57 protein-coding genes and 1 pseudogene (1 of these 58 running past the window's edge) are annotated in these 55349 nt (G+C 69.8%); 29 read left to right on the plus strand and 29 right to left on the minus strand.

The features are described 5' to 3' along the window. Positions 1-485, minus strand: a pseudogene (locus AC4D16_RS12185) (conjugal transfer protein); the annotation flags it as partial. A gap of 115 nt (positions 486-600) precedes the next feature. Continuing rightward, positions 601-2181: an alkaline phosphatase D family protein gene (locus tag AC4D16_RS12190; RefSeq protein WP_490955208.1), complete on the minus strand. Its 1581-nt coding sequence runs from the start codon at positions 2179-2181 to the stop codon at positions 601-603. Between the two features lie 382 nt (positions 2182-2563). Between AC4D16_RS12190 and AC4D16_RS12195 the strand changes: the two genes are divergently transcribed. Then, entirely contained in the window at positions 2564-3316 is a 753-nt protein-coding gene (locus AC4D16_RS12195) for an ANTAR domain-containing protein (RefSeq protein WP_490955209.1), read from the plus strand. A 38-nt stretch (positions 3317-3354) separates the two neighbouring features. Here the strand turns inward: AC4D16_RS12195 and AC4D16_RS12200 are convergent, their stop codons facing one another. Further along, entirely contained in the window at positions 3355-3642 is a 288-nt protein-coding gene (locus AC4D16_RS12200) for an ANTAR domain-containing protein (RefSeq protein WP_490955210.1), read from the minus strand. 61 nt (positions 3643-3703) lie between these two features. Continuing rightward, positions 3704-3889, minus strand: coding sequence for a hypothetical protein (locus AC4D16_RS12205; RefSeq protein ID WP_490955211.1), 186 nt, complete (start codon positions 3887-3889; stop codon positions 3704-3706). A 237-nt stretch (positions 3890-4126) separates the two neighbouring features. Between AC4D16_RS12205 and AC4D16_RS12210 the strand changes: the two genes are divergently transcribed. The 3 genes from AC4D16_RS12210 (at position 4127) to AC4D16_RS12220 (ending at position 6627) form a co-directional block, all read left to right on the plus strand. Continuing rightward, positions 4127-5158 carry an LLM class flavin-dependent oxidoreductase gene (locus AC4D16_RS12210; protein ID WP_490955212.1) on the plus strand — a complete coding sequence of 344 codons (1032 nt, stop codon included), beginning with the start codon at positions 4127-4129 and terminating at the stop codon, positions 5156-5158. A 215-nt stretch (positions 5159-5373) separates the two neighbouring features. Continuing rightward, positions 5374-5982: a sigma-70 family RNA polymerase sigma factor gene (locus tag AC4D16_RS12215; protein WP_490955213.1), complete on the plus strand. Its 609-nt coding sequence runs from the start codon at positions 5374-5376 to the stop codon at positions 5980-5982. Between the two features lie 207 nt (positions 5983-6189). Next, positions 6190-6627: a hypothetical protein gene (locus AC4D16_RS12220; protein WP_490949953.1), complete on the plus strand. Its 438-nt coding sequence runs from the start codon at positions 6190-6192 to the stop codon at positions 6625-6627. Here the strand turns inward: AC4D16_RS12220 and AC4D16_RS12225 are convergent. Both AC4D16_RS12225 and AC4D16_RS12230 read right to left on the minus strand, forming a co-directional pair. Then, complete coding sequence (locus AC4D16_RS12225; RefSeq protein WP_490955214.1) at positions 6597-7397, minus strand: response regulator transcription factor; 801 nt, start codon at positions 7395-7397, stop codon at positions 6597-6599. The two genes, AC4D16_RS12220 and AC4D16_RS12225, sit on opposite strands and share 31 nt — an antisense overlap. 61 nt (positions 7398-7458) lie before the next feature. Further along, positions 7459-9732, minus strand: a complete 2274-nt coding sequence (locus AC4D16_RS12230) for a putative bifunctional diguanylate cyclase/phosphodiesterase (RefSeq protein WP_490949951.1) — start codon at positions 9730-9732, stop codon at positions 7459-7461. 118 nt (positions 9733-9850) lie between these two features. On the opposite strand from AC4D16_RS12230, the gene AC4D16_RS12235 reads away from it, so the two are divergent. After that, a complete protein-coding gene (locus AC4D16_RS12235) occupies positions 9851-10645 on the plus strand; it encodes a class I SAM-dependent methyltransferase (protein ID WP_490949950.1) in 795 nt (264 codons plus the stop codon). Positions 10646-10712: 67 nt separating this feature from the next. After that, the gene (locus AC4D16_RS12240) at positions 10713-11108 is read left to right on the plus strand and encodes a DUF7793 family protein (RefSeq protein WP_490949949.1); all 396 of its coding nucleotides are present in this window, start codon (positions 10713-10715) and stop codon (positions 11106-11108) included. Between the two features lie 3 nt (positions 11109-11111). Here the strand turns inward: AC4D16_RS12240 and AC4D16_RS12245 are convergent, their stop codons facing one another. Further along, positions 11112-12593: an MFS transporter gene (locus AC4D16_RS12245; RefSeq protein ID WP_490955215.1), complete on the minus strand. Its 1482-nt coding sequence runs from the start codon at positions 12591-12593 to the stop codon at positions 11112-11114. An 89-nt stretch (positions 12594-12682) separates the two neighbouring features. Between AC4D16_RS12245 and AC4D16_RS12250 the strand changes: the two genes are divergently transcribed. The 3 genes from AC4D16_RS12250 (at position 12683) to AC4D16_RS12260 (ending at position 15390) form a co-directional block, all read left to right on the plus strand. After that, a complete protein-coding gene (locus AC4D16_RS12250) occupies positions 12683-13249 on the plus strand; it encodes a TetR/AcrR family transcriptional regulator (RefSeq protein ID WP_490955216.1) in 567 nt (188 codons plus the stop codon). 60 nt (positions 13250-13309) lie between these two features. Then, entirely contained in the window at positions 13310-14209 is a 900-nt protein-coding gene (locus AC4D16_RS12255; RefSeq protein WP_490955217.1) for a DNA/RNA non-specific endonuclease, read from the plus strand. Between the two features lie 122 nt (positions 14210-14331). Then, positions 14332-15390: a LacI family DNA-binding transcriptional regulator gene (locus AC4D16_RS12260; protein WP_490955218.1), complete on the plus strand. Its 1059-nt coding sequence runs from the start codon at positions 14332-14334 to the stop codon at positions 15388-15390. Positions 15391-15414: 24 nt separating this feature from the next. On the opposite strand, the gene AC4D16_RS12265 is transcribed toward AC4D16_RS12260, so the two are convergent. Continuing rightward, a complete protein-coding gene (locus AC4D16_RS12265; RefSeq protein WP_490955219.1) occupies positions 15415-16668 on the minus strand; it encodes a glycoside hydrolase family 32 protein in 1254 nt (417 codons plus the stop codon). Positions 16669-16783: 115 nt separating this feature from the next. Here AC4D16_RS12265 and AC4D16_RS12270 point away from each other — a divergent pair, with 115 nt between their 5' ends. The 4 genes from AC4D16_RS12270 to AC4D16_RS12285 all read left to right on the plus strand — a co-directional run bounded on the left by AC4D16_RS12270 (position 16784) and on the right by AC4D16_RS12285 (position 20777). After that, positions 16784-18100, plus strand: coding sequence for an ABC transporter substrate-binding protein (locus tag AC4D16_RS12270; protein WP_490949943.1), 1317 nt, complete (start codon positions 16784-16786; stop codon positions 18098-18100). A gap of 81 nt (positions 18101-18181) precedes the next feature. Further along, complete coding sequence (locus tag AC4D16_RS12275; protein WP_490949942.1) at positions 18182-19177, plus strand: carbohydrate ABC transporter permease; 996 nt, start codon at positions 18182-18184, stop codon at positions 19175-19177. Beyond that, positions 19174-20124, plus strand: coding sequence for a carbohydrate ABC transporter permease (locus AC4D16_RS12280; RefSeq protein ID WP_490949941.1), 951 nt, complete (start codon positions 19174-19176; stop codon positions 20122-20124). Before AC4D16_RS12275 ends, AC4D16_RS12280 begins: the two co-directional genes overlap by 4 nt. 50 nt (positions 20125-20174) lie before the next feature. Next, on the plus strand, positions 20175-20777 hold the full coding sequence (locus tag AC4D16_RS12285; protein ID WP_490949940.1) for a LacI family DNA-binding transcriptional regulator: 603 nt from the start codon (positions 20175-20177) through the stop codon (positions 20775-20777). A 35-nt stretch (positions 20778-20812) separates the two neighbouring features. On the opposite strand, the gene efeB is transcribed toward AC4D16_RS12285, so the two are convergent. The 5 genes from efeB to AC4D16_RS12310 all read right to left on the minus strand — a co-directional run bounded on the left by efeB (position 20813) and on the right by AC4D16_RS12310 (position 25804). After that, positions 20813-22090, minus strand: a complete 1278-nt coding sequence (gene efeB, locus AC4D16_RS12290; RefSeq protein WP_490955220.1) for an iron uptake transporter deferrochelatase/peroxidase subunit — start codon at positions 22088-22090, stop codon at positions 20813-20815. A 5-nt stretch (positions 22091-22095) separates the two neighbouring features. Continuing rightward, on the minus strand, positions 22096-23301 hold the full coding sequence (gene efeO, locus AC4D16_RS12295; RefSeq protein WP_490949938.1) for an iron uptake system protein EfeO: 1206 nt from the start codon (positions 23299-23301) through the stop codon (positions 22096-22098). Beyond that, positions 23298-24146 (minus strand): iron uptake transporter permease EfeU, encoded by an 849-nt coding sequence (efeU, locus tag AC4D16_RS12300; protein ID WP_490955221.1) that lies wholly within the window; start codon positions 24144-24146, stop codon positions 23298-23300. The genes efeO and efeU overlap by 4 nt, the downstream gene beginning before the upstream one ends. Positions 24147-24410: 264 nt before the next feature. Next, positions 24411-25361 carry an alpha/beta fold hydrolase gene (locus tag AC4D16_RS12305; protein WP_490955222.1) on the minus strand — a complete coding sequence of 317 codons (951 nt, stop codon included), beginning with the start codon at positions 25359-25361 and terminating at the stop codon, positions 24411-24413. Further along, the gene (locus AC4D16_RS12310; RefSeq protein ID WP_490949935.1) at positions 25358-25804 is read right to left on the minus strand and encodes a nuclear transport factor 2 family protein; all 447 of its coding nucleotides are present in this window, start codon (positions 25802-25804) and stop codon (positions 25358-25360) included. Before AC4D16_RS12310 ends, AC4D16_RS12305 begins: the two co-directional genes overlap by 4 nt. A 122-nt stretch (positions 25805-25926) precedes the next feature. Between AC4D16_RS12310 and AC4D16_RS12315 the strand changes: the two genes are divergently transcribed. Beyond that, entirely contained in the window at positions 25927-26541 is a 615-nt protein-coding gene (locus AC4D16_RS12315) for a TetR/AcrR family transcriptional regulator (RefSeq protein WP_490949934.1), read from the plus strand. Between the two features lie 59 nt (positions 26542-26600). Here AC4D16_RS12315 and AC4D16_RS12320 read toward each other — a convergent pair whose 3' ends face one another. Beyond that, positions 26601-27410: an IclR family transcriptional regulator domain-containing protein gene (locus tag AC4D16_RS12320; RefSeq protein ID WP_490949933.1), complete on the minus strand. Its 810-nt coding sequence runs from the start codon at positions 27408-27410 to the stop codon at positions 26601-26603. Between the two features lie 99 nt (positions 27411-27509). On the opposite strand from AC4D16_RS12320, the gene AC4D16_RS12325 reads away from it, so the two are divergent. Genes AC4D16_RS12325 through AC4D16_RS12340 form a run of 4 tightly spaced genes read left to right on the plus strand, consistent with a single transcriptional unit; the run spans position 27510 to position 31378 of the window. Continuing rightward, positions 27510-28748: a 4-hydroxybenzoate 3-monooxygenase gene (locus AC4D16_RS12325; RefSeq protein WP_490949932.1), complete on the plus strand. Its 1239-nt coding sequence runs from the start codon at positions 27510-27512 to the stop codon at positions 28746-28748. Then, the gene (locus AC4D16_RS12330) at positions 28745-29947 is read left to right on the plus strand and encodes a thiolase family protein (protein WP_490955223.1); all 1203 of its coding nucleotides are present in this window, start codon (positions 28745-28747) and stop codon (positions 29945-29947) included. The genes AC4D16_RS12325 and AC4D16_RS12330 overlap by 4 nt, the downstream gene beginning before the upstream one ends. A gap of 4 nt (positions 29948-29951) precedes the next feature. Beyond that, positions 29952-30746: a 3-oxoacid CoA-transferase subunit A gene (locus AC4D16_RS12335; protein WP_490955224.1), complete on the plus strand. Its 795-nt coding sequence runs from the start codon at positions 29952-29954 to the stop codon at positions 30744-30746. Beyond that, positions 30743-31378: a 3-oxoacid CoA-transferase subunit B gene (locus AC4D16_RS12340; protein WP_490949929.1), complete on the plus strand. Its 636-nt coding sequence runs from the start codon at positions 30743-30745 to the stop codon at positions 31376-31378. Before AC4D16_RS12335 ends, AC4D16_RS12340 begins: the two co-directional genes overlap by 4 nt. 139 nt (positions 31379-31517) lie before the next feature. Here AC4D16_RS12340 and AC4D16_RS12345 read toward each other — a convergent pair whose 3' ends face one another. After that, positions 31518-32765, minus strand: coding sequence for a saccharopine dehydrogenase family protein (locus AC4D16_RS12345; protein WP_490955225.1), 1248 nt, complete (start codon positions 32763-32765; stop codon positions 31518-31520). 107 nt (positions 32766-32872) lie between these two features. Between AC4D16_RS12345 and AC4D16_RS12350 the strand changes: the two genes are divergently transcribed. Continuing rightward, positions 32873-33253 carry a PadR family transcriptional regulator gene (locus AC4D16_RS12350; protein ID WP_490949927.1) on the plus strand — a complete coding sequence of 127 codons (381 nt, stop codon included), beginning with the start codon at positions 32873-32875 and terminating at the stop codon, positions 33251-33253. After that, the gene (locus tag AC4D16_RS12355; protein WP_490955226.1) at positions 33250-33963 is read left to right on the plus strand and encodes a hypothetical protein; all 714 of its coding nucleotides are present in this window, start codon (positions 33250-33252) and stop codon (positions 33961-33963) included. The genes AC4D16_RS12350 and AC4D16_RS12355 overlap by 4 nt, the downstream gene beginning before the upstream one ends. 96 nt (positions 33964-34059) lie before the next feature. Here the strand turns inward: AC4D16_RS12355 and AC4D16_RS12360 are convergent, their stop codons facing one another. Both AC4D16_RS12360 and AC4D16_RS12365 read right to left on the minus strand, forming a co-directional pair. Next, the gene (locus tag AC4D16_RS12360) at positions 34060-34356 is read right to left on the minus strand and encodes a hypothetical protein (RefSeq protein WP_490955227.1); all 297 of its coding nucleotides are present in this window, start codon (positions 34354-34356) and stop codon (positions 34060-34062) included. Between the two features lie 66 nt (positions 34357-34422). Then, entirely contained in the window at positions 34423-34842 is a 420-nt protein-coding gene (locus tag AC4D16_RS12365) for a GNAT family N-acetyltransferase (protein WP_490955228.1), read from the minus strand. A 196-nt stretch (positions 34843-35038) separates the two neighbouring features. On the opposite strand from AC4D16_RS12365, the gene AC4D16_RS12370 reads away from it, so the two are divergent. Beyond that, the gene (locus AC4D16_RS12370) at positions 35039-35332 is read left to right on the plus strand and encodes a hypothetical protein (RefSeq protein ID WP_490949923.1); all 294 of its coding nucleotides are present in this window, start codon (positions 35039-35041) and stop codon (positions 35330-35332) included. Positions 35333-35352: 20 nt separating this feature from the next. On the opposite strand, the gene pcaC is transcribed toward AC4D16_RS12370, so the two are convergent. Genes pcaC through pcaH form a run of 5 tightly spaced genes read right to left on the minus strand, consistent with a single transcriptional unit; the run spans position 35353 to position 39220 of the window. Continuing rightward, positions 35353-35763, minus strand: coding sequence for a 4-carboxymuconolactone decarboxylase (pcaC, locus tag AC4D16_RS12375; RefSeq protein WP_490949922.1), 411 nt, complete (start codon positions 35761-35763; stop codon positions 35353-35355). Next, entirely contained in the window at positions 35760-36500 is a 741-nt protein-coding gene (locus AC4D16_RS12380; RefSeq protein ID WP_490955229.1) for an alpha/beta fold hydrolase, read from the minus strand. The genes pcaC and AC4D16_RS12380 overlap by 4 nt, the downstream gene beginning before the upstream one ends. Further along, positions 36497-37882, minus strand: a complete 1386-nt coding sequence (locus AC4D16_RS12385; protein WP_490955230.1) for a lyase family protein — start codon at positions 37880-37882, stop codon at positions 36497-36499. The genes AC4D16_RS12380 and AC4D16_RS12385 overlap by 4 nt, the downstream gene beginning before the upstream one ends. Next, entirely contained in the window at positions 37869-38423 is a 555-nt protein-coding gene (pcaG, locus tag AC4D16_RS12390; protein ID WP_490955231.1) for a protocatechuate 3,4-dioxygenase subunit alpha, read from the minus strand. Before pcaG ends, AC4D16_RS12385 begins: the two co-directional genes overlap by 14 nt. Next, positions 38420-39220, minus strand: a complete 801-nt coding sequence (pcaH, locus tag AC4D16_RS12395) for a protocatechuate 3,4-dioxygenase subunit beta (protein WP_490949918.1) — start codon at positions 39218-39220, stop codon at positions 38420-38422. The genes pcaG and pcaH overlap by 4 nt, the downstream gene beginning before the upstream one ends. Before the next feature lie 182 nt (positions 39221-39402). Between pcaH and AC4D16_RS12400 the strand changes: the two genes are divergently transcribed. The 6 genes from AC4D16_RS12400 to AC4D16_RS12425 all read left to right on the plus strand — a co-directional run bounded on the left by AC4D16_RS12400 (position 39403) and on the right by AC4D16_RS12425 (position 46053). After that, a complete protein-coding gene (locus AC4D16_RS12400) occupies positions 39403-40383 on the plus strand; it encodes an ABC transporter substrate-binding protein (protein WP_490955232.1) in 981 nt (326 codons plus the stop codon). An 89-nt stretch (positions 40384-40472) separates the two neighbouring features. Next, on the plus strand, positions 40473-41228 hold the full coding sequence (locus AC4D16_RS12405; protein WP_490950132.1) for an ABC transporter permease: 756 nt from the start codon (positions 40473-40475) through the stop codon (positions 41226-41228). Then, on the plus strand, positions 41225-41998 hold the full coding sequence (locus tag AC4D16_RS12410) for an ABC transporter permease (RefSeq protein WP_490949916.1): 774 nt from the start codon (positions 41225-41227) through the stop codon (positions 41996-41998). The genes AC4D16_RS12405 and AC4D16_RS12410 overlap by 4 nt, the downstream gene beginning before the upstream one ends. Further along, complete coding sequence (locus AC4D16_RS12415; RefSeq protein ID WP_490949915.1) at positions 41988-42935, plus strand: ABC transporter ATP-binding protein; 948 nt, start codon at positions 41988-41990, stop codon at positions 42933-42935. Before AC4D16_RS12410 ends, AC4D16_RS12415 begins: the two co-directional genes overlap by 11 nt. Further along, positions 42932-44560, plus strand: a complete 1629-nt coding sequence (locus AC4D16_RS12420) for a thiamine pyrophosphate-dependent enzyme (RefSeq protein WP_490955233.1) — start codon at positions 42932-42934, stop codon at positions 44558-44560. Before AC4D16_RS12415 ends, AC4D16_RS12420 begins: the two co-directional genes overlap by 4 nt. A gap of 35 nt (positions 44561-44595) precedes the next feature. Further along, positions 44596-46053 carry an aldehyde dehydrogenase family protein gene (locus AC4D16_RS12425; protein ID WP_490955234.1) on the plus strand — a complete coding sequence of 486 codons (1458 nt, stop codon included), beginning with the start codon at positions 44596-44598 and terminating at the stop codon, positions 46051-46053. A 269-nt stretch (positions 46054-46322) separates the two neighbouring features. On the opposite strand, the gene AC4D16_RS12430 is transcribed toward AC4D16_RS12425, so the two are convergent. From AC4D16_RS12430 to AC4D16_RS12445, 4 genes are read right to left on the minus strand one after another with little or no spacing between them, the layout of a single operon-like run. Beyond that, positions 46323-46904: a YdeI/OmpD-associated family protein gene (locus tag AC4D16_RS12430; RefSeq protein WP_490955235.1), complete on the minus strand. Its 582-nt coding sequence runs from the start codon at positions 46902-46904 to the stop codon at positions 46323-46325. 23 nt (positions 46905-46927) lie between these two features. After that, positions 46928-48370 (minus strand): phytoene desaturase family protein, encoded by a 1443-nt coding sequence (locus tag AC4D16_RS12435; protein WP_490955236.1) that lies wholly within the window; start codon positions 48368-48370, stop codon positions 46928-46930. Then, positions 48367-49416: a lipid II:glycine glycyltransferase FemX gene (locus AC4D16_RS12440; protein ID WP_490955237.1), complete on the minus strand. Its 1050-nt coding sequence runs from the start codon at positions 49414-49416 to the stop codon at positions 48367-48369. The genes AC4D16_RS12435 and AC4D16_RS12440 overlap by 4 nt, the downstream gene beginning before the upstream one ends. Then, on the minus strand, positions 49391-50980 hold the full coding sequence (locus AC4D16_RS12445; protein ID WP_490955238.1) for a glycosyltransferase family 87 protein: 1590 nt from the start codon (positions 50978-50980) through the stop codon (positions 49391-49393). Before AC4D16_RS12445 ends, AC4D16_RS12440 begins: the two co-directional genes overlap by 26 nt. A 185-nt stretch (positions 50981-51165) precedes the next feature. Between AC4D16_RS12445 and AC4D16_RS12450 the strand changes: the two genes are divergently transcribed. Continuing rightward, entirely contained in the window at positions 51166-52251 is a 1086-nt protein-coding gene (locus AC4D16_RS12450; protein WP_490949908.1) for an inositol-3-phosphate synthase, read from the plus strand. 69 nt (positions 52252-52320) lie between these two features. On the opposite strand, the gene AC4D16_RS12455 is transcribed toward AC4D16_RS12450, so the two are convergent. Then, positions 52321-52941 (minus strand): MerR family transcriptional regulator, encoded by a 621-nt coding sequence (locus tag AC4D16_RS12455; protein ID WP_490955239.1) that lies wholly within the window; start codon positions 52939-52941, stop codon positions 52321-52323. 92 nt (positions 52942-53033) lie between these two features. Between AC4D16_RS12455 and AC4D16_RS12460 the strand changes: the two genes are divergently transcribed. After that, positions 53034-53522, plus strand: coding sequence for a DUF2306 domain-containing protein (locus tag AC4D16_RS12460; RefSeq protein ID WP_490955240.1), 489 nt, complete (start codon positions 53034-53036; stop codon positions 53520-53522). 15 nt (positions 53523-53537) lie between these two features. On the opposite strand, the gene AC4D16_RS12465 is transcribed toward AC4D16_RS12460, so the two are convergent. Both AC4D16_RS12465 and AC4D16_RS12470 read right to left on the minus strand, forming a co-directional pair. After that, positions 53538-55205 (minus strand): formate--tetrahydrofolate ligase, encoded by a 1668-nt coding sequence (locus tag AC4D16_RS12465; RefSeq protein WP_490955241.1) that lies wholly within the window; start codon positions 55203-55205, stop codon positions 53538-53540. A 25-nt stretch (positions 55206-55230) separates the two neighbouring features. Next, positions 55231-55349, minus strand: the final stretch of a protein-coding gene (locus AC4D16_RS12470; RefSeq protein ID WP_490955242.1) for a phosphatase. It continues 652 nt past the right edge of the window; the window shows 119 of its 771 coding nt (coding positions 653-771); its start codon lies off the right edge, out of view; its stop codon occupies positions 55231-55233.

Below are 55349 nucleotides of genomic sequence, written 5' to 3' on the forward strand. Positions count from 1 at the left end.
ATCGACGGCGCGGCCTGCGTCGTCGTCTTACCGGTACGGGTGCCCCAGATGTGCAGGAGGGTGTCCTCGCACGAGGCGTAGAGGGTGTTCCCGCCACGGACCATGCGCCCGATGGTGATACCGGGCGACTGCTCGGCCGCCAGACCGAAGCGGGCGGCTTTGGCTTTGACCTGCTTCTCCGTGAACGGGGCGACGTCCTTCAGGGACGCCATCTTCACCGCGGCGCGATCGTGCTTGACGATCTTCCGCCCTTTGCGGATGCTCATGACGATGTAGAGCACGAACAGGGCCAGCAGGAGAACGCCGGCGACGATGGCCAGCGTGATCTCGGTGGAGCGCCACGGCATGATGTCGGTGAAGTTTCCCAGTGACCGGGGCCAGAACCCGGTCGGAATACCGTCCGGGCGCGGCTCGAGCTGGTGCCCGAGGGTGTTCAGTCCGTACAACGCTCCCGGGACGCCGACGAGAGCGACGATGAGCACCACCAACAGGGCGGCCTCTCCCCAACGGGATGCCCGCGCGGGAGCCGACCTTGATGAAGGACTTTCCCTGCCCCGGAGGGGGTTGAGTGGAGCGGTCGTCGTTGAATCGAGCGCGAGATCAGGCGCGGAGTCCGGGGACGCCGTCGTCGATCCGGAAGGACGCCTTGGTGCTGACGGGCGAGCCCGGCGTGGTGACGTAGTCGAGCACGCGGAAGTCCGCCGTCAGGGCGTCCTTCGTGATGCGCGTGTTCACGTAGCCGCGCTGGTCGTTGTAGAACTTTAGGTGCGGGTTCCACGCCTGCACGGGATCGCTCGTGGCGCCCGTGCCGTCACCGGTGGAGGTGACGGACGTGCAGACCAGCTCGGTCCCCACCGTCGCGGAGTCGGGGTCCTTGTAGTCCACCTTGACGTCGGCCGCCCAGTTCCGGTGCACGTCGCCCGTGAGGACGACGGCGTTGCGGACTCCTGCGCCCACCCAACCCTCGGTGATGCGGCGCCGGGAGGCGGCGTAGCCGTCCCAGCCGTCCATGGAGACGTCGTCGACGGCGGGTGAGCGGTCGCGGTCCCGCTCGGTGAAGAACACCTGCTGACCGAGCACGTCCCAGCGCTGCGTGGACTGCTGGAAGCCGTTCAGCAGCCACTGCTCCTGCTGGGCGCCCGTGATGCTGCGGTTCTCCGCGAAGCGCTCCACGATGTTCTTCCGGAAGCCGTCGCCCGCGAGCTGGTCGTCGCGGTACTGACGCGTGTCGGTCATGTGGAAGTTGGCCAGCTGACCCCACTGCACCGTGCGGTAGATCTTCATGTCCGGTCCGGCCGGCACGGAGGACGCCCGGAGCGGCATGTTCTCGTAGTAGGCCTTGAACGCGGCGGCCCGGCGGAGGCGGAAGCGCTCGAGCGTGTCGTTCTGCTCGGCCACGTTCGTGTTCTCCGGGATGTCGTCCGCCCAGTTGTTGTCCACCTCGTGGTCGTCCCACACCACCAGCCAGGGGGCTACCGCGTGCGCGGCCTGCAGGTCGGCGTCGGACTTGTACTGGGCGTGGCGCTGCCGGTAGCCCGCGAGGCTCACCGTCTCGGGGCCGGCGTGGTCGCGCGGGTTGCCCGCCGGGATCACGTAGCTGTCGGCACGGTACTCGTAGAGGTAGTCGCCGAGGTGCAGCACGAGGTCCGGCTGGTCCTCCGCGAGGCGGCGGTAGCCGGTGAAGTAGCCGTGCTCGTACTGCGCGCAGCTGGCGAAGGCCATCGCGAGCGCGGCGGGGGTCTCGCCCGGCGCGGGGCTCGTGAGCGTGCGGCCGATGACGCTCTCGTGCCGACCCGTGCGGAACCGGTAGAAGTACTCGCGGCCGGGGCGGAGTCCGGCGAGTTCCACGTGCACCGAGTGTGCGTCCTCGATGGTCGCGTGCTCGACGCCGCGTGCCACCACCGTCCGCATCCCCTCGTCCTCCGCGACCTCCCAGGCGACGGCGACGCGACGCGAGGGCATGCCGCCCAGTCCGTCCTCGGCGACCGGGTCGAGGGCGAGGCGCGTCCACAGCACGAAGCCGTCGGGCGAGGGTTCACCCGAGGCGACGCCGAGGGTGAAGGGGTCGGAGCGGACACCGGAGTCGTTGCCGGGCCGCGCGTGGGCGGTCCCCGGGAGCGCGATGACGGCGCCGGCGCCGAGGCCTGCACCGAGGACTGTTCTGCGGGAGAGGGTGGTCATGATCCGACCGTAGGCGCGGCACTTTGACGAGAGTGGTTGCTCCGGCGAACACTCAGTGAACTGTGGGGTGCACGGTCCCACCCGGCTGACGAAGGAGATCCTGCGATGAGCGCTTTCCCCGGTCGACTGGAAACCGGGGCCCGCGGACGGGACGGGAGGGACCCCTTCTCGCAGGGTGGGTGCGAAGTGGCGCACGAGGGCGCACACTGGGGCTACCCGGCCGCATGCCCCTCGCGGCATGTGCGAGCCGGCCGACATCACCGGAGCGCGGAGTTCCCGGTGCTGCACCCCTCGGACGGTCACGAAGCGTACGGCTGAGGGACCACATGACCACCCCGCTTCTTCGGTGAGAACCCGACACCCGTCCTGAGGAAAGTGTCCGATGCCGACTACCGAAGAATCCCGTTCCGACGCGCACCGTCCCGAGACCACCGCCCAGCTCCAGGAGATGGTCCTGGAGAGTCCCGACGTGCACGCCTTCCTGGCGAGCCTGGCCGGCGTGGCCGCGGAATCCTTCGCGGTCGCCTTCGGCGAGGTGTTCTGCAGCATCAGCCTCCTCCACCCCGGGATGAACAGCACGGTGGCCAGCAGCAGCCTGCAGGCACAGGCCATGGACGAGGTGCAGCACACGTTCGACGACGGCCCGTGCCTCCTGGCTGCGCGGAGCGGGCACGTCGTGATGGTCGCCGACTTCGCCACCGAGACACGCTTCCCGCAGTACCGTGACGCGATCGCGGTCCACGGGATCCGATCGGCCCTCGGGGTCCCGATCCGCCTCGACAACGGGGCGAGCGCCGCGCTCGACTTCTACTCCTCCTCCCCGGACGCGTTCGACGCGCGGGCCATCGTCGTCGCGGAGGGGTTCGCGCGCGAGGCCTCGCGGTCCCTGCGCCTGGCAGTGAAGATGGCGACGCTGAGCGACGCGGCCAACGATCGCGCGCGGATCGTGGCGCGCCTGACGACGATCGACCTCGCGCGGGGCGTCATCATGGCCCGGAACGGCTGCACCCAGGACCAGGCGCTGGAGTTCCTGAGCCGCACGTCGGTGACGCGGAGGATCGATCTCCGGGACCTCGCCGCGGCCCTGCTCGACACCGTGGGCGGGGGCACGGCACCGACGACGCACGCCGCGTGACGCGACCGCTGGGCCCGGTGACGTAGTCGCTCGGCGCGTCAGCGGTCGAAATGCGTCATGGTGCCCGCTTCACTGACGGACCTGATGACGGCGGCGGCGACCGTGTGCAGTGTCGTGTTGCGGACGCTGGACGCCGTCTTGAGGATGAGCATCGCCTCCTCCTGGCTGGACCGGTTCTGCGCCATCACGATGCCCGCAGCGAGGTCGATCGAGGTACGCGAGCGCAGCGCTGCGGTCAGATTCTCCTCGGCGTCCGTGAGCCGGGCGATACGCACAGCCAGCCGCAGGGTGGCCGACGTCCTCCTCGCGAATTCCTCGGCTTCCACGATCGCCTCATCGGTGAACGCCGCGGGTGATCCCGAGTACAGGCTCAGTGCACACGCCGCCTCAGACCAGCGGACTCCACACGAACCGTGGGTTCAGGAGGGTGTCCGGGACCACGAGCGGCGCCTCCCGCTCGATCATGAGATTGCAGAAGGCGAGATCACGGGGCAGCTCACGCTGGAAGCTACCGGTGACGGACTTGAGGAACTGACGGTCGACCGCGATCAGGGAGATGATCGCCGTCGCCATCGAGGAACGGGCGCGCGCCTCGCGGGTCAGGCGGTCGAAACGCTCCTCGTCGCCGGTGTCGAGGAGCCGGGTCCGCTCGAGTGAACGGAGCCGCAGACGCTCGAACTCCCTCCCACCCCGTCAGGAAATCACGGAGGCAGTTCCCTCTGCATGCATATGCATGGAATAGGCGCGGCGTCCCGACCGTTCCCTGATCAGGCCCACGGTGGGCCGATCAGCAGACACGGGAGTTGCACCATGGCACGGACACTGGAACTCGGACTCGATACCTTCGGTGATGTCACCCGCGGGCCGGACGGCACCCCGGTCCCCTACCCGCAGGTCATCCGGAACGTCATCGCGGAGGCCGTCCTCGCGGACGAGGTGGGCATCGACTTCATCGGGCTCGGCGAGCACCACCGCGACGACTTCGCCGTGTCCGCACCCGAGACCGTCCTCGCGGCCATCGCGGGGCAGACGAAGCGCATCCGCCTCGGTTCGGCCGTCACGGTCCTCAGTTCCGACGATCCCGTCCGGGTCTACCAGCGCTTCGCAACCCTCGACGCCGCCTCGAACGGTCGCGCCGAGGTCATCCTGGGCCGCGGGTCCTTCACGGAATCCTTCCCCCTCTTCGGGTACGAGCTCTCCGACTACGAGCGCCTGTTCGAGGAGAAGCTGGACCTCTTCTCGGAGCTCATCAAGGAGGGGCCCGTCACCTGGTCCGGCAGCACCCGCCCCGGGCTGAAGGAGCACGAGGTGTATCCGAAGACCGAGAGCGGCCGGCTCAAGACGTGGATCGGCGTCGGCGGGAGCCCCGAATCCGTGGTGCGGGCCGCGCGCTACGGCATGCCGCTCATGCTCGCCATCATCGGCGGGGACCCGGCGCGCTTCGCGCCCTACGTGGACCTGTACCACCGGGCGCTGACGCAGCTCGGTCAGCCCACCCTGCCCATCGGCGTGCACTCCCCCGGGTACATCGCCGACTCGGACGAGCAGGCCCGCGAGGAGCTGTGGCCGGACAACCGGATCATGCGCGATCGCATCGGCCGTGAGCGTGGCTGGGGACCGACCACCCGCGCCGAGTTCGACCAGGAGGCCGATTCCGGCTCGCTGTACGTCGGATCCCCCGAGACCGTGGCGCGGAAGATCGCGGCGACCGCGCAGACCCTCGGGATCGACCGCTTCGACATGAAGTACAGCGCCGGTCCCCTGCCGCACGAGAAGCTCATGCACAGCATCGAGCTGTACGGCACGAAGGTCATCCCGATGGTCCGCGAGATGCTCGCCTGACCGGGTAAGACGGGCGACAACCCGGCCTCATGCGGGCGGACGGCAGCGGCCGCCCGCCCGTAGGCGCAAGATTTGCGCACCTCTCGCAGCAAGTGCATCCGGCCCGCCCTGGCTCGTGGTTGTCTGGCATGAGTCACCTCAGCGATCAGTCGGTGCCCGACCTCACGGGCCCCCGCACCTGATCGGCCCGACGGCGGCGGATTGGTCTCACCCTCGTGCTCACCGCCCACCTTCCGGTCCTGGCCCCACCCGGCACCGATCCGGCTTCCCTCCGCGCCGGTGCCGTCCCCGCTCTCCTCGCGCGCGTGGCATGCGGCGAGGTACGAGCCTTCGACGAGCTGTACGCGCTCACCTCGCGCCGGGTGTACGGTCTAGTGCGTCGGACACTCCTCGACGCCGAACTGAGCGCCGACACCACCCAGGACGTGTTCCTCGCCCTGTGGCAGGGTGGCGCCGCCCGATTCAACCCGGCGCTCGGCTCGGGGATGTCCTGGATCCTCACACTCGCGCACCGCAGGGCCGTGGACAGGGTCCGCGCCGAGGAGTCCCACCGCTCCCGCAACCTGCGCTGGTCAACGAAGAACCATGAACCGGAATGCGACGACGTCGCCGACGTGGTCGTCCGGGACAGCGAGGCCGACGCCGTACGGGCCGGTCTCCGCACGCTCTCGGCCGTTCAGCACGAGGCCATCCAGCTCGCCTACTTCGCGGGCCTCACCTACGTGCAGGTCGCCGAGCGTCTGGACATCCCGATCCCGACGGCGAAGTCGCGCATCCGCGATGGCATCCTGCGCCTCCGGAAGGCCCTCGCCGAGGAGGTCTGACGCCTCCGGCTGCCCGCTTCGCCCTTTCTTCGGCGTTCTTTCGCCCTTCCGCACCGGCCCCATTGATCGGCATCGCCCAGAGTTGTCATCAGGAGCACACCGCTCCTGATCATCTTCCCGCCGGTTCCGGTCCGTCCGCCGGAACCGGCGGGCAGCATCGGCCGGGCACCCGCCCGGGTCATCGGACCAGCCGAACAGGGAACAGGCGTGACGACTCTCGATCTTCCCGCTCTCGCCGGGGCATCGGACACATCAGCAGCCGGCCACGACGCACCCTCACCCCAACCCGACAGGACCACCGTGTCTCAGCTCCCCGTGCTCGACCGCAGCGTCCTCGACACGCTCGGTGAGGAGCTCTCCAACCGGGAGGGCGCCCTGTATTTCGCCGCGACGTTCGCGCATCTGCTCCCGCAGCGGATCGGCGCCATCGAGGCGGCCTTCGCGGCCGACGACACGGACGCCGCCGTCGTGGCGCTCCTCAGCCTCAACGTCAGCTCGTCGATGGTGGGCGCACGGCGCCTCGAGGAGGCCTCGTCAGCGGCACTCGGTCTCGCAGGGGTCGGGTCAGCGCACTCCACGCTGATCGCACAGCTGCGGACGCTCGGGCTCGAATTTCAGTCGGCGCTCGGCGGCATCATCCGGTAACCCACCCCGCGGACCGTGCGGATGAAGCGCGGGGCCTTCGTGTCCTCGCCGAGCTTCTTCCGCAGGTTGCGGATGTGTACCTCCACGAGGTGCTGGTCGTTCACCCAGCCATCGCCCCAGATGCGCGAGAGCAGGGTCTCCCGCTGCCACACACGGCGCGGGCCGGAGACCAGGGTCGCCAGGAGATCGAACTCGATCCGCGTGAGCGGGAGTTCGGCGCCGTCGAGCTGCGCGATCCGCCCCTCCGTGTCGATCCTGATGGGACCGTGGACCAGCATTCCCTCCTCGGGTTCCGCGGTGACGGTCGGGGCGGCAGGAGCGGGAGGAGCCTCGACGGCCACGGCCGCGGGCTCGAGCAACGGCTGGGCCACGCCGCGCACGGTGCTCCTCGGCCGGCGGAACATGGCGTTCACCCGCGCACCGACCTCCCGGGGGCTGAACGGCTTGACCACGAAGTCGTCCGCGCCGATCTCCAGCCCGATGAGGCGGTCGATCTCGTCCTGACGTGCGGTGATCATGATCACGTAGGCGTCGGTCAGCGGCCGGATCTGCCGGCACACCTCCACGCCGTCGATGTCCGGGAGGTTGAGGTCCAGCGTCACGAGGTCCGGCTGATGCTCTCGGACCAGGGCCACCCCCTCCCGTCCCGTCCCGGCCTCGAGGGTGGTGAATCCGTTCATGCCGAGGGTCATCACGAGCAGGTGCCGGACGTCGGCGTCGTCCTCGATGATGAGGGCGGTACGCGCGTCAGGATCGTTGCCGGAGGTCATGAGCACCACAGTGCCAGAAGAATCGAGGGCTTCCGAGCACCTCGCGGGAATGCTTGCAAAGTCATGAGCGGGCGCTCGGGGCGGTCGCCGCGATCCATGGCCCCACGTCCACGGCGGGAAGAGGCACGGACACGTGGAAGCCCTGCCCGAAATCACAGCCCTTGCGCCGCAGCTCCTCGAGCACCGATTCCTCGTCGATCCCCTCGGCGACCACCCTGAGGCCGAGGCTGTGCCCGAGCTCGATGATCGAGCCGACCAGCCCCCGTGCTCTCGACCCCTCGCTCATCGCCGTCACGAAGGACCTGTCGAGTTTCAGCTCGTCCACGGGCAGGTCGCGGAGATAGGCGAGGGAGCTGTACCCGGTCCCGAAATCATCGATCGAGATCTGCACGCCGGCCTCGCGCAGCTGCGCGAGGATCGCCGCGGTGCCCTGCGGCGTGGACATCAGCACGTCCTCGGTGATCTCGATCAGCAGGCACGACGACGGCACGTCGTTCAGCTCGAGCTGATGCGCGACGTCGCGGGGCAGACACGGCAGGATGCACGAGGCGGACATGTTCACGGCGACCGTGAGGTCCAGCCCCTCGCTCCTCCAGATCGCCGCGCGCCGGACGGCCCGCGAGAGCACCAGCGCGGAGAGTTCGGGCATGAGGCCCGCTTCCTCCGCCAACGGCAGGAAAGCGCTGGGAGGCAACTGTCCGCGCGTGGGGTGGTTCCAGCGCACCAGGGCCTCGACGCCGGCCACGGTGCGGTCCGCCAGCCGGACCTTCGGCTGGTAGTGCAGCTCGAACTCGTCGGAAGTCAGGGCCGTCCGGAGTTCCTGCACCGTGCGGAGCCGGAGCACGCCGTCGTCGTCGTCGGACGCCGTGTACACGTGGTGGCCGCCGCGCTCCGTCTTGGCGCGGAACATGGCGATGTCCGCCTTCCGCATGAGCAGGCCCACGTCCGTGCCGTCCCGCGGCGCCAGGGCGATCCCCACGCTCGCGCTCATCTGCAGGAACGCCGACCCCACCTCGACGGGCGTGGCGAGCTCGGCCCGTAGGCGGCCCGCCACCAGCACCGCCTCCTGCTCGGTGGCGCCCTCGAGGAAGAAGGCGAACTCGTCGCCGCCGAGCCGCGCCAGCAGGTCGTTGCTCCGCACATGCCGGGCGAAGCGTTCTCCCACCTGCACCAGCAGGGCGTCACCGACGTCGTGCCCCAGGGCGTCGTTGACGTGCTTGAAGCGGTCGAGGTCGAGCAGGAAGAGCGCTCCAGGGCGGTCGTGGCGAAGTCTCGGAGGCACATCCATGAACAGCGCGCGGCGGTTCGGCAGGCCCGTGAGTTCGTCCGTGCGGGCAAGGGTGACGAGCATCCGGTGGCCCAGGGTGAGCGGCACCACCGCCAGGGCGAGGGCGAGGGCTGCGAAGACGACCGCGAGCATGGGGATGTGCGTCTGCGAGGCGACCACGAGGACTCCGAGGGCGGCCGCCGTGGAGACGAGGGGAGCCGAGAGATTCGGGATGGCGTGACCCCGGTGGCGGCTCCCGGCACCCTTCGCCGCGCCGTCCACCCAGGCTGCGATGGCCGTGAGCCCTGCCACCCAGCCGGCGTCGACGATCGATCCGACCGTGTAACCCTCGATGTCCAGGGCGAAGATGACGTCGGCGGCGGTGAACAGCAGGATACCGATGATGAGCAGCAACCAGCGGGGCCCGATGTCGAGTCCGCGCGAGGCGAGGACCCCGCCGACGGCCGTGATCAGCAGGAGATCGAGGAGCGGATAGGCGACGCTGACGGCCACCTCGAACGAGGCGTCGCTCGCCGGGCCGATCGTCAGGACGGGCGCGAGCAGCAGGGACAGCAGCGACGCCGAGGCCAGCGCCCCCACGACGCTGTCCAGGAACAACGGCCACAGCAGGCCCTTGAGGTTCCGGACCACGGCGACGGCGAGAGCCAGCAGGAGCAGGGGATAGAACGCCAGGTAGGCGACATCGGCGAGTGACGCGGAATCCAGGGCACCTGCGCCGTCGAGGGACAGCACGTAGTAGGCATCGCCCGCGCAGTACGCTGCCACGGCCACCGTCGCCAGGACCACGTCGGGTCGCCGGAAGCGGGTGCGGATGCAGCCGGCCAGGCAGAGGGCGAGGGCGGCGATCTCCGTCGCGGCGCAGAGCCAGCCGTCCACGATCGGGTCGAACGTGTCGGGATCCCCGATGGCCAGGCCCACGACGTAGAGCACGAGCAGGCCCACCATGAGGGCCATGATCACCGTGGCAGCCGGGAACGCGCGACGACCCCTCGCAGCGACGCCGGGATCCTCACGGCGTACGACATCCCTCGTGCTCGCTGTGTCCATGGCTCGGCCAGCTTAGGGGGAAACACCGTGTGCTGACCTTCTCCCGGGATGCACCGGAGTGTTTCCTGACGAAATCCTCGGTTTCGTCCGCTCCTGCCGCCGTCGATACCCTGTCCCCATGCCCCGCTCCCCCCGCTTCGTCGAGCAACTGAAGATGCTTCCCGAGATCGCGCGCCTCGCGGTCCGCACGCCCCGCGATTCGACGAAGGCGTGGGAGGGCTACTGGAGCCGCGTGCGCGCCACGGGCTCAACGGGTGAGGTGCTCTGGGACACGGAGATCGGCGTCGAGGCGGACCAGTACAGCACGCCGATCACCGCCTTCATGGACACCTCGCTCCCCGTGGTGGACGTGGGCTGCGGGAACGGCCGCTGGACCCGCTGGCTCACCGGGCAGTTCCCCAGTGCGATCGGCGTGGACGTCTCCGCGAGCGCCGTGCGGCGGGCCGGGCAGGAATGGCCCGACGTCCCGGGCCTGTCCTTCCGGACGGTGGATCTCACAGCGCCCGGAGCCGGGCGGCTGCTGCACGGCGAGCTCGACGACGTGAACGTGTTCGTCCGCGGCGTCCTGCACGTCCTGAAGCCCCGCGAGCGCGCAGCGTTGGCCGCCAACCTGCAGCACCTCGTGGGTACCCGCGGCCGCGTGCTGTTGAGCGAGACGAACTTCCCGGGGACCACGCTCTCCTACCTGCAGAGCCTGGGCGCGAAGCCGGGCGCCATCCCGCTCCCGCTGCGCCATGCGATCGGCGGAATCCCCGCGCCCGGGCACTTCGGCGCGGCAGAACGGCGTCGCGCCTTCCCCGACAGCTCATGGACCGTGCTGGACGACGGACCGGCGACCATCGAGGCGGTCCCCATGGCCGGGAGAAGAACCACCAGCATCCCGGCCTACTTCGCTATGCTGGGTGCACGCTGATCCTTGGTCTCACGAGGTGTCGGGGCCACCGGCCCGGAAGCATCGGCGCGTTCTCAGGAGGTGGGCCATGCCCGCACAGCGTATCGACGGCGGCAAGGCCACCCTCGACCTACTGCCCAACGGCATCCTCCACCTCGAGTGGGACAGGGACTGCACCATCACGGAAGAGGACGCGGAGTCCGCGATGGACGCGGTCAACGGCCTCGCGGAGGGCTTCGACCATCCGATGCTCGTCGACATGGAGACCACGAAGACCGTCACCCGCGGTGCTCGCCTGGTCTTCGCGATTCCCTGCGCGGCCTCCCGGATAGCACTTCTCGGGGCCTCGCCCGTGGACCGCATGATCGCGAACTTCTTCCTCGGCGTGAACTCCCCGCCGTGCCCCACCCGGTTCTTCACCTCCCGCCACATGGCGATGGCGTGGCTGCAGACCGGCGCACACGAGCACTCCGCCAGCGCCTGAGCGTCAGCCGAGGTGCGCGGGTTCGCCCGAGGTGGCGAACTCGTCCCTGCGGATGGTGATCATGAACCACGAGATCGGCGAGGCGAGCGCCACCGCGACCGCCGCCGCGAGGAATACCACCGAGTACCCGTCCACGAGTGACTGGAGGCCCGCGGCCGGAGCGTCGGAGGCGCCGGTGGCTGCACCCACCGTGTAGAGGGCGGTGAACACGGCCGTGCCGACCGAGCCGCCGATCTGCTGGGTGGCGGTGACGGCCGCACTGGCCACACCGGCGTCGCGAGGCGCGATACCGTGCAGCGCAACGTTCTGCATCGGCACGAAGATCAGCGCGAGCCCGACGCCGAGCAGGATCTGCGAGGGCAACACCTCCAGCGCGAACGAGCCCTCGACCGTGATCCGGCTGAGCAGCAGCAGGCCCGCGGCGGCGATCAGGGGACCCACGGTCATGAGGATGCGCGGGCCGACGGTCGGTAGGAGCCGTGAGACCACGCCGGCGGACACGATGATGGCGCCCGTCATCGGTAGCGATGCCAGTCCGGAGATCAACGGACTCATCCCGAGGACTATCTGGAAGTACAGCGTCAGGTAGAGCAGGGCGCCGAGGAGCGCAGCGCCCACCGCGATCGAGGAGAGGTAGGCACCGGCCCGCGCGCGGTTGGTGATGATGCGCAGGGGTAGCAGCGGGTGGGCGGCGCGCGATTCGACGAGGACGAAGAGCGCGAGCAGCACCACACCGAGCGCCAGGAACCCGAGGGTGTCCGCGCGGATCCAGCCGGCCTCGGCCCGCGTGAAGCCGTACACGACGGATGCGAGGCCCAGGCTCACGAGCACGGCCCCGGGGACGTCGTACCGGGTGTCGCCCTCCGCCCGGCTCTCACGGAGCAGAGGGATGCCCGCGGCGATGGCGACGACGGCGATCGGCACGTTGACGAGCAGGCACCAGTGCCAGCTGACGTACTCGGTCAGCACCCCACCGAGTACCAGCCCCACGGCCGCGCCGCCACCGGCGATGGTCCCGTACACGGCGAAGGCCCGTACGCGGTCCTTGCCGCCGGGGAAGGTGACCGAGAGGATGGCCAGCGCCGCCGGGGCGAGCAGGGCGGCGAAGACACCCTGGAGCCCGCGGGCGAGCAGGAGCATCTCCCCCGTGGTCGCGATCCCGCCGACCGCGGAGGCCAGGGCGAAACCGCCCATGCCGACCAGGAACGAGCGCTTCCGGCCCCAGAAGTCGGCGATGCGCCCGCCGAGGAGGAGCAGCGCGCCGAACGTGAGCGCGTAGAGGGTCACCACCCAGCTGCGGTCGGTGTCGGACATGCCGAGCTCGGCCTGGGCCTGCGGGAGCGCGATGTTCACGATGGTGCCGTCGAGCACCACGGTCAGCTGCGCGAGCGCGACGATCGCCAGCACGAGCCATCGGTTCGCGGGGGCGGCGCTGCGCTGGCGCGTGGCGGGGGCAGCGGAAGGACTGGAGGGCGGGACGGGCATGGATCTCCTCGGAAGTGATGTCACCTCCGAGCGTAGAAGGCGCCCTCGGCTGAGTCAAACGAACTAGTTCGTTTGGTTATACTGGCGGAATGACGACGACGACGACCGACGTACGTGCCCGGGTACTCCTGGCGGCGCGCGCCGAGTTCGCCGCCCACGGACTCGCCGGCGCGAGGATCGACCGCATCGCAAAGGCCGCCGCGGCGAGCAAGGAGCGCCTCTACGCGCACTTCATCGAGAAGACGGTTCTCTTCCAGGCCGTCCTGGACGCGAACGTCGCAGAGTTCGACGAGGCGATGATCCTGGACCCCGGCGACGTCGCAGCCTTCGTCGGCCACGTCTTCGACCACACGCACGAGCACCCGGACATCCTCCGCATGCTCACCTGGGCGCGGCTCGAAGGGCTGCAGTACGACGTCCCGAGCCCGTCGCCGAAGGCGGCCGGCATGCTGTCCGCCATCCGCGAGGCCCAGGAGCTGGGCACGGTCGACACCACCTGGGTGCCCGAGGAGCTCCTGACGCTCCTGTTCGGGCTCGCCAACGCCTGGGCGCAGGCTCCGCTCATGGCGCACGAGCACGCGGCGGGAAGCACCCTCGGCTCCCACCGCACCGCGGCCGTCGAGGCCGCGCGCCGCCTGCTGAGGCCCGTGCCCTGAACCGCAGCGGCGGACCCGCCCGTTCACGGGAAGGTCACCTGCCGCTGATACGTTCCGGACATGGACGAACTGCTGCCCGTACCCACCGCGGTCACCGCCGCCGACCTCGAGGACCGCGACGGCTACGACGCCGGGTTCCTGGCCACGGGCGAGGACCTGCCGCTGCCCGCACTGACCGGTGACGTCGACACGGCACTGCTGCCGTACACGCACTTCTCCGTGCTCATGCGGCTCGACAAGCGCCTCGCTGCGGTGGCCGGGCTCTGCATCGACGGCGCGAAGCTCATGGACCTCAGCCGCTCCGGGATCAACTGGCGGCTCGATCCGCGGCTCTCCGAGGACCAGCAGACAGGTGAACGGGTCTACGCCCGCAACGACATCGACCGCGGTCACCTCGTTCGGCGGGCGTCCGCCGTGTGGGGGGACACCCGGGCGGACGCGTCGCAGGCCAACGTGGACACCTTCCACTACACCAACGCCGCTCCCCAGGCGGCGGAGTTCAACCAGGGCATGGAGCTGTGGCTGGGCCTCGAGAACTACCTGCTGGACAACGCCGCGCAGTACGAGCGCCGCCTCGTGGTGTTCACCGGACCCGTGTTCGGCGAGCTCGATCCGGTGTATCGGGGGGTGGAGATCCCGCTGCGCTACTTCAAGGTGGCGGCCTTCGTGCAGGACGGCCGCCTCGCCGCGACCGCCTACGTGATCGACCAGACCCCGCAGCTCTCCGAGCTGCCCGACGTCCCGCGCCCGGGAGCGGTGGACGACGCCCCGCCGCTCGGACCGTTCCGGACGTTCCAGGTGCCGGTGGGGGCCGTCCAGGGCCTGACGGGTCTCGATCTCGGGACCCTCGTCGCCGCCGATCGTCTGCCCGCCGCGGACCCCGCGCTCCGCGGGGACTCCTCGATCGGGGGGAGCTCTGCGTGGCGGGAGTTGGCATCCCTGGAGGACATCCGGGTGTAGCGCCGGACCACGTCCGGCGCGGGACCGGTCCCGAGCGCGACGAATCCTGAGCGCACGGCCCGCGCCGTCCGGGGTCTAGAGTTCTGCGTAGCCGCGGAGGACGACCGGAGGGGGTGGGGCAGGTGTCGCACAGTGCCGCCCCGAAGCCCGTCGGCATTGCGGATGTCGCACGGGCGGCCTCGGTGTCCATCACCACGGTGTCGCACGCCCTGAGCGGCCGCGGACCCGTCGCCGAGGCGACGAGGATCCGCGTGCGTCGCGTGGCCGACGAACTCGGCTATGCGCCGAACCGGCTCGCGAGCGGGCTCCGGAGCCGCCGGTCGCAGACCCTGGGGCTCGTCTCGGACGACATCGCCACCACGCCGTTCGCCACGCGGGTGGTCCTCGGTGCGCAGGATGCCGCGTCCGAGCGTGACCAGTTGCTCGTCGTGGTGAACTCGAGCCGCGACACCGGCATCGAGTCCCGGCAGCTCGCTGGACTCCTCGCCGCGCAGGTGGACGCCGTGATCTACGCACGGATGTTCCACCAGGACTCCGCGATCCTGCCCCGCGAACTGGACAGGATCCCGTCCGTGCTCGTCGACACCACGGATGTCCGTGGTGGTCTCCGTTCGGTGGTGCCGGACGAGGAGCAGATCGGGCGCCTCGCGACGGAGACGCTGATCGCCGCAGGCCATACGGCGATCGCCCACCTGACAGTCTCGGCGACGGGCCGCGGGAGTGTGGGCCGCCTGGCCGGGTACTCGGCCGCCCTGCACGATGCCGGGCTGCGTCCGCGGGTCTTCACGGGCGGTGATCCCGGTACCTCGGCAGCAGGGCGCGCCGCCTTCGCCGAACTGATGGCCGCGAGGGCCCACGACGTCACGGCGGTGTTCTGCTTCAACGACCCCATGGCCATGGGTGTGTACCAGGCCGCCGAGCGCGCGGGGGTGATGATCCCCGATGACCTCTCGGTGATCTCGGTGGACGACTTCGAACCGGTGTCCTCGGGCCTGCTCCCCGGGCTGACGACCGTCTCCCTGCCGCACTACGCGATGGGCCGGTGGGCCGTCCTCACGGCCCTGGCGGAACTGGACGGCGCCGTCCGCGAGGCGCAGGTCGAGACGCGCCTGCCCGGCACCCTCGTCACGCGTGGCTCCGTCTCGGCCCCGCGATCACACGGTCCACTGTGGGGCGGCTAGGGTCAACGGTCCGCCGGTCCACCATCACGCGGCCGAGGGGTGGCGTAGGCCGAAGACCGTGATCCCGTCCCCGGCCGCCGTCACCGCCCCCTCCGAACCCGGGAGCGGCGCTGCGAAGATCCCCGCCTCGGAGGAGACCTCCACGATCGGACCGTCGACGACGACGCGCAGGTCTCCCGCCCACGGCACCTCGAACTCGTCCGCGCCGATCCGGACGACCACCGTGGCCGGGTCCCGGTGCATCGCGAGGATCACGGTGCCGGCCCGCCGGACCTCCAGCGCGTCACCCGCAGCAGGCGGCCACAGGACGTCGACGGCGTCGCTGCCCCCGGCCTCGGTCCGGTACCGCTCGAGGTCCCCGTGGGGCGAGGCCATCAGCACGTCGTCCTGCACGCGGAGCCGGTACGGGATCGAATGGGCGCCAGCCCACCCCCTACCCGCGACCTCCCGAAGCCAGAACATCAGGCAGGGCGAGCCGTCGGCGTCCGTGAAGGTCGTGGCCGCGTACGGGGACGGGCCGTAGCTCAGCCGACCCCACGTCCGCGGGGCGAAGGCCCCGTCGGTGAAGGTACCGAGGGCGTAGACGACGTCGCAGAGCACGTCGTCGTCCCAGACGGACACCAGGAGCACGTGCCGGCCGTCCACCCCGATGATCTGGGGGCACTCCCACATCGAGCCGGCCCACAGGGGCAGGTTCTCCGCACCGGAGCGCCGAACGGCGATCCTGTCCTCACGCCAGTCCACGCCGTCGTCGGACACGTACCCGAGAGCGCCGGCGCTCCCGTCGGCGAAGCCGGCGCCCACGAGCATCCGCACCGTCCCGTCCACCTGGACGATCGTCGGGTCGCGGTACACGACCACCCCCTGTTCCCGGGGCGGCACGGCCACGACAGGTCCCTTCTCCCAGCGGAGCCAGTCGTCGTCGAGCGGCGTGGCCGACCGCACGCTCCCCACCGCGGGATGGTCCGCCGAGACGGACGTGTAGAAGATGCGCGCGCGTCCCGCCGCATCCACCATCAGCGATCCGGACCAGACACCGTCGTCCCCGTCGCCGGGCGCCAGCGCCGGCGGCAGCTCGGTCAGCGAGAACAGATCGGGACCGGCGGCATGGCCCCAGTGGCACCCCAGCCCCCAGGACGTGTCGCCCGGGACGTGCTGGAAGAACAGGTGGTACCTGCCGTCGGAGAACGTGATCCCATGGGGATCGTTGATCCACCCCTCCGAGGTGAAGTGGAACCGGGGGCGGTCAGGGCCGCGGAGCTTCTCCATGGTGTCCATATCGTTATGTGATCGAGGCCTAAAACGTTTTGTGGTTCGTGATGACGCTCACTAAGGTCAGGAGCTATCAAAACGTTTTGGGTAGATGCTACCCCGCAATCGAAAGGACGAAGCGATGAGGCTTCCACAGAAAATCGCCGGGTCGCTGACCGTCGCCCTGGCCCTCGCGATGACCGGCTGCAGCGGAGGCGGAGGAGGTGAGGCCGAGGGCGGCGACGGAGGGCCGATCACCATCATGGGTGCGTTCACCGACGCCCAGGCCGAGGCCTTCCAGGCGGATCTCGACGTGTGGTCCGAGACGTCGGGCATCGAGGTCACCTACGACGGCAACACCGATTTCCAGACGGCCGTCGTGGCGCGGGCCACCGCGGGGAACCCCCCGGACATCGCGATCTACCCGCAGCCGGGGGTCCTGAAGAGCCAGACGTCGTCCCTGTTCCCGCTCGAGGAACTCGGGATCGACGTCGAGGCGGTCATCGCCGATGAAGCCAACGGCCTCGGCACCATCGCGCAGGTGGACGGACAGACGTTCGGCCTGCCCTACTCCATCAACGTCAAGTCCCTCGTCTGGTACAACCCCAGCGCCTTCGAGACGGCCGGGCTGACCATCCCGACCACGGATGCGGAGCTCACGGAACTGCAGCAGACGATCATCGACCGCGATCTCGGCTCGCCCTGGTGCATGGGCCTCGAGTCCGGCGCGGGTACCGGCTGGGCCGCCACGGACTGGCTCGAGGAGTACGTGCTGCGCTACGGCGGGCTCGAGGAGTACAACGCGTGGATCGCGGGGGACGTGACCTTCGACAGCGATCTGGTGCGCCAGGCCGGCGACAAGGTCGCGGAGCAACTCCTCGCACCCGGCAAGGTCAACGGCGGCGGGCCCGCCGCGGCGACCACCTCCTTCCAGACGGCGGGCAACCAGCTGTTCACGGAAGGCAGGGACAACGGCCAGTGCTTCATGATGCGGCAGGGATCGTTCATCTCGGACTTCTTCCCCGAGGACATCAAGGCCGAGATCCAGGCCGGCGACCTGACCAACATCGACTTCTTCCAGTTGCCCTCCCCCGAGGGGACCGACGTCGCGATGCTCGGCGGCGGCGACCTCGTCGGTGCGTTCACCAACTCCGACGAGACCCGGCAGGTCGTCGAATACCTCGTCGGCAAGGACTTCGGGACCAACGGGTACGCCAGCCAGGCGATCTTCCTGTCCCCGCACAACGACTTCGACGCCGCCAACTACACCACGGAGTTCCAGCGGAAAGCACAGAGCCTGCTCGCCGAATCGACCATCTTCGGATTCGATGCCTCCGACCAGATGCCCGGTGAAGTGGGAGCCGGCACCGAATGGACGCAGCTCACCAACTGGTTCTCGGGCCAGACGACCATGGACGAGGCTTTCCAGGCCATCGACGCCTCCTGGCCCAACCGCTAGACGACGCTCGCGACGGCCGGGGTCCCGCCGATCCCGGCCGTCGTCGCCACCTCCTCACAACGACGTCAGGTAGCAGACACCATGCCCATCCTCAGCGCACTCGTCTCGGTCGTCCTCGGACTCGGGATCTCCCTCCTCATCTTCTGGAGCCTCAACTGGCTGGTGGAGAAGAGCAGCAACCGTTGGAAAGCGCGGCTCCTGCCCTACGTCTTCCTCGCGCCCGTCCTGATCCTCGTGTCCATCTTCCTGCTGTACCCGGCCGTGAGAACCCTGTTCCAGAGCTTCACCCAGACGAGTCAGCGGCGCGGGGAAGGTGACCGCTTCGTCGGGCTGCAGAACTACGTCGAGCTGGTGACGGACCCGGGGTTCCTCGGGGTCCTCCTCAACAACCTGCTCTGGGTGCTCGTCGTCCCTGCGGTGACGCTCGTGATCGGGCTCCTCGTGGCGATCCTCACCGACCGGCTCGGCAAGAAACGCGAGACCACCTTCAAGGCGATGATCTTCCTGCCGATGGCCATCAGCGGTGTGGCGGCAGCCGTCACCTGGAGATTCATCTATTTCTACGCGCCCCCGGGCAACCCGCAGATCTACCTCCTCAATGCACTCTGGACGGGCGTCACCGGTCAGGATCCCATTCCCTGGCTCACGCTCGACCAGGGCCGCCTGAACAGCTTCCTCCTGATGGTCATCGCCATCTGGCTCCAGACCGGGTTCGCCATGGTGCTGCTCTCCGCAGCCATCAAGGCCGTTCCTGAGGAGACCATCGAGGCCGCCCGCCTCGACGGCGCCAGCGAACGGCGGGCCTTCTTCCTGGTGATCATCCCGCAGATCCGCGGCACGGTCCTCGCGGTCTTCGTGACCATCGTCATCTTCGTCATGAAGATCTTCGACATCATCTACGCCATGACCGGCGGGCAGTACAACACGAGCGTCCTCGCCGTCGACTTCTACGCGCAGCTCTTCAGCTTCCAGAACCCCGGCAAGGCCGCGGCCGTCGTCATCATCCTGATGATCGCCGTCGTCCCACTGATCGTCTACCAGGTCCGCAGCTACAAAGCGCAGGAGGAACTCCGATGACCATCATTCCGACACCGATCGTCGACGACGCCGAGGGGCGCGTGCAGATCGACACCCGTACTGCGAAGAAGCCGCGCCGACGTACTCCCGAGGAGACGGCGAAACCCCGCGTCCTCAGCACCGTCATCATGGGGGCCATCGCCCTGGCGTGGCTCTTCCCGCTCGTCGGCCTGCTCATCACGAGCTTCCGCACCAGGGCCGGCGTCGATGCCACCGGCTGGTGGACCGTGTTCGTCGACCCCTTCGGCCAGGGGTGGACCGGCCAGAACTTCTCCGACGCCTGGCTGGCACTCGACGTCGGGACCACGTTCTGGAACTCGGTCGCCGTGACCATCCCGGCCACGGTGCTCCCGGTGATGATCGCGGCGATGGCTGCCTACGCGTTCACGTTCTTCCAGTTCCGGGGCAAGGAGATCTACTTCGGGATCGTCCTCGGGCTCATGGTGGTTCCCGTGCAGCTGGCGATCATCCCCGTGCTGCAGCTCTTCGTCTGGTTCGGGAACACCACCGGCATCCAGATCATCGGCCAGTACCCCGCAGCGTGGATCGTCCACGCGACGTTCGCCATGCCGCTCGCCATCTACATGCTGCGCAACTACATGCAGACCCTGCCCAACTCACTCATCGAGGCCGCGAAGATCGACGGCGCGAGCCACTTCCAGACGTTCTGGCGGCTCGTGGTGCCGATGTCCGTCCCCGCCCTCGCGTCCTTCGCCATCTTCCAGTTCCTCTGGGTCTGGAACGACTTCCTCGTGGCGTACATCTTCATCCAGAGCGGGCCCAACGCGGTCATGACGCAGGGCCTGTACACGTTGCTGGGCCAGTACGGTCAGGGCTGGCAGCGCGTTGCCGCGGGCTCCTTCATCACCCTCGTGGTGCCCCTCGTGATCTTCTTCGGGCTCCAGCGGTTCTTCGTCCGGGGGCTCACCGCCGGCAGCGTCAAGTAGCCCGGCCGCGCCCGGACCCCATCACGGTTCCCGTGAGCCAGGTGCATCCCGTGCATTCCGTGACGATGGCCGACGTCGCCGATGCCGCCGGGGTGTCCGGCGCGACGGTGTCGCGGGTCCTGAACGACCACCCGGGCGTCAGCGCGCACACCCGCCGACGGGTGGAACGGGCCGTCCGGGAGCTGGGCTACACGCCGAACCGCGTGGCGAGTTCCCTCGCAGGGGGTCGGGTCATGCTGGTCGGGGTCGCGCTCCCCCTCGGCGCGGTCGGTGCGTCGATGACGCTGGCGGTGATCATCGACGTCCTGGGCCGGCAGGGTTTCGAGGCCGTGGTGCAGGACGCGGCCGGCGATCCGTCGGGGAACGGGCGCATCCTGGAGCGCTTCCTGGGACACCGGGTGGATGGCGTGCTCTTCGGCGTCGCCCGCCGCGTCGCGCCGCCGTGCCCCGATCGGGACGGCACCCCCGTGGTCGTCGCGGACCTGTTCGGTGGTCCACCGCCCGAGGCCGCGGGAGCGGAGGGCGGCTGCGTGCCGGAGGGTCAGGCGCCGGCCCGGCTCGGTGCCGACGCCGCCACCCGGCTGCTGTGCCGGATCAGGGCAGCCACGCCTCGGGATACCCCGACGGTACGACGGCGCCCGGCACGTTCGTGAGCGGTGCCACCTCTCGCGGGTGGGCAGGAAACTGGTCAGGCCTCGAAGAGCCGCGCCCCCACGAAGCTTCCCTCGGCCACGCCGCCGGGCACCGCGAACAGCGCCGAGCTCACGTGCTTGATGTACTCGTTGAGGATGTCCGAGCCGGCGAGGCGCGTCTGCACCGGGATGAAGCCGCGCTCGGGGTCGCGCTGGAAGCAGATGAAGAAGAGACCGGCGTCGAGCCGCCCGAGCTCGTCGTTGCCGTCCACGAAGTTGTAGCCGCGCCGCAGCATCCGGGCGCCGCCGTTCGCGTCGGGGTGCGCGAGCCGCACGTGGGAGTGCTCGGCGATGATCGGCTCACCGCCCTTGCCCGGCATGGAGAAATCCGGTGCCGTGAACTCGTCGCCACCGGAGAGGGGCGCGCCGGCCCCCTTGGTCCGGCCGATGGAACGCTCCTGCTCGGAGAGCCGCGTGCGGTCCCAGGGCTCGATGTTCATGCGGACCTTGCGGGAGACGAGGTAGGAGCCGCCCGCCATCCACGCCTGGTCGTCGTCCTGGCCGACCCACACGTGCTCGTACACGGCAGCCGGGTCCTCGGCCTTGAGGTTGGAGGTCCCGTCCTTGAAGCCGAAGAGGTTGCGCGGAGTCACCTGCGCCGTGCTGGTGCTCGAGGTCCGGCCGAAGCCCAGTTGCGAATAGCGCAGCGACGCGCGGCCGAAGGCGATGCGCGAGAGGTTCCGGATGGCGTGGACCGCCACCTGGGGATCGTCGGCGCACGCCTGGATGCAGAGGTCACCGCCGCTGATGCGCTCGTCGAGCATGTCTCCGGAGAATTTCGGCAGCTGGACCAGGGCCCTCGGCTGCCGCGCCGCGAGACCGAACCTGTCCACGCCGTCGGCCGTGCGGAAGAGCGTGGGGCCGAAGCCGAACGTGATGGTCAGGCCGGTGGGGCCGAGGTCCATCGCCTCACCCGTGTCCTCGGGCGGGGCCTCGTAGGGACCGGCGTCGGGGTCGAACTCGCCCGCACTGCCGCCCTGGCTCATACGTGCCGCGGCGACCGTCCAGTCCTCGAGGAGGCCGATCAACTTCTCCCGCGGCACGTCGTCCATGTCGAAGACGGCGAAATGCAGGCGGTCCTGCGCCGGGGTGGTGATACCGGCCTGGTGCTCGCCGTGGAACGGGTAGCTGAGTGCGTCGGGATCGGCCGGGCTCGCCGTCGCCTCCGGGACCGAGCGTCCGGCGGCCACACCGGCGCCCACGCCCGCAGCGGCACTGACCCCGGCCAGGGAGAGCGCCCTGCGGCGCGAGATGCGGAAGGTACGGGGTGACATGTCGGCTAGCCCAGCAGTGACGCGGTGATCCGCGAGAGGGGTTCGCTGAGTGCGTTCACGCGGTCTGACAGCGCCTTGACGTCCTCGGGGCCCAACTCGCCGTACGTGACGTAGGTGATGTCCCGCTGGGCGGCGTCGGGGGCGCTGGTACGGTGCTCGTCGAGTGCGGAGGACAGCGCGGTGAAGTCGGCCTCGAGGGTCGTCACGAGCTCGGGGTCCTTGACCGCGAGGAGGTCCTTCAGGCCGTCGAACAGCACCCGCGCGCCCTCGACGTTGCCCTGGAAGTCCCAGAGGTCGGTCCCGGACCAGATCTCCTCCTCACCCGTGACCTTGCCGTTGGCCACCTCGTCCATGAGGGCGATCGCCCCGTTGGCGAGCTGGTCGAGGGAGAGCTCGATGTCCTGGATGCTCGCATGCAGCGTGGTGGTGTCCTCGACGAGCTGCGCGGCAACGGCCTCGCGTTCGGCCTGCGTCAGGGGCGTGTACGCGGCGTCGGCGGGCGGCCAGAGATCCTTCTCGATGCGGTGCCAGCCGGTCCACTCCTCACCCTCGGCGAGGTCCGCCTCACGGTTGTCGAGCTTGGGGTCGAGGTCGCCGAAGCTCTCGGCCACGGGCTCCACGCGCTCGAAGTGCATGCGCGTGGTCGGGTACAGGCGCCGCGCCTCGTCGTCGTTCCCGGCGATGTAGGCGGCGGCGAAGTCCTCGGTGCCCGTGAGCAGCTGGTCCACCTGGTCCTTGACGTAGGCCTTGTAATTGAGCACGGCGGTGTCGATCTGCTCCTGCTCGTCCCCGCTGGCCTCGACGGCCGTCCCGGAGTCGGTGACGGTGAAGGCGGCGCGCCCCACGCCGTCGCCCACCATGCCCGGCTTGCACACGGTGTAGTAGGAGCCGGGCTTGGCGTTGACCACCAGGTTGCGGCTGATCCCGGGGCCGATGTTCTCCACTTCGGAGACGATCCGCAGGCCGTCCTCGGCCAGGAGGTAGAACTCCGTGACCTGGTCACCGGAATTGGTGATCGCGAAGGCGAGGGGGCCGCTCCCGGCCGTGTCCGCGGAGACCGCGCACTCGCCGGCGGTGCTGGTGACCGTCAACTCACCCGGGGCAGCGCCGTCGGACGTGCCGGCCGTGGCGTTCGGGGTGCAGGCGGTGAGGAGGACGACGCCGCACGCCGCCAGGAGGGCGGCGGGCTTCGGCAGGCGGGCGGTGATCACTGGACTCCTTGGGGAACGGGCTGTGCGGTGGCGGGAGCGGGCGTGCGCCGGAGGCTCTGCCGGATGAACAGGGTCATGGTGGGGATGGTGTAAGCCAGCCAGGCGATGCCTTCGAGCCAGGTGGTGGCGGGCGAGAAGTTGACGGTGCCCTTCAGGATCGTGCCGTACCAGCTGGACGGCGGCACCGCGGCGCTGACGTCGAACATGAGGGTGTTGAGGCCTGGCAGGATGCCCGCTTCCTGGAGGTCGTGGATGCCGTAGGAGAGCACGCCTGCCGCCACGATGATGAGCATGCCGCCGGTCCAGGTGAAGAACCTCGAGAGGTTGATGCGGAGCATCCCGCGGTAGAACATCCAGCCCAGCACGACGGCGGAGGTGAGTCCCAGCGCGGCGCCCAGGATGGGCTGGGTGGTGGACCCGGTGGCCTGCACCGCGGACCAGATGAACAGGGCGGTCTCGAGGCCCTCGCGGCCGACGGCGAGGAAGGCGACGACCACGAGGCCCTTACCGCCCGCCGCGAGGTGCCGATCCACATGGCCGTGCAACTCGCCGCGCATGTTCTTCGCGGTCCGCGCCATCCAGAAGACCATCCAGGTCACGAGCCCCACGGCGATGATGGACAGCGAGCCGCCGATCGCCTCCTGGGCCTCGAAGGTCAGGCCGTGCGTGCCGTACGTGAGGAGCGCGCCGAACCCGAGGGAGAGGCCGGCCGCGAGGGACACCCCGAGCCAGATGCCGGGCAGCAGATCCTTGCGCCGGATCTTGACCAGGTAGGCGATGAGGATGACCACCACGAGAGCCGCTTCGAGGCCCTCGCGCAGGCCGATCAGGTAGTTCGCGAACATGAGAGGGCTTCCTTGCCGAGAAAAGCCCTGCCCAGGTCGCAGAGGCTAGGCAAGCATAACCTAACTTCTCAGTCGTACGAAGAGTTGATCGACGGCCGTCAGGGGCGCAGCATCAGCGCCGTGATGGGCTTCGCGGCGGCGATGTCGCGCTCGATCGCGGCCTACTGGGAGCGAACCGAGGCTGCGGACCGACCATCATGAGGGTGCCCTCTGTCGCCAGGCATCATGGTGGCAGCATCACGGGTCAAGGGGCGATACTCCCCGTCACCCGGTCGACCTGGTGTGATGCGCTTCCTGGCGGTCCAGGTGGTCGAGCAGGAGCCGGGCGATCTCGTCGGGCCGCTCGTCGGTGAGGAAGTGTCCGGCCGGCACGGTCACCTGGGTGACGTGGGCGGCGATGTCGCCGGCGACGGCGGCCATGGCGGCTCCCATCGAGTGCTCGCCGCCGATGGCGAGGGTCGGGACCGTCAGCAGGCCGTCCTGGTCGAGGTGGGCTCGGGTGTCGGCCGCGTCCTGGCCGAACCAGGCGGCGTACGTGGAGACCGCCGCGTGCACGGCCCCCGGACGTCGGAGCGCGTCGGCATAGAACCGTCTGTCCTCGGGCCCCACGGTTCGACGATCGAGGAGGAAGGTGTCGAAGAAGTGGTCGACGTAGACCTCCTCACGGCCGGAGATCAGCGCGGTGGCAAGGTCCACCTGTTGATGGAAGCCGAAGTGCCATGCGGCACCGCCGGCAACGATGGCCTGGAGAGTCGCCGTGCCGGGCACGACGCCCTCGACGAGCGTCAGGCTGCAGACGTCGGCATCATGCTGTCGGGCGTAGGCGTGGGCGATGGTCGTGCCGATGTCATGGCCGATGACGTGCGCAGCGTGGTCGCCGGCTGCGGCGAGTGCTGCAACGACGGCGTGGAGGTCAGCGGCCATCGTGCTCTTGTCGTAGCCGTCGGCCGGCACGTCGGACCCGGCGGCGCCGCGGTAGTCGGGGACGATCACCCGGTAGCGCTCGGCCAGGATCGGAGCCACCCGATGCCACTCGTAGCCGCTCTGGGGGAAGCCGTGGATCAGCAGGACCGTGGGGCCCTGGCCGCCGACGCGGTAGCCGATACGGGTGCCGTCGTGGTCGACCGTGCCCGTCTCCCAGCCGTCGAACCCGCGTTTCAGCGCGGCGGTGCGGACTGCCTCATGGCGCGTCGTGCCGGCGTCGGCGGCGCTCATGGACGCAGGTCCGTCGCCGCGCGGCCCTCGAGAGCCATCGGCACCGATTCGTGCTCGTGGACGATCACCCAGGAGCCGTCGATCTTGGCCAGGGCGAGGGTCTTGCGGAACCACAACTCGGTGCGTTGCCCGGCGACCGTGTAGGCGATCCGGGACAGGCTGTAGGTGACCGCGACGCCATGACCGACCAGCTCGTGCTGGTCGACGACCTCGTAGTCGACCGGTCCCTCGAAGTTGTGGAATGCCTGCTCGAGGTAGGCGGCGTCCATCCGGGTCTCGCCCGCCAGCTGGAGTGGGCCGTTGAGCCCGTATTGCACGAAGTCCCGCGACTGGGTGGCCAGCGTGCCGGTGGCGGAGGTCGTCCGCAGAGCGTCGGCGCGCTTCGCGAGGACCTCGCGCACTGCGGCGATGTCGCCGCTGATGTCGGAGTCGGTGGTTGTCATGGTTGCGTCCGTTCTGTCGAAGGCCACCAGCGTTGCATCTTTGACCAATCGTTTCAACATGGGTCACAGAGTCTGTCCAGGGAGGAATCGGTGCGGGAGAGCGTTAGACTGATTATTCCAAGATGAACGGGGAGGACATGGCCGGCCGCAAGCAGTTCGACCCTCAGGTCGCCCTCGAGGCGGCACTGCGGGTGTTCTGGACCCAGGGCTACCGCGGCACGTCGGTGCAGGATCTCGAAGCGGCGACGGGCATAGGACGGGCCAGCATGTACAGCACCTTCGGGGAGAAGGAAGACCTCTTCCTTCTCGCCCTCGACTCCTACGTCGACCGGTACGGCCCCCCGGTCCGCGAGGCGTTCCGCATCCACGCCGACAACTCGGCCCAGGCCCTGCGCGCCACCTTCGACGCAGCCCTCACCCGGATGTCCGACACCGGGCTGCCCGCGGGCTGCCTGATCGCCCAGAGCACCTCCGACCTGCCGTCACTGGGTATACGCTCCCAAGCCGTGGTCTCCGATTTGCTCCGCACCCAGATCAGCACCATCACCGCCGCACTTCACGCAGACCGCCGGAGCGGCCGCCTCGACGAGAGCGCCGACCCTGAGGCACTTGCCGCTTTCCTCGCAGGCACCATTCACTCGCTGTCGCTCCTGCACCGCAACGGCATCGCGCTCGAGGTCCTCGCGCGGGTTGCGGCACATGCTCTCGCAACCATCCCGATCTCAGTGAGGACCTAGGAGATCGCCTCACGCTCGGAGCCGGGATCCGATGGCCCCGAGAGCTTTCTCCTCCACCCTCAGGGGCGCAGCATCAGCGCCGTGATGGGCTTCGCGGCGGCGATGTCACGCTCGATCGCGGCAGCCGCGCGGCTGAGTGGAGGCTCGTAGATCGCGACGACGTCCTCACTTCCGGAAGCCTGCGTGGACACGTTGATGGCGGCGATGACGCGCCCGTCCCGGTCACGCACCGGCACGGCGATGGAGCGGAGCCCCACCTCGAGCTCCTCGGACACCGACGCGTAGCCGTCACGGCCCGCGCGGGCGATGATCTGCCGCAGCGCCTCGGGTTCGTGCACCGTGTTCGCCGTGAGCGGGCGGAGGTCCGCCGTCGCGAGGTACTCGTCGAGCGTCCCGCGGTCTACGTCCGCCAGAAGTACGCGCCCCATCGAGGTGGCGTACGCCGGGAACCGGGTGCCGAGGTTGATCCCCACGCTCATGATGCGGCGCGTGGGCACGCGGGCCACGTAGACGACGTCATGCCCGTCGAGGACGGAGGCGGAGGTCGACTCGCGCAGCTCGGCGGAGAGCTCCTCCAGGTGCGGCTGGGCGATCTCGGGCAACGAGAGGCCGGAGAGGTAGCTGTAGCCGAGCTCGAGGACACGCGCCGTCAGCGCGAACTGCCGGCCATCGGTACGCACGTAGCCGATCTCGACGAGGGTCAGGAGGAAGCGGCGGGCCGTGGCGCGCGTCAGGCCCGTCTCACGCGCCACCTCGCTGAGCGTCATCTGCGGATGCTCGCTGTCGAAGCAGCGGATCACGGAGAGGCCGCGCGCCAGCGACTGGACGTACTGGCCGCTGGGGTCGGGGGTCTCCTGCTCCACGCTCATCCCAGCATCCTAGTCACGAGGCCCACCCCACTTGTACGCCAGAGGAACAGATGTTCTACTGGTGAACAAACACGCGGTAGGCAACGGGACGGTGGGTCGATGGCGACGGGAACAGGCGACGGACGGACACGCTCCACGCAGGTGGGCATCATCGGGGCCGGACCCGCCGGTCTCCTGATGTCGCACCTGCTGCACCGCGCGGGCATCGACAACGTGCTGCTCGAGCAACGCGACCGCCAGTACACCCTGGACCGCATCCGCGCCGGCGTCCTGGAGCAGGGCACCGTGGAGTTCCTCACCGAGGCGGGCCTCGGCGACCGCCTGCACAGCGAGGGCCTGAAGCACCACGGCATCTACCTGCAGTACGGGCAGGAGCGGCACCGCGTGCCCTTCACCGACCTGATCGGCCGCAGCGTATGGGTGTACGGCCAGCAGGAAGTGGTGAAGGACCTCGTGGCCAGCCTCGACGCCGCCGGTACGCCCGCCCTGTACGAGGCCACGGACGTCGCCGTCCACGACCTCGAGTCGGACCGCCCGTCCATCACCTACACGCACGACGGCGGCGAGCACCGCCTCGAGTGCGACGTGATCGTCGGCGCGGACGGCTTCCACGGAGTGTGCCGCCCGAGCATCCCCTCCACGCACCTCACCACCTACCAGCGCGACTACCCCTTCGGCTGGCTCGGCATCCTCGCGAACGTGGCCCCCTCCACGGACGAGCTGATCTACGCCCTCCACGAGAAGGGCTTCGCGATGCACAGCATGCGGTCCGAGAGCGTGAGCCGGCTCTACCTGCAGGTGGACCCCGCGGACTCGATCGACAACTGGTCCGACGACCGCATCTGGGCGGAACTGGACGAGCGGCTCGCCACCCCGGGCTGGAGCCTCGCACACGGCGAGATCTTCGACAAGGGCATCACGCCCATGCGCAGCTTCGTGAGCTCGACCATGCGCCACGGGCAGCTGTTCCTCGTGGGGGATGCCGCGCACATCGTCCCGCCCACCGGGGCCAAGGGCCTCAACCTCGCCGTCTGGGACGTCGCGATGCTGAGCACCGCCCTGCAGGACCACTTCCTCCATCACTCCTCCACCGGCCTCGAGACCTATTCCGAGAAGGCCGTGCAGCGAATCTGGGAGATCCAGCACTTCTCCACCTGGATGACCCGCATGCTGCACCGCTTCTCCAGCACGCCGGGTGCGCCCACCGAGGCCGACGAGTTCGACTACCAGGTGCAGCTCGGCCAGCTCAGCCACCTGGTGCGCTCGCCCAACGGCATGGCGCACGTCTCCGAGTACTACACGGGCCTCGACATGGGGCTCGGCGGGAGCCGGGCATGACCGAGGCGTTCCTGTTCGACGCCGTCCGCACGCCCTTCGGGAAGCTCGGCGGCGCGCTGGCCTCCGTGCGCCCCGATGATCTCGCCGCGCACGTCATCCGGGCCCTCCTCGAGCGCAACCCCGGCGTGGACCCGGCCGCGATCGACGACGTCGTGTTCGGCAACGCCAACGGCGCCGGCGAGGAGAACCGGAACGTGGCACGCATGGCCGGCCTGCTCGCCGGGCTCCCCGTCTCGGTGCCCGGCACCACGGTGAACCGGCTGTGCGGCTCCAGCCTCGATGCCGCGATGATCGCCTCCCGCCAGGTCGCGGTGGGCGACGCCGAGCTGGTGCTCGTGGGTGGCGTCGAGTCCATGAGCCGAGCGCCCTGGGTGGTCCCGAAGCCGGAGCGCGCGTACCCCACGCAGAACACGGCCATGGTCTCCACCACGCTCGGCTGGCGCCTGGTGAACCCGGCCATGCCCGAGGCGTGGACGGCGTCGCTCGGCGAGGCGACCGAGCAGTTGCGGCAGCGGCACGGCATCTCCCGTGAGCGCCAGGACGCGTTCGCCGCGGATTCGCACCGGCGCTCCGTTGCCGCGTGGGACGAGGGCCGGTACGCCTCCCTCGTCACCGAGGTCCCCGGCGTCGACCTGACCCGTGACGAGAGCATCCGCCCCGGTTCCACGCCCGGGAAGCTCGCGGGCCTCACACCCGTCTTCCGGCCCGCGAGTGACACCGAGGACGGTGGCACGATCACCGCCGGGAACGCCTCACCCCTGAACGACGGCGCCTCCGCGGCGTTCATCGGGTCCGCCGAGGCCGGCTCCCGCGCCGGGCTCACCCCGGGCATGCGCATCGCGGGACGTGGAGCGCACGCGCTCGATCCGCGGTTCTTCGGCTTCGCGCCGGTCGAGGCCGCGAACCAAGCACTCTCACGCGCAGGGATCGGCTGGGACGAGGTCGGCGCCGTCGAACTCAACGAGGCCTTCTCCGCGCAGTCCATTGCCTGCACGGATGCCTGGGGCGTGGACCCGGCGATCGTGAACGCCTGGGGCGGAGCGGTCGCGATCGGTCATCCCCTCGGCGCCTCGGGCGTGCGGATCCTCGGCACCCTCGCCGAGCGCATGCGCGGCGGCGGCGTCCAGTGGGGCGTGGCGGCCATCTGCATCGGCGTGGGCCAGGGCCTCGCCGTCGTGCTCGAGAACACGGGGAGGTAGCGGCATGGTGCTGATCATTGGAACGGCAGCGGACGCCGTCGCCGGGACCGCGGACGGTTCCACGGTGATGATCGGCGGGTTCGGGAATGCCGGCCAGCCGATGGAGCTCATCGACGCGCTGCTCGCGTGCGGCGCCACGGACCTCACCATCGTGAACAACAACGCGGGCCAGGGCGACGCCGGCCTCGCCCTCCTCATCCGGGAGGAACGCGTGCGGAAGATCATCTGCTCCTTCCCGCGGCAGAGCGACTCGTGGCACTTCGACCGTGCCTACCGCGCCGGCACGGTGGAGCTGGAGCTCGTGCCGCAGGGCAACCTCGCGGAACGGATCCGCGCCGCCGGAGCCGGTATCGGCGGCTTCCTGACGCCCACCGGCTACGGCACCCCGCTCGCCGAGGGCAAGGAGTCACGCGTGATCGACGGCCGCGGCTACGTCATGGAGTACCCGCTGCACGCGGACGTGGCGCTCATCAAGGCCCACCGCGCTGACCGCGCCGGGAACCTCGTGTACCGGAAGACCGCCCGGAACTTCGGGCCGGTCATGGCCACGGCCGCGCGCCGCACCGTGGTCCAGGTGGAGGACGTCGTGGACGTCGGCCTGCTCGATCCCGAGCACGTGGTGACGCCCGGCATCTTCGTCGACACCATGGTGCGCATCCCGGCCGCCCCCGTGCCCGGGCCGTCGATCGGCGCGCCCGTCGCCGCCGTCGTCGTCGGTTCCCACCCGTCCGCGTCCGACGCCGGGCCGGGCTTCCACCCGTCCGACGTCCGGGCGCCCGCACAGGAGCGCACCCGATGAGCGGCGGCCTGACGCGCGAGGCGCTGGCGCAGCTGGTCGCCGGTGACATCGCGACCGGCAGCTTCGTGAACCTGGGCATCGGCCAGCCCACTCTCGTGGCGAACTACCTGGAACCGGAGCAGCACGTCACCCTGCACACCGAGAACGGCATGCTCGGAATGGGCCCCGAAGCGCACGGTGCGGACATCGACGAGGACCTCATCAACGCCGGCAAGGTTCCCGTCACCGAGCTGCCCGGCGCCGCCTACTTCCACCACGCGGACTCCTTCGCCATGATGCGCGGCGGTCACCTCGACGTCTGTGTGCTGGGCGCCTTCCAGGTGTCCGCCGGCGGAGACCTCGCGAACTGGCACACCGGCGCCCCGGACGCCATCCCGGCCGTGGGCGGCGCCATGGACCTCGCCACCGGCGCGCGCGAGGTCTACGTGATGATGGGTCTCTTCGATCGCAGTGGCGCTCCGAAGCTCGTGCCCGCGTGCTCCTACCCGCTCACCGGGATCGGGTGCGTGACGCGCATCTACACCAGCGAGGCGGTGTTCCTGCTGACGCCCGACGGCGTGCGGGTCCGCGACGTTTTCGGCACCACGTTCGAGGAGCTCGAGGCGAGGCTGGACGTGCCGCTGCTGCGCTGACCTGCAACCCGCCGGACTCGGGGGCTTCGATGCCGCTCGGCGCCTGTCGCGCTGCAACACGTCGTGGCAGGGGCTCTGGACTGTCCAGAGACCCCGGGTTCCGAGCGTCGACGTCGTACCCGGGGTGTAGCCGCTTCCGTCAGTCGAGCCGGGTGACCTCGTAGGTGTGTCCGGCTGCCCGCAGCCGCTCGACGAGCACGTTGCCGAGGGCCGATGCGGGGGTCAGTGACCCGCTGACCGGGGGCAACCGGTCGCCGTCGAGCGTGAGAGCGAGCGCCGACTCGCCCGCCATGACCGCGGTGGCCGCATACCCGGGGTCACCCGGTCCCGCTGCCACCGCGCGGTACCGGGCGCCGCGCTCGGTGCGGGCGGTGACCTCGGAGCGGAACCAGCCGCTCTGCTGCGTAGCCACGCTGGGGCCTCGTCCCGGTGCGGGGAGCACGCGATCGAGGACCGCCCGGGTGGGCGGGAACGCCATGGCACGCATGAAGGCGCGCATGCCGACCGCGGTTCCGCGGGCGATGGCCGCTCCCGCCGCTCCGCGCGCCGTCCCGGAGACCTCGCCGTACTCGAACGAGCGCCCGTAGGCCCACCCCTGGAGCGCATTGCTGCGCCGGACGATCCGCGTGTTGTAGGGCGCCATGACGAAGGGTGCGGTCCACAGGCCGTTCTCCGCCTGCTGCACCGGGCCGGCGTCAGGTGGCTGATGCGCGCCGGGCTCGCGCCCCCGGTCCGGGCTGAGGGAGTGCGCGTCCTCCGCGAGCGCGCGGAGCGCAGGGCTCAATCGCACGCCGTCGAGGTGTCCGCGCATGGAGTCGATCGTGCCCCCGCTGACACCGCCCTTGGCCGTCGCGACCAGTTGGACGTCGGTCAGACCGCCCGCGCCGTCGGCCTCCGCTGCCCGGTGGAGCATCAGCACGGCGAGGTCGGAGGGCACCGAGTCGTAACCGCACGAGTGGACGATCCTGGCGCCGCTCGCCGTCGCGAGGGCGTCGTAGCGGTCGATGGCCTCGCGGACGAAGGACACCTCACCCGTGAGGTCGCCGTAGTGGGTTCCGGCGCGCGCGCAGGCCTCGACGACGGGTAGGCCGTACTTCATGTAGGGGCCCACGGTGGTGAAGAGCACCCGTGTACGCCCCGCCAGCGCTGCCGTGGAGTCCGCGTCCGTGGAATCGGCCTCGAGGAGGGGCCACGCGTGCGCTGCGGGAGGAAGCCCGGACCGGGTCTCCGCCAGTTTCGCCGCCGATCGCCCTGCGAGGCCGACACGCAGGCCCGCCGGCGCGTGCTCCGCCACGTAGGCGGCGATCAGCCTGCCCACGAAGCCGGTGGCGCCGTAGATGACGAGGTCGTGATCGCGATCCGCTGTGTCCGTGTTGTCCTGGTCCATGCTGTCCTCCTCGTGTGCCGACTGCGTCGACGGGTGGGTTGGGCCGGACCGCCCGCCGAATGAGCTCGGGTCTTTACAGGCTAACTACTTAGAGAGACAATCTAGTTATGGACGCCATGACGGAGAGCTCCGGGGCCGCAGTGAGTACCGAGTGGCCGAGCGATTGGCTCAGAGCCACTCTGGGCTTCCTCTGCCTCCGTGCGCTCGCTGCCGGCCCCTCCTACGGGTACGCGATCATCACCGAGTTGGAGCGCTCCGGGCTCGGCACGATCAAGGGTGGAACCTTGTACCCGTTGTTGACCCGATACGAATCGGCGGGCCTCGTCACGACCGAATGGCGGGCGGGCGACGGCGGCCCCGGCCGCAAGTACTTCGCCCTGACCGCACATGGCCGCGCTGAATTATCCCGCCTCAGCGCCCGGTGGGTGCGCTTCTCCGACACCACTGTCCGCTACCTCGACCGACCTACCGAGAAGGACCCGACATGATCCAGCGAACCAGCGATCAGCGATGGTTTGACCAGCTCGTCATGGAACTCCGGCTTCGACAGGTGCATGGAAGCGCCATCGGGGACACCGTCGCGAGTGCGAAGGAACTGCTCGGGGACACGGGTCAGGGCGCCGAGGAGACCTTCGGTACCGCTCGTGACTATGCTGAGGCGCTGGAGCTCCCCGCCGCCCCGGAACGTGCGTGGGTGCGGGAGGCGCTCGTGCCCGTGACCCTCTCGCTCCTGGCCTTCCTGCTGTTCAACCAGGCCGTGGTCCCCTGGACACGCGCCGAGCCGATGCTGGTGTCGGCGGCGCAGTTGGCTTTCCTCGCCGCGCCCGTGGCCCTCATCGCTCTCCTGCCGCTCTATCTCGATGCCATAGTCCGCCATCTGTGGGTCTGCATCGTGATCAGTTGTATCGGTGGGGCTGCGGGAGTTCTTTCAGCCGTCACCGTGCCGGAGTCCCGTGCAGACGCCTGGTTGGTGACCGAACCGCTCCCCTGGCTCGTGGGCTCCGCCCTCGTCATGGTGACACTGTCCATCACCAGGACGGTCCGGACCCCTTCAACCGACGACGTAAATATCGTCGACCCCAGCTCGGCGACCACGGAGAGCACCGAGAAGGGCGCGAGGTCCCTCACCCTCGTCACCACGTGGCTCTTCCCGATCCTCGCCCTCGCCATGCTCGGTCTGGCATTGGTGCTCCGCTGACCGGCCAGGAAGTGAGCAACTGACTCGCCCTGCGCGACGTCGACCCTGCCGAACCTCGGCAGTTCCGCCGGCAGTCACACGACGCATCGACGCGAACTACGAGCGACCCGCCGAGCCGTCCAGGACTGTCTCGATGAGCAGGAGCGCTCGTGCGGGCGTCATGCGGCGGTTCTGTTCCGCAGCCCTGGCTACGGCGATGCCGTCGACGACCGCCAGCAGGAGTGCGGCGTCGTCAGCAATGACCGCGGAGTCGGGGTAGGCGTCCGCGAGGAGGAGGAGCGTGAAGTCCTCCGTCTCGGCCCACCGGGCCGCGTGCGTGGAGCGGATGGTCGCATCGGTGCAGGGAAGTCCGCCGTGCTTCAGGAGGTCCTCGCCCTGTCGGACCTGACGCACGAGGAAAAGCGCCGAATCGTCGAACTCGATGCTCGATGCTCGATTGTAGGGAACGAACCACCGCGCTCATCCGACGTGGTATTCGAATCCTCGATGGGAGCCGATGAACCCGAGCCGCTCGTAGAACCGGTGGGCGTCCGTCCTCACCTCATCGGACGTCAACTGCACCAGAGTGACCTCGAGGGAGGGCGCCGCAAGGTCGAGGACCCACCGCATCATCGCCGAACCGATACCGGCCGATCTGTTGCCGGCCCCGACCCGGACCGCCTCGACCAGAAGCCGCGTGGTTCCACGACGGGCCAGACCGGGAATGCGCGTGAGTTGCATCATTGCTAGAGGTACGTCCGTCTCGCCGACGATCACGAGCACGTCGTTGGACGGATCCGCGCTGATCGCCGTCAGCGCCGATGCACATGCCCGGAGATCGACGTTGCCCGCCCGGTCGCCGCGCTCGGCGCTCACGGGGTCGTCCGCGAGCAGCAGCATCAGCGTCCATATATCCTCCGGACGCGCTCTTCTCAGCTCGAACCTCCCGCCAGTACACGTGAGCACGAGTGGTAGGTCGAGGGTGGCAATCACCAACGCAGTGTCCCATCCGCACTCCGTGATCGCTCGGACCCTCCGGTATCGTCAGCCGCGGATCGAAGGCACACCCGGATGCAACCCAAGAGTGAGGTACCCCGTGACCGACAGCAGCAGGCTCGACCCCGAGAAGGACTTCCCGGAGGATCTGACGTCGGTCGACCGGGACGATCTCGACATCCTCAACAGCAGGAATCACAGGGCGCGGGACACGCAGTACATCCGCGATGGCGAGGTGGACGCTGAGACCGAGGGCGAGCACCACGACCTCCGCGACGAGCTCGACCGCCGGCAAGCCCTCCGGGAAGCGACCGCCCTGGGCTCAGGGGACGGGGCGGCTGCGGACGATGCATCCGACAATGCAGTGGATGAAGAGGACCGCGCTACCGGTTGACCGCCGGGCGGGGAGAAGCGTTACCCGGCCGCGCGATGCTCGGCGATGATCGGCTGCGCGACCGTGAAAGCGGAGTTGGCAGCAGGTACGCCGCAGTAGACGGCGCACTGCAGCAGGATCTCCTTGAGTTCGTCCGGCGTGACCCCGTTGCGCAGGGCCGCCCGCACGTGCATCGCGAACTCGTCCCAGTGGCCGTGCGCGATCAACGCGGTGAGGGTGACCGCACTGCGCATGCGGCGGTCCAGCCCCGGACGCGTCCAGATCTCGCCCCACGCCGTGCGCGTGATCATGTCCTGGAACTCGGCGGTGAACTCATCAGCCTTCGCCGTCGCGCGGTCCACGTGTTCGGCGCCGAGGACCTCGCGCCGCACCACCATTCCGGCGTCGTAGCGCTCGGAATCCTCCGCGGACCTCCCCTCACCGATGTTCATCCGATTCCTCCCATGAAAGCTCGCAGTGCGGCGGCCACGGACTCCGGCTTCTCCGCGGGCGCGAGGTGTCCGGCCCCTTCGACGACGTCGAACGAGGACCCGGGGATGAGCTCGGCGGTGGCGCGCGCGTGGTCGGGCGTCACCACGCCGTCGTGCTCCCCTGCGAGGATCAGCGCAGGAACGGTGACGCCGGCCAGATCGTCGAGGACGTCGAACTCGGCGAGTGCCTCGCACAGCAAAGCGTAGGACGCGTCGTCGGCATCGGACAGGTCATGCAGCAGGGCCGACACCACCTCCGGAAGCGAGGCGATGAAGCCGGGCGCGAACCAGCGTCCCGCCGAGGCACCGACGAGCACGGGCGTGCCTTGCGCGCGGACGGTAGCGGCACGCTCACGCCACGCCTCCGCCGACCCTATACGTCCCGCGGAGCATATAACCGATACGGAATACAGACGTTCCGGGTAATGCAACGCGAGGGCGAGCCCCACCGCCCCGCCCAGGGAGATCCCCGCGTAGTGGAAGCGACCGATCCCCGAGTCGTCAGCGGCAGCGACGACGTCGTCCGCGAGATCCTGCACCGAGAACGGGGCAGTGCGCGGACCGCCGCCGCCGTGACCGGGGAAGTCCAGGGGAAGCACGCGCCGCTCGGGCGCGAGGAGCGACTGAACCGCACTCCACACACGGGAGCTCGTCCCGAGGGACGGGCCGAGGATCAGGGGTGCCTTCTGGGCCGTCATGAGATTCCGTCCTGCGAGGGGGCAACGGTATCGGCCGCCAGGGCACGGTGGATGAACGTCTGCGCCGCTCCGAGGTATTCGGCGGGGTCGAGCAGCCGCTGCACGTCGGCATCATCGAGCCTGCCGTCCGGTAGTGCCTCGTGGCGCAGCGCCAGCAGCGACGCCCGGAGGTCGCCGCCGGTCCCAGCGGCTCGTACGAGATCGCGGAGGTGCGCGGCACCGATCACCGGCCCGAGTTCGACCGACAGCCGCTCGGCCAGCACCAGCCCCTGCGTGAGATCGAGGTTCGCCCGCATGCGGCCGGCGTCGGCCGTCAGCCCTTCGAGGAGTGCCGCAGCATGGGCAGCCGCCCCGCCGACCGTGCGCAGCAGGTCCCGCAACGCGGCCCACTCGACGTGCCACGCGCCCGCGGGACGCTCGTCTGACGAGACGGCCGCCCTGTGCAGGTCCGCGGCGAACCCGGCGGCGGGTGCGCAGGCTGCGGACACGAGCACGCTCCCCACAGGATTGCGCTTCTGCGGCATCGCCGAGGATCCGCCCTTGCCCTCGGCCACGGCTTCGGCCACCTCGCCGATCTCCGTCCGCGACAGGAAGGAGACGTCCGCGGCCAGCGTCCCGAGCACGGAGGCGCACCCCGCGAGGGCGTCACCCACGCGCGTCACCGGAAGGCGCTGCGTGTGCCAGGGAAGTGCGGGGGCACGAAGGCCGAGCCGCGCGGCCAGCCCGTCGACGACGGCGAGCGCGACCTCCTCGCCCGACCGCGCGGTGGAGGCCGCGAGCGTGCCGGTCGCGCCGCCGAACTGCACCGGGAGCCGGTGACGCGCATGCCGCAGGTCCGCGGACGCCTCCGTGAGCCCGTCGAGCCATCGCGCGGCCTTGAGCCCGAAGGTGATCGGGGTGGCGTGCTGCGTCAGCGTCCGCCCGGCCATGAGCGTGGTGCGGTGGGCGTGGGCGAGGGACGCCGCTGCGGCGGCAGCTCGCCGCAGGTCGGTCAGGACGACGGCGGTCGCGCGGCGCGTCATCAGCATCAGCGCCGAGTCGATGATGTCCTGGCTCGTGGCTCCCACGTGCACCGAGCCTCCCGCACCGGGTGCGACGTCGTCGGCTGCCGCGCGCAGGTCCATCACCAGCGGGATCACCGGGTTGCCGCCGTCCAGGGCCCGGGATGCGAGATCGGCGACGGAGAAGCGTGACGCGACGGCGCACGAGCGGATGGCAGCGGCGTGCGCGGGCGGAAGGACCCCGAGTGCGGCCTGCGTCTCGGCGAGGGCCGCCTCGACATCGAGCATCGCCTGCAGGTAGGCCTCGTCCGTGGTGGCCTCGGCCACCTCGCTGCCGGACCACGCGGGCGAGAACAGGGACAGGGCGTCAGCTGAAGGCAAGGAAGACCGTCTCCCGTGCGCCCTGCAGCCGGAGGTCGTGCCGCAGCGTGCCGTCCCTCTCCCCGATCGCCACGAGGGAGGACCGCTCCTCGACGGTCAGGCTCGCAAGGAACGGGTCCACGGCGTTCAGCGCCCCGTGCTGCGGGAGGTAGATGCGGGTGTGGAGCTTGTTCATGAGGCCGCGTGCGAAGAGGGCGACGGCGATGAACGGTGCGCGCCCCTCGGGGCCGACACCCGGGACGAGCGTCGTGAAGGAGAAGGTGCCGTCGTCGCGCGTGGGGCACCGGCCGAAGCCGGTGAAGGACCGGCCGTCACGCGCCAGCGAACCGCGCGCGGTGGGCGGGACGCCGTCGGCCCCGGGTTGCCAGATCTCCACGACGGCGTCGGGTACGGGCGCTCCGGCGCCGTCGGTCACCGTGCCGTGGAGGCGGACCGCTCCAGACACATGGGGCGGCACGAGGCGGGGGCCGTCGTCGTACGGGAGCGCGTAACCGAAGAAGGGCCCTACGGTCTGGCCGGGGGTCGGGGGAAGCATGCTCATTCGTCTCCGCCTTCGGCTTCGGTCCACGTGGCACGGCGACCCGTCAGCACGATGTCCCAACGATAACCGAGGGCGTATTCGGGGGACGTGAGCGAGTGGTCGTACGTGGCGACCAGCCGGTCGCGGGCGTCCTGGTCCACGATCGACTGGTAGATGGGGTCGAGCGGGAAGAGCGGATCCCCGGGGAAGTACATCTGCGTCACGATCCGCTGCGTGAAGGCGTCGCCGAACACCGAGAAATGGATGTGCGCCGGGCGCCAGGCGTTCCGGTGGTTCTTCCAGGGGTACGCGCCGGGCTTGACGGTCTGGAAGCGGTACCAGCCGTCGTCGTCCGTGATGCATCGGCCCGTGCCTGTGAAGTTCGGGTCCAGCGGAGCGGGGTGCTGGTCACGCTTGTGGATGTAGCGGCCGCTCGCGTTGGCCTGCCAGACCTCCACGAGCTGATGGCGCACCGGGCGGCCCTCGCCATCGAGCACGCGCCCCTGGACGGTCATGCGCTCACCGAGCGGCTCACCCGTATGGGCGATGGTGAGGTCCGCCTCGAGCGGGGAGACGTCGGTGTGGCCGAAGGCCGGCGAGACGCGCTCGATCGTCTCCGGGTCCACGTGGTGGGGGTCCTTCGTGGGGTGTCGGAGCAGGCTGCTGCGGTAGGGCGGGAAGTCCAGGCGCGGCTGCAGCTCAGGGGGTCCGCCGGCGGCGCGATCAGCGGCGTAGGACGCATGCTGATCGGCGATCTCGGCGGACAGCTCCTCCTGCGTGCCCACCCCCGCGTCCGAGGTCTGCTGTCCCGATCCCATGGCATCTCCTTCGGTGTCCGGTGTGCGTCCTACTCGTACCACTCGCCGCTGCTACGTGACCTGAATGTGACCGGGGCCACCTCTTGACCTGCTGCGTGTGCCATTCTAGTTTATCTAGAGAACAAATGTTCATCATACGAACTCGATGAAGCGTCCGCCCATTGTATGAACAGAGGAATCCCATGCGCACCAGAGCAGCTGTCGCGGCATCCGCCATCCTTCTCCTGATCACCGGCTGCGGCTCCGGATCCCCGAGCGGCGGCACCGAGACGGCGGCCGAAGAGGGTGGGGGGGATACCTCGCTGGACCCCGTGACCGTGGGAGTCATCCCCATCGTGGACACCGCACCCATCTACCTCGGGCAGGAGCAGGGCTTCTTCGAGGAGGAGGGCATCGAGCTGGAGCTCCAGCCCACGTCCGGCGGTGCCGCGGCCGTCCCGGGCGTCGTGAGCGGGGACTTCGACTTCGCGTTCGGCAACGTCATGTCCATCATGGTGGCCGCCGGTCAGGGCCTCGACGTGCGCTTCGTGGCCAACGGGGCCTCGACGACCGGCGACACGGCCTCCGACTTCGGCGCCGTCGTGGTTCCCGCGGACTCCGACATCCGGACGGCTGCCGATCTCGCCGGCAAGCGCGTCTCCGTGAACAACCTCGCCAACATCGGTGACACCACCATTCGCTACGTGGTGGAGCAGGACGGCGGCGACCAGTCGTCGATCGAGTTCGTCGAGGTGCCCTTCCCCGACGCCCCGGCGGCCCTCGAGAACGATCAGGTGGACGCCGCCTGGATCCTCGAGCCGTTCCTCACGCAGGCCCTCTCCGACGGTGCACGCGTGGTCTCGTACAACTACGCGGAGGTGAGCCCGGACCTCGACATCGCCGGCTACTTCACCACCGGGGAGACCATCGAGGCCGACGCCGACCTCGTGGAGCGCTTCACCACCGCGATGAACCGCTCGCTCGAGTACGCCCAGGAGAACCCGGACGCCGTCCGCGACATCGTGGGCACCTACACGGAGATCAGTCCGGAGCTGCGCGCCGAGATGGTGCTCCCCTCGTTCAAGGCCGAGTTCGATCGCGACGCCGCCACCACGCTCGGCGAGGCTGCGACCGAGTACGGCACGCTGACCGGGGCGCCGGACCTCGACACCATCCTGCCGTGACCTCGCAGACGACCCAGCCGACGACGACGGCGGAGGCGCCCGCCTCCGCCGCGTCACCGGCGCGGCGGAGGAAGGCGCCGAACTCGCTCGTGCTCGGCGCGATCGGGATCGTCCTCTTCCTCCTGATCTGGGAACTCGTCTCGCGCACCGGGCTCATCGACCCGCGGTTCCTGCCGCCCGCCACCGAGGTCCTCGCGGCCCTCGCGCGGAACGCGGGCCTCACCGCCTTCTGGGTGGCCGTCGGGCAGACCCTGCTCGCCTGGGGGCTCGGCCTCCTCATCGCCGTGACTCTCGCCGTCGTGGCCGGATTCGTCATCGGCTCCTCGGCCGTGCTGCGGCGCCTCACGCACTCCACCATCGAGTTCCTGCGGCCCATCCCCTCCGTGGCGCTGATCCCCCTCGCCGTGCTCCTGTTCGGCGTGCAGCTGGAATCGACGCTGCTGCTCGTGGTCTACGCCTCCTTCTGGCAGGTCCTCATCCAGGTGCTCTACGGGGTCGCGGACGTGGACAACGTGGCGATGCAGACCGCGAGGTCCTACGGGCTCGGGCCGGTGGCTCGCGTGCGCCACGTCATCTTCCCCACCACGCTGCCGTTCCTCATGACCGGTGTCCGCCTGGCCGCCGCTGTGGCCCTCATCCTCGCCGTCACCGCTCAGCTGATCATCGGGTCGCCCGGGCTCGGCCGGCAGATCGCCCTCGCGCAGACCGGCGGGGCGATCGCGGCGCTCTACGCGCTCATCGTCGCCACCGGCCTCATCGGGGTGGCGATCAACCTGCTCATGCGGTGGCTCGAGCGCCGCACCCTCTCGTGGCACTCGTCGGTGCGGTCCGAGGTGATCGTATGACGCTCGCCCGCGGTGTGGTCCACACCCTCGCCCTGCCCGCGGCGCTCCTCACCGTCTGGTGGGTCGCCACCCTGGGCGAGCCGAACTTCTACGTCCCCACGCCCGCCCTCCTCGGCCAGACCTTCGTCGAGACGTGGTTCGGTCCCCGCATCCTCTCGGACGTGCTGCCGAGCCTCGGACGGTTGCTCATCGGGGTCAGCCTCGCCATCATTCTCGGCGTGGCCGGCGGCCTCCTCATCGGCTCCGTCCGCTGGCTGCGGGCACTGACCGAGCCAGTCCTCGAGTTCTTCCGTGCCATCCCGCCGCCCGTCCTGGTGCCCGTGTTCATGCTGCTGCTCGGCATCACGGACACCATGAAGATCGTGGTGATCGTCTCCGGCTGCGTGTGGCCCGTGCTCCTCAACACCATCGAGGGCGTCCGCGCCGTGGACTCCGTGCTCTCGGACAGCGCCCGCACCTACGGTGTGTCCGGGTGGGCGCGCACGCGTCACCTCGTACTTCCCAGCGCGAGCCCGCAGATCATGACCGGCGTCCGTCAATGCCTGTCCATCGGCCTGATCCTCATGGTCATCTCCGAGATGTTCGCCTCGTCCTCGGGCCTCGGGTACACCATCGTGGCCTTCCAGCGCTCCTTCGCCATCCCCGAGATGTGGTCCGGCATCGTGGTCCTCGGCCTCATCGGCATCGCACTGTCCTTCGTCTTCCAGTGGGCCGAGCGCCGCATCCTGCGCTGGTACCACGGCCTGAGAGAGGTAGAGAATGCAGTCTGAGACAGACCCCAGGGTCATCCTGTCCGTCCGGAACATGAAGAAGGTGTACCAGACCGACGGCGGCGCCGTCGAAGCCGTCCGGAACCTCACCTTCGACCTCCGCGCGGGTGAGCTGGTCTGCCTCGTGGGGCCGTCCGGCTCCGGCAAGACCACGTTGCTCAAGTGCATCGCCGGGCTCATGGAGCCCACCGAGGGCGAGGTGCTGCTCGACGGCAAGCGGGTGGCCGGTCCACCGAAGAAGATGGCCGTGGTGTTCCAGGAGTACGGCCGCTCGCTCTTCCCGTGGATGCGCGTGCGAGAGAACGTGGAGCTGCCGCTCAAGAACCAGGGCGTGCCCAAGGCCGAGCGCGACCGCCTCGTGGACGAGGCGCTCGAGGCCGTGGGTCTCGAGCACGTGCCGCGCTCCTACCCGTGGCAGCTCTCCGGCGGCATGCAGCAGCGCGTGGCCATCGCCCGTGCGGTGGCGTACCAGCCCGAGGTGCTGCTCATGGACGAGCCGTTCGCCGCCGTGGACGCCCAGACGCGCGCAGATCTCGAGGACCTCATCCGCACCGTGTGGAAGAGGCTCGGCGTCACCGTCCTCTTCGTCACGCATGACATCGACGAGTCGGTGTACCTCGGCGAGCGCGTCATCATCCTCTCGAGCTCGCCCACCGTGGTGCAGGAGGACATCGTGATCGACCTCCCCGCGGATCGCGACCAGGGCACCACCCGCTCCCTGCCCCGCTTCACCGAGCTGCGCGGCCACGTGTACGAGCAGATCCAGATCGCCAAGCGAGGCCACCGCCCGGCAGGTACCGCGGCCCCCGTCGTGGCGGGCTCACACGCGGGCGTGAATCACGGCGCGCAGTACACGGCGAATGCCGGCGCATCCGCCTACCCCGCCGGCGGCGTCGCCACGGGAGACGGAGCCAGTGGCGGCGGCGACCTCGGGTGAGTGGCGCTCCCCACGCCGGGACGGTCGCGGAGCAGACCTTCGAGGTGCTGCGCCACCACGGCCTCACCACCATGTTCTCGAACCCCGGATCCACCGAGGTGCCCTTCCTGGCGCTCCTCCCGGACGACTTCACGTTCGTCCTCGGGCTTCACGAGGGCTCCGTGGTGGGCATGGCCACCGGGTACGCCATCGCGAACGGCCGCGCCGCGCTGGTGCTGGTCCACACCACGGCGGGGCTCGGCAACGCCGTCGGCGCCATCGCCACCGCGAGGGTGAACCGCGCCCCGCTGGTGATCGTCGTCGGGCAGCAGGACCGCCGCCACCTCGCCTTCGAGCCGTTCCTCACCGGACGTCTCGCGGGCCTCGCGGGCGACTACCCGCTCGCCGTCCTCGAGCCCGGCCGTGGCGCGGACGTCCCCGCCGCCATCGCGCGGGCCGCGTTCACGGCGGAGCAGGGCCGCGGCCCGGTGATCGTGATCGTGCCGATGAGCGACTGGCTGGATGCCGCGGAGCCCGATGCGATGGCGGCGCCCGCCCGCGTGGCCGTCGCCGCGCCGGTGCACTCCGAGGCGGTCGACGACGTGGCCACTCTCCTCCGCGCGGCCCGCTCGCCCGCCCTGGTGGCCGGCGCGGGGATGGACACCGACGCCGGGTGGTCGGCCGCCGTCGGGCTCGCAGAACTCCTCGGCGCCCCCGTGCGGCTCGAACCGTTCGGTGCGCGCGCCGCCTTCCCCCAGGACCACCCGCTGTACTCCGGGCAGGTCCCCGCGGACCGCACGCGTGTGCGGCAGGCCTTCGAGGCGCACGACGCCGTGGTGGTTCTCGGCACCGCCGCCCTGCGCCAGTACCCGTACCAGGAGGGGCCGCTCTTCCCGCCGGGCACGCGCGTGGTGGTGCTCACCGCCGACGCCGCGGAGGCGAACCGCTCGCCCGCCGAGCTCGCCGTCGTGGGTGATCCGGCGGCCCTCACGCAGCAGCTGACCGCTGCGCTCCGGAAGCTCGGCGTCGAAGCGCCCGAGCCGCTCGCCGCACGCCCACCGCGGACTCAGACGGGTGGGTCCGCAAGCGACGGTCCGCTCCGCGCGGCCGATGTCTTCACCCTGATGGCGGAGCTCCTGCCCGAGGACGCCGTCGTCATCGAGGAGTCGCCGTCGTCGCGCCCTGCGCTGCAGGCGATCCTGCCCGCGCGGCAGCCGCTCGCCTTCCTCTCCGCGGCCATGGGCGGCCTCGGCTTCGCCCTCCCCGCGGCCATCGGCGTCCGGATGGCCCTGCCGGAGCGTCCCGTGGTCGCCGTGATCGGCGACGGCTCCTCGCTGTACTGCATCCAGGCACTGTGGACGGCCGCCAGCACGGCCACGGGCGCGCTGTTCATCGTGCTCGCCAACGGCGGCTACGCCGTGATGGACCGCCTCGCCGAACAGCGGGACGCCAAGCCCGCCTGGCCGCCGTTCCCCGAGGTCTCCGTCCGTACACTGGCGGCAGGCTTCGGCGTCGAGGCCGTCCGCGTGGACGATCACGGGCAGTTGACCGCCCTTCTCACCGACGTGCTGCCCTCCCTCGCCGGGCGGTCCACGCCCCTGGTGATCGAGGTCGGCGTGGCGGCCGATACCACCTTCCAGCCCTGAGACATCCGCGGCACAGAAACACCTAGGAGATGACGATGACGTTTTTCGACACCGATCACTGGACCGGGAAGCTCTACTCGGGCGGCTGGACGACCGGCAGCGGCGGCACCGCGGAGATCCGCGAACCCGCCACGGGCGGCACGCTCGGTACCTACGGCGTCGCCACGGGCGACGACGTCGCCACCGCGAGCGCACGCGCCGCTGCGGCCCAGCCCGCGTGGGCGGCGCTTCCCTTCGAGGCGAAGGCCGCCATCTTCCGCCGCGCCGGAGCCCTGATCGAGGAGCACGCGGGCATCGCCGCCGAGTGGCTCATGCGCGAGGCCGGGTCCGGGCAGGGCAAGGCCGGCTTCGAGGCCCACCTCGTCGCGGCCGAGTTCTACTCCGCCGCGTCCCTCGTAGAGGCTCCCTACGGGCAGCTCCTGCGCTCCGGCAAACCGCGCCTGTCCATGGCGCGGCGCCTGCCCGTCGGCACCGTGGGCGTGATCTCGCCCTTCAACTTCCCGATGATCCTCTCCAGCCGCTCCATGGCGCCGGCCCTCGCGGCGGGGAACGCCGTGATCCTGAAGCCGGATCCGCGCACCGCCGTCTCCGGCGGGCTCCTCCTCGCCGCGGTCCTCGAGGCCGCAGGCCTCCCCGAGGGTCTCTTCCACGTGCTGCCCGGCGGGGCTGACGTCGGCGTGGCTCTCGTCGACGCCCCGAGCGTCCGCGTCATCTCCTTCACGGGATCGACGGCGGCGGGCCGCACGGTCGGTGAGGCTGCCGCGCGCCAGCTCAAGCGGGCGCACCTCGAACTCGGTGGCAACAACGCGTTGATCGTGCTCGACGACGTCGACCTCGCCCACGCCGTCTCCGCGGGAGCCTGGGGATCGTTCCTCCATCAGGGCCAGATCTGCATGACGACGGGCCGCCACCTGGTGCACGCCGGCATCTACGACGAGTACGTGGAGCGGCTCTCGGCCACCGCGAACAACCTTCCCGTCGGGAACCCGACCACGGGCGCTCCGCTCGGCCCGATCATCAACGAGGCGCAGCGTGACCACGTGCACCGGCTCGTGACGTCCTCGGTGGACGCGGGCGCCCGCCTCGCGGCAGGAGGTACCTACGACGGGCTGTTCTACCGGCCCACGGTGCTGGCCGATTCCGCCCCGGACCATCCGGGCTTCGCGGAGGAGATCTTCGGCCCGGTGGCACCCGTGCTCTCCTTCGAGAGCATCGACGAGGCCGTGGAGATCGTGCGGCGCAGCGAGTACGGTCTCTCCCTCGGCATCCTCACGCGCGACGTCATGAAGGGTCTCTCGATCGCAGACCGCATCCCCACGGGCATCGTGCACATCAACGACCAGACGGTCGACGACGAATCGGTGGCCCCGTTCGGTGGAGTGGGCGCTTCGGGGACGGGCGCACGGTTCGGGGGCGTCGAGGCGAACCTCGACGCCTTCACCGAGACGCAATGGGTGACCATGCAGGGGGACATCGCCAGGTACCCGTTCTGACGCATACCCGGGCCGCACCGCAATAGGCTTGAGGGTAACCAGAACTGCTCCGGAGAGTGGACGAGGGGTACAGGGCGCACACTGGGGGGTAGGCAACAGAAGATCCTGGACGTGTCCGCGTTCTTTCGTTGAGTACATCGAGGCGCTTGCGCGGACATGGGTTCTCGTCCGGGGTCAAGAAGTCGGCTCCGGGCGGAGAATGCGCCCACCCTCGACACCTCTGCTGCTCCAGTCAGCCCCCCGGTCACCTCCCTCGTTCAGCTCCCCGCTCAGCTCCCCGGGAGGCGTTCACCGCGCGCCCCGAGATCCGCCATGGTCCTGATCCGCTTGCTTCTCGTGCCCGGGGTCTTCGCGAGCTTGATCCACCGCAGTGTGAAGCGCGTGCTCGCCGGCGGAATGGTCGCGAAATACTCCGCCGCCCCGGGCCTGGCCGCGAGCGTCTCGGCGAGATCCTCCGGAACCACGAGGTCGTCGACGTCATCCATGAACGTCCACAGCCCGCTGGCCCTGCCCTCCTCGACAGACCTGAGCCCGGCCGCGTGCATGCGCCCCTCCTCGGTCAGGACGGCGACCCGCTCCTTGTAACTGCGGGCCCAGTGCTGTGCCCGGCGTGGAGTGATCAGCTGCATGGTCCGCTCGTCGTCGAGCTTCCGCGCCACGCCGTCGATCCACCCGAAGCACAGCAGCTCGTCGAGCACCTCGGACTTCGAGACGTACCGCGACCCGGCGTGCTTCTTGAAGGTGACCACCCAGACGCCCGCCTCTTGGCCGTGGTGCTCGGTCAACCAGGCGCGGAGCTCCGCTGCGGACTCCACCTGGACCTTGTCGAAACGTCCGGTCTCCACGGCCATGCGAGCCTCCCCGATCCGTCGGGTCAGAGTCCCAGAGCGGGCACGCTCAATCCGAACTCGCGCTTCAGCGCAAGCTTCGCAGCGTTGAAGCCGGCCATGCCGTGCACTCCCGGCCCGGGCGGGGTCGACTGCGAGCACAGGTACACACCCTTGATCGGCGTGGCCCAGGGCTGGAGGGAGGGCACCGGGCGCGCAATGATCTGGCGCAGGTTGACCGCTCCGCTGCTGAAGTCCCCGCCCACGTAGTTGGCGTTGTAACGCTCGAGCTCCGCCGCCGTCGTCGTGTGACTCTGCACCACGACGTCCCGGAAGCCGGGCGCGAACCGCTCGATCTGCGCGGTCACCGCCTCCGCCATGTCCCGGGTGGAGCCCTTCGGCACGTGGCAGTACGTCCACAACGTGTGCCGGCCCTCGGGTGCGCGCGTCGGGTCGAACTGCGACGGTTGGGAGAGCAGCACGTAGGGGCTCTCGGGGTGCCTGCCCTGGTTGACCTCCTTCTCGCCGGCGGCGATCTCCTCGCGGGTTCCGCCGAGATGGGCCGTACCGGCCCTGTGCAGCTCCGGATGGGCCCACGGCACGGGCCCGGAGAGGATGAAGTCCACCTTGCAGGCGGCGTTGCCGTAGGAGAAGGTGCTCAGCGCGGCGCGGTAGGCCGAAGGGAGGCGCCCGCGTGACATCGTCTCGAAGTTCTTCGGTGCCACGTCGAGGAGGACGGCCCGCGCGCCCGACACCTCGGCGAGCGAGTCGATCCTCGACGCCGTCACCACCTCGCCGCCGTGCTGTACGAGATCGAGGGCGAGGGCGTCCGCGATCGACTGCGACCCACCGACCGGGATGGGCCAGCCCACGGTGTGCGCGAGCAGGTTCAGCACCAGGCCCGCGCCGGCGCCCGTCAGGGACGGCAGGGTACCGACCGGGTGCGCCATCACACCGGTGACGAGCGCACGGGCCTCATCCGTGCGGAAGCGCCGGTTCCAGGTCGGCAGCCCCTGGTCGAGCACGGCCAGCGCGAACCGGACCGCGGCCTCGGGCCGCTTCGGGATGCGGACCACGTGGTTGAGGGTGAAGGCGAGGACGTCCTGTTCGCGGTCGCTGAGGGGCTCCACCAGGCGACGGTACGCGCCGCCGTCCACACCGAGGCCCTCCACGGTGCGCTCCATGCTGCGGTAGGCGATGCCTGCCCGGGCGTCGTCGAGGGGGTGCGCGAAGGAGACCTCCGGCACCGCGAAGCCGATGCGTCGGCTGAGTTCGAAGGCGCGGAAGAAGGGCGAGGCCAGCGCCATCGGGTGCACCGCGGAACAGAAGTCGTGCAGGTGGTCCTGCTGCATGAGCTCGAGGGAGCGTGAGCCACCACCGAGCGTGTCGGCCGCCTCGTGGACGCGGACGGACAGACCGGCCCGCGCCATCACGACGGCGGCCGCGAGGCCGTTCGGTCCGGCACCGACCACCTCGACGTCGGGCGTCACGACGGCGTCCCGTCCGACGCCGGCCCGGTGGACGCCGGGACGGGAGCGGGCCGTCCCCGCGCCCGTGTCAGGAGCTTCCTCTGGGCGGCCCGCACCGTCCTCAGAGTGCCCGGCAGGGTGCGGCGCGCGCCGAGGAGGGCCGCGACGGCGGCGTACCGCACGGGATCGAGGGGGATGTCGTACGTCGTGGGGACCACCACCACGTTCTTCGAGAAGTTCCGTTTAAACGTGGTCACGTTCGCGAGGCCGGGGTAGTTCTCGCTGACGATCCCGGTCAGGCCGCACGCGGTGTTGCCGGCGGCCTTCAGGGCGCGGAAGGCCTCCCACAGCAGCAGATAGGGAGCGAAGGTCGCGCGTGCCTCCACCGTGCTGCCCGCGAAGTAGTACACCGAGTAGCCGCGGTACTCGGTGGTGATGAGCCAGCTCAGCGGACGGCCGTCCTGGTAGGCCACCAGGAGTCGCAGGTGGTCGCCGAGGACCGTCAGCAAGGTCTCGTAGTAACGGGAGTCGAAGGGTGAGAAGCCGTCTCGTTCCGCGGTCTCCTGCATGATCGGGTACAGCTCGTCGGCGAAGACCCTCGTCCATTCCGAACGAAGAATAGTTCTGATCTCGACGCCGTTCCGCTGCGCCCGGCGGATGCTGTTGCGCGCGTTCGGCCTGAAGCTCTTGAGCAGATCCCCCTCGCTGGGAGTGAGATCCACGACGATCTCGCGCTCGTACCAGCCGTGCTCGATCGGCCCGGTGGCCGGAAGCTGCATCAGCGCGACCTGCATCCGGACGTACAGCGGATGAAGGGACTTCTCCGCTGCGAACTGCTCACGGATGGTGGTCATCAACGTCCGCTCGGCCGCGGGCGTGCGATCGGCGAACCACACGGGTCCGTTGACCACGACGACCGATTCGCGCAGCCGCCTGACCACGTGGACGAAGCTGGCAGTCGCGACCAGCGCACCCGTGCGGTCCGTGTAGGCCCAGATCCCGAGGGGGGTCCGCCCGAGGGCGTGTTCGAACTCCACCCAGTCAGGCGTCTGTTCGATCGGGATCACAACATCGGGATGCTCGTCCGCGAGGGCGTCGAAGGCGCTCCGTGAGAGCTGCGTGAAAGTGAAGGACGGTGCTGGCACAGGTGTCTTCCGCTGGTCGTCGGGGGAGGCTGGTGGCGTGCAGCAAGCCTAGCCGAGGCATACGCGGGCGCCTCGCCAGCGTGAACACGTCGGCCGCACGGTCGAAGGGGCCACCCTGCGGATCGTCCTGTCCGTCGGCGCGGACCACAACCTGCTCGGGCGCCAGAATCTCCCGCACCACCACAGCCATGATCCATGCCGTTGAAAGAATATGAGCGAGCACCGACAGCGCATAGACGCCGAGGCCCACGTTGTTCTCCGGCGGACCGCCGCCGGTCAGGCCGCCGAGGTACATCCACACCGCCCACCAGTGCAGCACCTGGACGAACTGCCACATGAGGACGGTCCGCCACCGGGGCAGCACGAGCGCGATCAGCGGCAGGAGCCAGAGGGCGTACTGCGGTGAATACACCTTGTTGCACAGGACGAACGCGCCCACGATCAGGAGTGCGAGCTGCGCGAGCCGGGGCCGCCGTCGGGCCCCGAGAGCCAGCAGCGCGATCGCCGCGCAGGCGAGGAGAAAAAGTATGCCGCCGGCGGTATTGATCAGCGCGGGCGAGAGCTCGGCCGCGCCGAGACGCTCCGCGTAGGCGTTGTAGACGTACCAGACAGAGGAGAACCCTGCGGGGCGGTCCTCCGTGAAGGTCAGGAAGTACCCCCAGCTCTCGGAGTCCCGGACTGCGAACGGAACATTGACTGCCAGCCAGGCGCCCGCGGCACCCAGCCCTGCGAGAACCAACGGACGGTATCTGCCGGTCCGGATCGCGAGGACCACCACCGCGCCGAGGAGCAGCACCGGGTAGAGCTTGACGGCGGCGCCGAGGCCCCAGAGTGCACCGGCGAGCACGGGCCGCTCCCGGGCGAAGGCCAGGAGACCGGCGCTCGCCAGCAGTACGGCCCAGAGATCCCAGTTGATGGTGCCGGAGAGGATGATCACCGGAGCCGTGGCGACGATCGCCGCATCCCAGGGGCGCCCGCGCGCCAGCCGGAGGGTGATCAGGGCCGTCAGGATCCAGACGCCGGCGAGCAGGACGGCATTGACGTCGAAGTACAGCAGGGACGCCGCCGCCGGATCTGCGCCATCGGCGAGCAGACCCACCAGTAAGGCGGTACCCGACGCAAGGAGGCCCAGCAGCACGGGGTACTCGAAGAGGGCGCCGGGCGTCATGAAGGGGAGGATGCCGTCGGCGAAGCCCCGCGACTGGTAGAGCTCAGTCCAGTCCGAGTAGCAGGCTCTGTAGAAGTACGTGGGGGCGGACCAGCCCTCCTCCCGGCAGGGGGTCTTGACCACGACCGCGAGGACGGCCGAGAGGACGGTGAGGAGGATGATCACGCGCCGGACGGTGAACCATCGCGGAGACGTGCGGCCCGGCTCGATGTGGCGCCCAAGCGGCCCGCCCACACCTTCCGTCAGTGCGCTGAGCAGCGGGTCCTCCCTGCTCGGTACGTGCTGGGCGCCGTCGCGCCGGCCGTCGTCCGAGGTCATGCATCGAGCCTATCCGCAGGGACACACCGGCCGGCCGGTGTGTCCACTGCTGAGCCGTCCGTACCGGGCGAGGAATGCACCATGCGACGCCTGCGTTGTGCAGTGAACGTAGACTGGCCCTTTCTGCCAGCCGCGCTTCGGGCGATGACGGTCGAGGCATATTCATCAGGCATTCGAGGAGAACCGTGGGACAGAACCCCATTCGCGTGGCAATCATTGGAGTCGGCAACTGCGCCGCGTCGCTGGTGCAGGGCGTGCACTACTACCGCGACGCCGATCCATCCGCCGTGATCCCCGGCCTGATGCATGTCGAATTCGGCAAGTACCACGTGGGCGACGTCCAATTCGTCGCGGCGTTCGACGTCGACGGCAAGAAGGTGGGCCACGATCTCGCCGAGGCGATCGGTGCCAGTGAGAACAACACCATCAAGATCGCAGATGTCCCGCCGACCGGCGTGATCGTGCAGCGCGGGCACACCCTCGACGGGCTCGGCAAGTACTACCGCGAGACCATCGTCGAGTCCGACGAGGAGCCCGTCGACATCGTCGCGCAGCTGAAGGCTTCCAAGGCTGACGTCCTCGTCTGCTACCTGCCGGTCGGCTCGGACCACGCGGCCAAGTACTACGCCCAGTGCGCCATCGATGCGGGCGTCGCGTTCGTCAACGCCCTGCCCGTCTTCATCGCCGGCACGAAGGAGTGGGCCGACAAGTTCACGGAGGCCGGCGTGCCGATCGTCGGGGACGACATCAAGAGCCAGATCGGCGCCACCATCACCCACCGCGTCATGGCGAAGCTCTTCGAGGACCGCGGGGTGACCCTGGACCGCACGTACCAGCTGAACGTCGGCGGCAACATGGACTTCAAGAACATGCTGGAGCGCGAGCGCCTCGAGTCGAAGAAGATCTCGAAGACGCAGGCCGTCACCTCGAACGTCAAGGCGCACCTGCACGCCGATGACGTGCACATCGGACCGTCCGACTACGTGGCCTGGCTGGACGACCGCAAGTGGGCCTTCGTGCGCCTCGAGGGCCGCAACTTCGGGGACGCCCCGGTGTCCCTCGAGTACAAGCTCGAGGTGTGGGACTCCCCGAACTCTGCCGGCGTGATCATCGACGCCATCCGTGCCGCGAAGATCGCGCTCGATCGCGGCATCGGCGGGCCCATCCTCTCGGCATCGAGCTACTTCATGAAGTCGCCGCCGGAGCAGTACGCGGACGACATCGCCCACGAGAAGGTCGAAGCCTTCATCCGCGGCGACCTCGACCGCTAGCACCTCTCCTCCGGAAGGCCGGGACGACGTCGTCCCGGCCTTCCGTGCGTCCGGCTCCGGACGAGTGCGTCATGGCGCGCCGTAGCGCCTGATGGATCTACTGGCCTGTGCCAGCGCGATCACCGACAGGATGAGCTGGTTGTGCATGTGCATCCCGACGGCCGCCGTGAGGATGACGTCCTCGATGGTCTCCCGTTCGTCGGTGACCGCGAGCTGGGCGGCAGCGATCGCGTCGGCGGCCCGGCCGTAGACCTCCAGCACGCCGTCGTCCGTGGACACCCCCAGATCGCGCATCGCCTCGAGATGCCGGTCCACGGCGGTGCGGGCCTGACTGCTCACGTCGGGCCACCCCATCGCCCGGACCAGCGCGTCGCCGTCCTCGGACGCCGGAGCAGGGGCGCCGTCGAAGCCCAGCACCACCGACTGCACCGTGCCGAGCAGCGCGAGCCGACGGTCCGGGGTCAGGTCGGCGCCGTCGGCCCCGTCGATGATGCGCCTGATGTCCTCGAGCCCGAGGCCGATCACCGTTCGGAGCCCCTGGATGAGGCGCAGGCGCCGCACATGGACGTCGCCGTACCGCGCCCTCGTCGGATGGATGGACTCTCCCGGCTGGAGCAGTCCCTCGCGGAGGTAGAACTTGATGCTCGCCGGGCTCGTGCCGGTCTCCTCGCTCAGCTCACCGAGTCTCATCCCGCACCCCTTCCCTCCGGCGTCGTCGGATAGCTGACGGCGCCTGCACTCTCCTGATGTCCATTACAGGATAGTGCAACTATCCTTTCTCCATGACCTGGAACCCGCTCCTCGTGTCCCACATCATCGCCGCCCTCGCGGCACTGTTGATCGCACCCGTCAACGGGTTACGCCGCCGCCGTGACCGGACCCACCGCCTGCTCGGGCGCGTCTGGGTGGGCGCCATGCTGTACGTCTGCGTGAGCAGCTTCGGCATCGTGACCGACGGTCACTTCAGCTGGCTGCACGGCCTGTCGGCCCTGACGCTGGTCACGGTGATCCTCGGCGTGGTCGCCGCGCGCCGGCGCAACCTCCGCGGCCATGTGATGAACATGGTGGGCAGCTACCTCGGACTCCTGATCGCGTTCTTCTTCGCCGCGCTGGTCCCGTCGCGGACCATCCCGCGACTCCTCGCGGATGACCCGATGACGGCCGTCGTCGTCGGGCTCCTCGTGGTCGGCGCGGTGGCGGCCCTGGTCGCGGCGCTGCTGCCGAGGTCACGGCGAGCCACGGCCTCCGCGGCCGTCATGGAGGAGCCGTGATGGAGGAGGGGACGCTCAGAAGAGCCCGACGGCGTGACCTCCGGCGTCCACGTCCATGCGGAGCGCGGCGGGCTCGCGTGGCAGGCCGGGCATCGTCATGACGTTCCCGGTGAGGGCGACGACGAACCCGGCGCCCGTCTTCGGGATGAGATCACGCACCTGCAGGGTGAAGCCCGTCGGCGCACCCAGCAGGGAGGCGTCATCGGAGAAGGAGTACTGCGTCTTGGCCATGCACACCGGGAGGTCGGACCAGCCGTTCGCCTCGATCTCGCGGAGCTTCCGGCGTGCTGTGGAGGAGAAATCGACACCGTCGGCGCCGTAGATCTCCCGCGCGATGGTCCCGATCTTCTCCTCGATCGACTGGTCCAGCGGGTAGAGGTGCCGGAAGGACGTCGGCCGGTCGAGCGCGGCGAGCACGGCGGCAGCGAGGTCGTCGCCGCCCGGTCCGCCACCACCCTGTCCCCACACGTCGGCCACTGCCGCGTCGATGCCCTCGGCGGCGCACCACGCGAGCAGCCAGTCGAGTTCGGCGTCCGGATCATGGGTGAAGCGGTTGACCGCGACCACGGGCCGGATGCCGAACTTCTCGATGTTCCGCACGTGGCGGAGGAGGTTCGCCGTCCCGTCCTGCAGCGCGGGGAGATTCTCACCGGCGAGATCGGCCTTGTCCACGCCGCCGTGCATCTTGAGCGCGCGGACCGTGGCCACGATCACCACGGCGTCGGGGGCGAGATCGGCCGAGCGGGCCTTGATGTCCATGAACTTCTCGGCGCCCAGGTCCGCACCGAAGCCGGCTTCCGTGACCACGATCTCCGCGAGACGCTGGGCCGTGCGAGTGGCGATCACGGAGTTGCAGCCGTGTGCGATGTTCGCGAAGGGTCCGCCGTGGACCAGCGCGGGCGTCCCGGCGATGGTCTGGACGAGGTTGGGCTTGACCGCGTCCTTGAGCAGCAGCGTCAGGGCCCCCGCGACGCCGAGGTCGTCGACCGTCAGCGGACGGCGGTCGGAGGTGTACCCGAACGTGATCGCGCCGAGCCTCGCCCGCAGGTCGTCGAGGTCCGCGGCCAGGCAGAAGACGGCCATCACCTCCGAGGCGACCGTGATGTCGAAGCCGTCCTGGCGCGGGGTGCCCTGCGTGGGACCGCCGAGCCCGATCACCACCTCACGGAGGGCTCGGTCGTTGACGTCGAGCACCCGCTTGAAGGTGATGCGTCGAGGGTCGATACCGAGCGCGTTGCCCTGGTGGATGTGGTTGTCGATCAGTGCGGCGAGCGCGTTGTTCGCGGAGGTGATGGCGTGGAAGTCGCCCGTGAAGTGCAGGTTGATCTCGTCCATGGGCAGCACCTGGGAGTAGCCGCCACCGGTGGCCCCGCCCTTCATGCCGAGCACGGGCCCCAGCGAGGGCTCCCGCAGGGCCACCATGACGCGCTTGCCCGCACGTGCGAGGGAATCGGCCAGCCCCACGGTGCAGGTGGACTTCCCCTCCCCGGCCGGTGTGGGGCTCATGGCGCTGACGAGCACGATCCGGCCGCGGGCACCGCCGGTATCCGGCAGCAGGTGCGGATCGACCTTCGCCTTGAAGCGCCCGTACAGCTCCAGTGATTCACGTGGAACACCGGCGGCGGCGGCGATGTCCTCGATGGGCCTGATGGTCGCGGCGCGGGCTATCTCGAGGTCGCTCATCCTGAGAACCTATCAGCGGTGCCGCTCAGGTCAGGGGCAGGCCGGCCCTGTCGAGCACGTACCGGACCAGCGGGTCGTACAGGCCCGGGCACACGTTGTCGTCGAGGGGCACGGCCACCTCGAGGTGGCCCTGCGCCTCCGAGA

The organism is Arthrobacter sp. TJ-236 (assembly GCF_058269235.1).

Bases quoted from the DNA above. Each gene is read 5' to 3' on its own strand.
- AC4D16_RS12190 (WP_490955208.1), bottom strand. From the start codon at position 2,181: ATGACCACCCTCTCCCGCAGAACAGTCCTCGGTGCAGGCCTCGGCGCC.
- AC4D16_RS12195 (WP_490955209.1), top strand. From the start codon at position 2,564: ATGCCGACTACCGAAGAATCCCGTTCCGACGCGCACCGTCCCGAGACC.
- AC4D16_RS12205 (WP_490955211.1), bottom strand. From the start codon at position 3,889: ATGGCGACGGCGATCATCTCCCTGATCGCGGTCGACCGTCAGTTCCTC.
- AC4D16_RS12210 (WP_490955212.1), top strand. From the start codon at position 4,127: ATGGCACGGACACTGGAACTCGGACTCGATACCTTCGGTGATGTCACC.
- AC4D16_RS12225 (WP_490955214.1), bottom strand. From the start codon at position 7,397: ATGACCTCCGGCAACGATCCTGACGCGCGTACCGCCCTCATCATCGAG.
- AC4D16_RS12230 (WP_490949951.1), bottom strand. From the start codon at position 9,732: ATGGACACAGCGAGCACGAGGGATGTCGTACGCCGTGAGGATCCCGGC.
- AC4D16_RS12235 (WP_490949950.1), top strand. From the start codon at position 9,851: ATGCCCCGCTCCCCCCGCTTCGTCGAGCAACTGAAGATGCTTCCCGAG.
- AC4D16_RS12240 (WP_490949949.1), top strand. From the start codon at position 10,713: ATGCCCGCACAGCGTATCGACGGCGGCAAGGCCACCCTCGACCTACTG.
- AC4D16_RS12245 (WP_490955215.1), bottom strand. From the start codon at position 12,593: ATGCCCGTCCCGCCCTCCAGTCCTTCCGCTGCCCCCGCCACGCGCCAG.
- AC4D16_RS12250 (WP_490955216.1), top strand. From the start codon at position 12,683: ATGACGACGACGACGACCGACGTACGTGCCCGGGTACTCCTGGCGGCG.
- AC4D16_RS12255 (WP_490955217.1), top strand. From the start codon at position 13,310: ATGGACGAACTGCTGCCCGTACCCACCGCGGTCACCGCCGCCGACCTC.
- AC4D16_RS12265 (WP_490955219.1), bottom strand. From the start codon at position 16,668: ATGGACACCATGGAGAAGCTCCGCGGCCCTGACCGCCCCCGGTTCCAC.
- AC4D16_RS12270 (WP_490949943.1), top strand. From the start codon at position 16,784: ATGAGGCTTCCACAGAAAATCGCCGGGTCGCTGACCGTCGCCCTGGCC.
- AC4D16_RS12275 (WP_490949942.1), top strand. From the start codon at position 18,182: ATGCCCATCCTCAGCGCACTCGTCTCGGTCGTCCTCGGACTCGGGATC.
- AC4D16_RS12280 (WP_490949941.1), top strand. From the start codon at position 19,174: ATGACCATCATTCCGACACCGATCGTCGACGACGCCGAGGGGCGCGTG.
- efeB (WP_490955220.1), bottom strand. From the start codon at position 22,090: ATGTCACCCCGTACCTTCCGCATCTCGCGCCGCAGGGCGCTCTCCCTG.
- efeU (WP_490955221.1), bottom strand. From the start codon at position 24,146: ATGTTCGCGAACTACCTGATCGGCCTGCGCGAGGGCCTCGAAGCGGCT.
- AC4D16_RS12305 (WP_490955222.1), bottom strand. From the start codon at position 25,361: ATGAGCGCCGCCGACGCCGGCACGACGCGCCATGAGGCAGTCCGCACC.
- AC4D16_RS12310 (WP_490949935.1), bottom strand. From the start codon at position 25,804: ATGACAACCACCGACTCCGACATCAGCGGCGACATCGCCGCAGTGCGC.
- AC4D16_RS12315 (WP_490949934.1), top strand. From the start codon at position 25,927: ATGAACGGGGAGGACATGGCCGGCCGCAAGCAGTTCGACCCTCAGGTC.
- AC4D16_RS12320 (WP_490949933.1), bottom strand. From the start codon at position 27,410: ATGAGCGTGGAGCAGGAGACCCCCGACCCCAGCGGCCAGTACGTCCAG.
- AC4D16_RS12325 (WP_490949932.1), top strand. From the start codon at position 27,510: ATGGCGACGGGAACAGGCGACGGACGGACACGCTCCACGCAGGTGGGC.
- AC4D16_RS12330 (WP_490955223.1), top strand. From the start codon at position 28,745: ATGACCGAGGCGTTCCTGTTCGACGCCGTCCGCACGCCCTTCGGGAAG.
- AC4D16_RS12335 (WP_490955224.1), top strand. From the start codon at position 29,952: ATGGTGCTGATCATTGGAACGGCAGCGGACGCCGTCGCCGGGACCGCG.
- AC4D16_RS12340 (WP_490949929.1), top strand. From the start codon at position 30,743: ATGAGCGGCGGCCTGACGCGCGAGGCGCTGGCGCAGCTGGTCGCCGGT.
- AC4D16_RS12345 (WP_490955225.1), bottom strand. From the start codon at position 32,765: ATGGACCAGGACAACACGGACACAGCGGATCGCGATCACGACCTCGTC.
- AC4D16_RS12350 (WP_490949927.1), top strand. From the start codon at position 32,873: ATGGACGCCATGACGGAGAGCTCCGGGGCCGCAGTGAGTACCGAGTGG.
- AC4D16_RS12355 (WP_490955226.1), top strand. From the start codon at position 33,250: ATGATCCAGCGAACCAGCGATCAGCGATGGTTTGACCAGCTCGTCATG.
- AC4D16_RS12365 (WP_490955228.1), bottom strand. From the start codon at position 34,842: ATGCTGCTGCTCGCGGACGACCCCGTGAGCGCCGAGCGCGGCGACCGG.
- pcaC (WP_490949922.1), bottom strand. From the start codon at position 35,763: ATGAACATCGGTGAGGGGAGGTCCGCGGAGGATTCCGAGCGCTACGAC.
- AC4D16_RS12380 (WP_490955229.1), bottom strand. From the start codon at position 36,500: ATGACGGCCCAGAAGGCACCCCTGATCCTCGGCCCGTCCCTCGGGACG.
- pcaG (WP_490955231.1), bottom strand. From the start codon at position 38,423: ATGAGCATGCTTCCCCCGACCCCCGGCCAGACCGTAGGGCCCTTCTTC.
- pcaH (WP_490949918.1), bottom strand. From the start codon at position 39,220: ATGGGATCGGGACAGCAGACCTCGGACGCGGGGGTGGGCACGCAGGAG.
- AC4D16_RS12400 (WP_490955232.1), top strand. From the start codon at position 39,403: ATGCGCACCAGAGCAGCTGTCGCGGCATCCGCCATCCTTCTCCTGATC.
- AC4D16_RS12410 (WP_490949916.1), top strand. From the start codon at position 41,225: ATGACGCTCGCCCGCGGTGTGGTCCACACCCTCGCCCTGCCCGCGGCG.
- AC4D16_RS12415 (WP_490949915.1), top strand. From the start codon at position 41,988: ATGCAGTCTGAGACAGACCCCAGGGTCATCCTGTCCGTCCGGAACATG.
- AC4D16_RS12425 (WP_490955234.1), top strand. From the start codon at position 44,596: ATGACGTTTTTCGACACCGATCACTGGACCGGGAAGCTCTACTCGGGC.
- AC4D16_RS12430 (WP_490955235.1), bottom strand. From the start codon at position 46,904: ATGGCCGTGGAGACCGGACGTTTCGACAAGGTCCAGGTGGAGTCCGCA.
- AC4D16_RS12445 (WP_490955238.1), bottom strand. From the start codon at position 50,980: ATGACCTCGGACGACGGCCGGCGCGACGGCGCCCAGCACGTACCGAGC.
- AC4D16_RS12455 (WP_490955239.1), bottom strand. From the start codon at position 52,941: ATGAGACTCGGTGAGCTGAGCGAGGAGACCGGCACGAGCCCGGCGAGC.
- AC4D16_RS12460 (WP_490955240.1), top strand. From the start codon at position 53,034: ATGACCTGGAACCCGCTCCTCGTGTCCCACATCATCGCCGCCCTCGCG.
- AC4D16_RS12465 (WP_490955241.1), bottom strand. From the start codon at position 55,205: ATGAGCGACCTCGAGATAGCCCGCGCCGCGACCATCAGGCCCATCGAG.